The sequence below is a fragment of the Roseateles asaccharophilus genome, assembly GCF_031458115.1.
Classification (GTDB): Bacteria; Pseudomonadota; Gammaproteobacteria; order Burkholderiales; family Burkholderiaceae_C; genus Pelomonas; species Pelomonas asaccharophilus_A.
In genome coordinates, this window is record NZ_JAVDXV010000011.1 from 54772 (window position 1) to 108253 (window position 53482).

A 53482-nucleotide genomic window follows, 5' to 3' on the forward strand; every position below is an offset into this window, starting at 1 on the left:
GCTCGTAGGCGCGCCGCACCAGCCCTTGCTGGCGCAGTTGCGCGAGGCCGGCGTTGAGCTGGTCGCGCAGCCGCGGGCCCTGCGCGTGCGTGGCCGACACCAGGAAGTGCCGCGTGCCGCGCATCGCGACCTTCAGCCCCGGCACCGGCATCAGCCGCACGCCTTCCACCAGCATGGCCATGTCCGGCGTGGGCTGGAAGGGCGCCAGCAGCAGGTCGGCGCGGTCCTGTTGCAGCATGCGCGGCATCAGGTTCCAGCTGGCGACGTGCTGCAGCTGCGCCACGCCCAGCGCCTGCAGCGTCTGCCAGTCCACCCGCCAGGTGTTGTTGCTCAGCACGCGCAGCTGGCGCACGTCGGCCAGGCTGCGGGCGGCGAGCGCGCGCGCATTGCCGGGCGTGGTGTACAGGCCCACCTCGAACTCGCCGTCCAGCAGCACGGGGTCGCTGAACAGCAGGCCGTCGGGCTGCGGGAAGTCCTGCCGCCAATAGCTGGTGGCGCTGCAGGCGGCGTGGCCGGCGCGCAGCTCGGCGTGCAGCCGCTGGCTGGTGGGCATGGGCGCCATGGCGAGCTTCAGCGCCTTGTCCTGACGCGCCAGCGCCTGATGGATGAGCACGACCTCGACGACATCCCGGCGCGACAGCGGCCCGCCGTAGTCGGTCACCGCCGCGGGATCGCGCCCGGCCAGGAAGCGCCGGTAGTCGCGCAGCACGTCGTCCGGGATCAGCGCCGGCAGCAGCGGCTCGGCCATCGCCCAGCTCGGCAGCAGGCTGCCGGCCGACAGGCCCAGCAGGCTGCGGCGGCCGAGGCTGGCGGCTTCAGAAGGGGGACTTGCGGTGGCGGACGGGTCGCTCAACGGCGGGCCTCTTGGGGGCGGTTGTCCCGTCAAGGATAAGGCTGCGCGAGGTTCCAGGGATGGTCGGGCCGAGCGCCGGGCCGCTCCCAAGCCGGCCCGGGTGGGCGATGTGCTCGTGGCTCAATGCCGCGAGCATCGCCGTCCCCTCGGGGGACCGACCAGCCACGCCCGCGTTCAGCGCGGCGGGACTGGGCGAGGGGCCTCGTTTTTTCAGTGCATGCCCGCCAGCAAGGCCGCGTTGCCGCCGGCCGCCGCCGTGTTGATGGTCAGCGTCTGCTCCGCCGTGAAGCGGTAGAGCTGGCGCACATGGCCGGCCGCCACCACCAGCGGCAGGATGGCGCCGGGCCGCGCGGCGAGGATCTGCGCGAGGCAGTGGGCGACGGCCGCGTCCGACGACGCCAGCGCCACGCCGGCGAGCTGCGGCGCGGCCAGCACGCCCGCGGTGGCGGTCTCGGGCAGCAGCGTCAGCGCCTGGGCCGGCAGGCCGGCGCGCAGCAGCGCCTGGGCCGTGCGCTCGTCGCCGCCCAGCCAGACCACGCTGTTGCCGGCCAGCAGCGCGCTGACGACGGCGGCCAGGCCGTGCTCGGCGCGGCCGATGACGACGAAGGCACCGCGCGCATGGTGGCGCAGCGTGTTGCTCTCGCCGGTGGGGCCGGGCAGCACCGCGTCGGCGAACAGCGTCTGCGCGGCGGCGAACAGGTCGCGCAGCACGAAGGCGGCGGGGGCGTCCAGCATGTCGGTGCCACGGCGCAGTCGCGTGATGCGGTCGGCCAGCGGCAGGTCGCGCCAGCTGGCATCCACGCCCAGCGCCAGCGGCGTGGCCGGACCGTCCAGCTGTAGCGCCACCGCGGGCGCGTCGACGCGCGGCTCGGCGACGAAGCGGCGCAGGTAGTCGGGGCCACCGGCCTTGGGGCCGGTGCCGGACAGGCCTTCGCCACCGAACGGCTGCACGCCCACCACGGCGCCGATGATGTTGCGGTTCACGTAGACGTTGCCGATGCGCGCGTCGTCGGCCAGGCGCTGGGCGCGGCTGTCGATACGGGTCTGGATGCCCAGCGTGAGGCCGTAGCCCAGGCGGTTGATGTCAGCGATGACCTCGTCCACCGAGTCCTTGAAGCGCACGACATGCAGCACCGGGCCGAAGATCTCCTCGCCCAGATCGGCGATGCGCGGGATCTCGAACGCGACCGGGCGGATCTGGCGCGGCAGCACATCGCGCACGGGGGCCTCGGCGATCAGCAGGGCCTCGCGCTTCAGGCGCTCGACATGCTTGCCGATGTTGGTATGGGCTTCGTCGTCGATGACCGGGCCCACGTCGGTGGCGAGCTGCTCGGGCTTGCCCACCCACAGTTGCTGCACGGCGCCCTTCAGCATCTCGACGACGCCGTCGGCAATGCTGTCTTGCACGCACAGCAGCCGCAGCGCCGAGCAGCGCTGGCCGGCGGAGCGGAAGGCGCTCTGCACGACCGCGTCGATGACCTGCTCGGGCAGCGCGGTGGAGTCCACCACCATCGCATTCAGGCCGCCGGTTTCGGCGATGAGGGGAATCGGCGAGTTCGGCTTCTTTGCCAGCGCCTTGTTGATGAGCTGCGCAACGGCCGTGGAGCCGGTGAAGCAGACGCCGGCGGTGTGCGCATGGGCCACGAGGCCGGCACCGACGGTCTCGCCGGCGCCGTGCAGCAGTTGCAGTGCATCAGCCGGCACGCCGGCGGCATGCAGCAGGTCCACCATCTTCAGCGCGACAAACGGCGTCTGCTCCGCAGGTTTGGCCGCGAGGGTGTTCCCGGCCACCAGCGCCGCGACGACCTGGCCCGCAAAGATGGCCAGCGGGAAGTTCCAAGGGCTGATGCAGACAAACACGCCGCGGCCGTGCATGTGGGCCGGGTCTTGCTCCGCGATGTCGGCGTAGTAGCGCAGGAAGTCCACGGCCTCGCGCACCTCGGCGACGCAGTCGGCCTGGGTCTTGAAGGCCTCCTTGACCAGCAGCGCGCAGAACTCGGCCAGGCGCGCGTCCAGCGCATCGGCGGCGCGGCGCAGGATGGCGGCGCGCTGCGCGACGGGCGTGCCGTTCCAGCCGGTGAAGCCGGCGTGCAGGCGGGCCATCGCGGCATCAACGTCGGCCGCCGTCGCCTCGGGCACCGGCTCCACGCGCACCGTGTCCAGCGCGGCCTGCAGCGGCTCGCGCTGCGCGGGGGCGGTCAGGTCGGCGCCGGTGGAGTTGGCGCGGCCGCGGCCCTCGCCGTCCAGGTACAGCGCAGGCGGCAGCGGCAGCGCCGACGCGCCGCGCACGTCCAGCAGCGGCGAGCCCAGCAGCTCGGGCACCTGCACGGCGGGGTCGGCCAGCTGGTGCACAAACGACGAGTTGGCGCCGTTCTCCAGCAGGCGGCGCACGAGGTAGGCCAGCAGGTCGCGGTGCTCGCCCACCGGCGCGTAGACGCGGCAGGGGATGCTGCCGTCCTTCAGCACCTCGCGGTAGACACCCTCGCCCATGCCATGCAGGCGCTGCATCTCGAACTTGGCGCCGGTGGCCCGCGCCATCTGCACGATGGCGGCGATGGTGCCGGCGTTGTGGCTGGCGAACTGCGGGTAGATGACGTCGGCGTGCTGGATCAGCGCACGGGCGCATGCCAGATAGCTCACATCGGTGTGCTGCTTGTGCGTGAACACCGGGTAGTGCGTCAGGCCCAGTTCCTGCGCGCGCTTGATCTCGCCGTCCCAGTAGGCGCCCTTGACCAGCCGCACCATGAAGCGCAGGCCGTGCTTGCGCGCGATGGCCGCCACCTCGTCGACGACCTGCAGCGCGCGGGTCTGATAGGCCTGCACGGCCAGGCCGAAGCCGCGCCACTGCGGGTAGAACAGTGCGATGCGCGCGGCCAGCTGGTCCAGCACGTCCAGCGACAGCTCCAGGCGATCGACCTCTTCCGCGTCTATGGTCAGGTTGATGTTGGCCTCGGCGGCCAGCGTGATGAGCTGCCACACGCGCGGCAGCAGCTCGACGAACACACGTTCGCGCTGCAGCACCTCGTAGCGGCTGAACAGCGCGCTGAGCTTGATGGAGATGCCATCGGAGGCTTCCGGGCCGTCGGCGCGCTGGCCCGCCGCGATGGCCTTGATGGCGCCGACGTAGGCGGCCTGGTAGCGGCGCGCGTCGTCCTCGGTGCGGGCGCCCTCGCCCAGCATGTCGTAGCTGAACCTGAGGTTCTTCTGCGCCTTGCGCGCGTCGGCCGCCTCGCCCATCGCCTCGGCTATGTTGCGGCCCAGCACGAACTGCCGGCCCAGCAGCTGGATGGCGCGCACCGTGGCCGCCACCACGGTCTGCGCGCCCAGGCGCTTGAACATGCCGCCCTCGTCCTCGGCGCCCGGCAGGAAGCGCTTGGACATGGAGATGGCCGAGGCCGACAGCGCGGCCAGCATCTTGTGCGGGCTGCCCTCGCTGGCGCCGTCGAAGTCGGCGCGGCCCAGCTGGTCGGCCGTCAGCGCGATGGCGGTGGGGGCATCGGGCACGCGCAGCAGCGCCTCGGCCAGCCGCATCAGCGCCAGGCCCTCGCTGCTGGTGATGGGGTACTCGCGCAGCAGCGACTCCATCGCCCAGAACGGCGCCGGGTTGCGGCGCACCTGCTCCACCCAGGGCGATGCCATCGCGATGACGCCGGGCCAGTCCAGCGCGGCGCCCACGCGGTCGGCCAGCGCCTGCACGACGGGGGCCTCGGCCCGGTAGGGATCGGGCAGGCGGGGCGACTCGGGCGGGACGACGAAAGGCGTGGACATGGCGGGACTCCTGTGAGGATTGGCACTCTATCCATGTGTTTCATGGATTAAATTCCAAGCATTCGCATCAGCCTAGATATAAATCCAGATGACCGACGACACCAGCCGACTCGACAAGATCGACGCCCGCATCTTGCGCGTTCTGCAGGAGGACGGGCGCATTTCCAACCTGAAGCTGGCCGAGACGGTGCACCTGTCCCCCACTGCCGTGCTGGAACGCGTGAAGCGGCTGACCCGCGACGGCTACATCCTGGGCTACGAGGCGCGGCTGAACCCGGCCAAGCTCGGCGCGGCCATGCTGGTCTTCATCGAGGTGCACCTGGACCGCACGGTGCTGGACGTGATGGACACCTTCAAGGCCGCCGTCCAGGCCCGGCCCGAGATCCTGGAATGCCACCTGGTGGCCGGCGGCTTCGACTATCTGCTGAAGACCCGCGTGCGCGACATGACCGCCTACCGCGAGTTCATCGGCAGCGTCATCTGGACGCTGCCGGGCGTGCGCGAGACGCGCACCTATGCGGTGATGGAGGAGGTGAAGTCGACGAATGCGTTGCCGATCTGAGGACACACCTGCCTGAAGGCTTCCGCCCGCCGCCACCCTCACAATGGTCCATATGGACATGCGGCATCAACCGGCCTGGATCCGCTGGCGCCAGGCCGCCGAGGCGGGCGAACTGGGCCTGTGGGACCTGCGCCACGAACTCGAGACCGTGCAGTACTCGCCGCCGTGGAAGCAGCGGCTGGGCTTCCCCGAGCCGGAGCGCGCGGACAGCACGCATTTCTGGCGCTGCCGGGTGCACCCTCAGGACCTGGCGCCCACGCTGGACGCGATGCGCGAGCACGCGCGCGGCGCCACGCCCGGCTACGAGGCGACGTTCCGGCTGCGCACCAATGGCTCGGGCTACCGCCTGATGCACTCCCGCGGCCGCATCATCGAACGCGGCCCCGACGGCCGGGCACTGCGCATGGTGGGCACGATGCTGGACCTGACCGAACGCCCGCCCACGCCGATGGGCGGCCTGCCTGAAGGGCCGCGGGGCTTGATGGAAGGGGCGACGCTGGCGCTGCCGTTCCATCGGCTGCTGTCGGATACGGCCGACCAGAAGCTCACCCAGGAGCGGGAGCGCGTGCTGGCCCTCGTGGACGACCTCTTGCAAGACACGCTGGCCCAACTCACGAGCCGGCTCGCGCCGCAGGCCTAGCGCCGATTCAACCCAGCTCGCGGCCGAAGAACCGCATCGCGCGGTCCCAGGCCTGCTGCGCCCACAAGGCGTCGTACTGCGTCTGCGGGATGCGGCCCGGGCCCTGCGCTTCCTCGTTGGCGAACGCATGGTGGGCCAGGTAGCGGTGGCCTTCATAGCGGACGGCGGCTTCCTTCAGCTTGGCCTCCAGCGTGTCCACGCCGGCGATCTTGAAGAACTCGTCCTGCGTAGCCCAGTGCGCCTGCAGCGGGATGGTGATCTTGCTCGCGTCCACATACTCCACCGGCGGCATGCCGTACCAGACAACGGCCGCATCGGCCTCGGGCACCAGCGTCGAGGCCAGCACGGTCAGCGCGCCGCCCATGCAGTAGCCGGTGACGCCCACCTTGCCGCTGCCCAGCTTCAGCCCCTTCAGGTAGTTCACCGCGCCGCGCACATCCTGCGACGCGGCGTCGCCGAAGTTCAGGTCCGTCATCAGATGGTGGGCCTCCTCCTGCTCGACGGTGCTCTTGCCGCGGTACAGGTCGGGCACCAGCGCCGTGAAGCCGGCATCCGCCCAGCGCCGGGCCACGCCGCGGATCTGGTCGTTCAGGCCCCACCATTCCTGGATGACGACGACGGCGCCCAGTGGCGCCTGGGCTTCGGCTAGGTAGCCGCTGACGGTGGCGCCATCGGGACGTTGAAAGCTGATCGTCTGCGGCATGCTGTGCTCCGAAGTTAGGAACGGGAGTCTGCCCTGTCCGCCACGGGTTTTCCCGCGCGGGGCGACAATGGCCCCTCATCATGAACATCGAACGCATCGTCTCCACCCGCCTGCCCACGCCCTTCGGCGAGTTCGCCATCCACGGTTTCCGTGAGAGCGACACGGGCCAGGAGCATGTGGTGCTGAGCATGGGCGAGCTGACCGGCGACGAACCGCCGCTGGTGCGGGTGCACTCTGAGTGCATGACCGGCGAGGTGTTCGGCTCGCTGCGCTGCGACTGCCGGCCGCAGCTGGAGGCGGCGATGAAAAGCGTGGCCAAACAGGGCCGCGGCGCCATCGTCTACATGCGCGGCCACGAGGGCCGTGGCATCGGCCTGGTGCAGAAGCTGCGCGCCTACGCCGAGCAGGATGCCGGCGCCGATACCATCGAGGCCAACGCCGCGCTAGGCCTGCCCATCGATGCCCGCCGCTACGACGCGGCCGCCTGCATGCTGCGTGCGTTGGGCGTGCACCGCATCCGGCTGCTGACCAACAACCCGCTGAAGATGGCCGCGCTGGCCGAGTTCGGCATCGAGGTGGTGGAGCGCGAGGCGTCGCTGACGCGGCCCGGCCCCGAGAACGAGAAGTACCTGCGCACCAAGGCCGAGAGCATGGGCCACCACGACCTGGGCCACTTGTTCGAGTGACGCCCTCTACCTACAGCGCCACCCGCGAACCGTCCGCCAGCGCGCGGCTGTAGGCCCCGCCCTCGATGAGCAAGCCCTCGGAACGCCTGGGCGGCATGCTGCCGCGGTAGTCCAGCGGGTGCTTCACGTCTATGGCCAGCACCCGGCCGTCGTAGCGTTTCTGGACCCGCCAGACCGGCGTGTGGCCCACCACGACCGCCTTGGCGCCGAAATGCCGCAGCGTCGCGTCGACCTGGGCCTGCGACGCCTCGTTCTCGACGTAGCCGCGGTACCAGGCCAGGCCGGTCTGCGTGTGGATCAGCAGGTCTTCGGGCAGCGGCTGCGGGCGCGGAAAGTAGGGCCGGCGATAGTGCTCGCGCACCAGGCGATTCATCTGCGCCAGATCGAAGCCGGCGGCGACAACGCCGGGATGCAGGCCGCCGTGCACGAACAGGTGGCCGTTGATCTTCTCGATGCTGTTCTTGCTGGCCAGCCAGCGGCCCAGCAGGGCGTCCGGCCCCATCAGCTCGTGCTGCTGGCGCTCCAGGATGCCTGCGGCACCGATGTACTTCTTGTGCGCGGACTGGAAGTTGCCCTGCAGGTTCTTGATCTCGTGGTTGCCGAGGATGAAGTGCACGTGCCCGCCCTGCGCCCGGGCTGCCTGCTCCAGCTTGTAGATCAGCCACAGCAGCTGCGTGGTCGAGGCGCCGCGGTCGACGAAGTCGCCGACCAGCACCAGGTGGCCGCGGCCGAAGGTCCAGCGCAGCTCGCGGTCCATCACGCGTTGCTGGATCAGGAAGTCGCGGAACGTGCGGTAGTTGCCCTCCACATCGGACAGCGCCAGCAGCGGCTGGCCGTCGTCGTACACCACGGGCGGCGTCGCGATGTCCGGCTCCACGCGCACGGTGAAGCGGCTGTCGTCGAGCGGGAACTGCACGGTCGCGTCGAAGCCCTGCCCCGCCGCATGGCGATGCCGCTCCAGCCAGAAGCCTTCGGCGCGGCTGCCGCGGATGTGATCCACCTGCCAGCCTTCGGCCGTCCGGAACACATGCGGCCCCTCGTCGCCGACCTTGTAGGCCCGCATGTCGTCGCCGTAGTCGACGTCCAGGCCCAAGGCCAGAGCCAGCGCGGCGGCAGGCACCGCCAGCACCAGCAGCACGACCAGGAAATGGCCCAGATTGGCCAATACCCGCTTCATCACCGCAGGCTGCGAGACAGCACCTGCAGCACGCGCCGGGTCAGCAGGCCAATGGCCGCGGCAAGCGCCAGCGCGACCGGCGCGAACAGCGGGCCCAGCAGCTCCGCCTGATCCGGGTGAGGTGCGCCCGTGAAGCCGATGACCACGCTCTCGCCCCCAGGGGTGGCCCACAAGCCCACCGAGCCCTGGCCCAGCAGCTTGACCACCGCCAGGCTCAGGAAGCACAGCGCCAGGCCATAGCCGAACGCGGCCATCGAGCCGTACAGGCCGCGCGTGACGCCGCGCCGCACCGTCTGGATCGCGCGGAAACCTCGCGGCGGCGGCGTGCCCGCCAGCACATGCGACACATAGCGCGCCGCCAGCTCGCGCGGCTCGCCGAAGCCGGCCAGCACGTTCTCCAGCTGCACCAGCTGGCCGCTGCGCTCGGACTGCTCCAGCACGTCCAGCACATGGCCCTCGATCTCGCGAATCACCTCGGCCGCGTCGGCCGGGTCCAGCGGCGCGAGGTAGGTGGCCAGCTCCTGGCTGTAGCGCTGGATTCGTTGTCGCGTGTCCATGTCAGAGTCCTCCTTGTGTGTCGCCGTCGTGCGGCGCGGCGCGCTTGAGCAGTTGCCCGATGTCGTCGGCCGTTTGCAGCCAGCAGGCGCTCAAGGTCGCCAGCCGCTGCAAGCCCTTGTCGCTGAGCTGGTAGTACTTGCGCGGCCGGGTGTCGCCCTCCTGCACCCAGTGGGCATCCAGCAGGCCGTCGCGCTTGAGCCGGTCCAGCAGCGGGTACAGCGTGCCCTCGCTGATGGCCGTGGTCGGGAATTCCTGCAGCCGGCGCAGCAGGTCCAACCCATACCGCGCGCCACCCCGTAGCGCCGCCAGCACCGCCAGCTCCAGCGTGCCCTTGCGCATCTGCACCTGCCAGCGCTCCTGGGAGTCGCCCTCTTCCTCGCTCATGGCCTTGCACTGCATTGTTGCTATGCATTGCATAGTATCTTGCATGAAATAAGCCGATCAAGCGCAGCGCGCGACCGGCTCGACAACGACAAACGCCATGTGCCGGTGACAGCACATGGCGTTCGGGCTGGGACCGCGTCAGCCGCTCAGCGATGAACCTGCGGATTCATCAAACTGACGCGGCGCGCGTGTCCCGTGCCAGGCGGCTGAGCCGCGATCAGCGGTTGTTGCGCTGCTGCTGGCTGGGGTCCTGACGGCCGATGTCGCTCTGGCCGCGCGACGGGTCACGCTGGCCGCCGCCTTGCTGCGACACCTGGTTGGGAGAACCACCCGGCTGCTTCTGCTGCGAGCTGCGGCCCTGGTCTTGCTGCTGCTGCTTGTTGCTCTGATTGGGTTGGTTCTGGTTCACGTTGGACATGATCAATAACTCCTTCAGTTGACAAGTGCGGCGCCGGTTCACGGCGTCGCAGGGACAACCTTAGGCCTCTCAGATTTCCTGCATGTAGGAGAAGGCCGTGCCTGCCCAACCGTTACACCACGACCCGTTCTGCAAGAGTTGCAAGCGCCCTCAAGGTTGGCGCGCATAGCTCTGCGTCAGCGCTTCCCACGCATGGCCGTCGGGCTCGCGCCAGTAGACGAGGCGCCCGCCCACCGACGTGTTGACCTGATGGTCATCGGGCCCGTGCGGCAGGCTGCGGTAGGCAATGCCCAGCGCCTTCAAGCGTGCCAGCAGCGCATCGAACTCCGGCTCGCTGACACGGAACGCGAAGTGCAGCGCCGGCACCGCGTCGCCCGGCGCGACCTCGTCGAAATCCAGCGTCAGGTCGCCTGACACATAGACCGCGCTGAACGGCCCCACCGCCGCCTGCGCGGCCCACGGCACGCCCAGGATGGCGGCCAGCCTCTCGGCGGCGGCGCGGCCGTCGCGGGCGGGAACGAGCAGATGATCCAACTGGACAGGCATGGCGACTCCTTCAGGCCTTCGCGCACCTGGCCACCGTGTCCCAGGTGCGCGTGGTGATGTCCTTGCCGAAGGTCTTCTCCAGCAGTTGCATGAAGACGGGGCCCTTGGCCTCCGGCACATAACTGCAGAACACCTCGGCACCATCCAGGCCCCAGATGCAGGCCTCGCCATGCGTGCGCGGCAGTGCTATGGGGCTGGCCTTCAGCGGCTCGCGCAGGAAGGTCACGACGCGCTTGGACCCGGCGCGCAGCTTGAACGCCGTGAACGGGTCGGCCTCGATGAGCTGCTGCAGGTGCTGGCTGGAGCGCACATGCGTCTCGAAACTCCTGCCCATGCCGGCCTGCATCGCCGCCTCCAGCCGCTTGCGCAGCGTGGCGGCCGAGGCCGCACGCGGCGTGTCGAAGGCGACGTTGCCGCTGCTCAGCAGCGTCTTCACGTTCGTGAACCCGGCCGCCTCCAGGCTGCGTTGCAGCTCGGGCATCTTGCAGTTCATCGGGCTCACACCGCGGAGCAGGGCGACGTAGCGGGGCATGGCGGGTTCGTGCGGGCGGGGATGCCCGAACGCTACCCCAACCGGGCGCTGGTGCAGGCGTATTGCCGTGGCGACATGCCCGCATGTCGCCGGAACGCCGTGCTGAAGGTGCTGGTGGACGCATACCCCACGCGCTCGGCCACGGCGGCGATGCCCAGCTCGCCGCTGCGAAGCAGGCCGCGTGCGATCTGCATGCGCCAGCCCAGCAGGTATTCCATCGGAGCCACGCCGACCTTGCGCGTGAAGCGTTCGAAGAAGGCCGAGCGCGACAGTGCCGCCGCCGCTGCCAGCTGCCCCACGGTCCATGCATGCTCGGGCTGGGCGTGCATGCGCTGCAGGGCGACCGCCACGCGCTCGTCGCCCAGGCCACGCAGCAGGCCCGGCGGCGCGCTGCCGGCCGTGGTGGCGCGCATGGCCTCCACCAGCATCAGCGCCACCAGCTGCGCGCGCATGAACTCGCCGCCGGGCAGCTGCTGCTCGTACTCCTCGCCCACCAGCCGCACCAGCTGGGCCAGTCGCGCCGAGCCCTGCACGTGCACGACGCGCGGCAACAGCGACACCAGCAGACCCGCGTCGTCTGAATCGAACAGGAAGGCACCGCCCAGCGACAGCATGTCGGGCTCACCGCCCGGCGCGCCATAGCGCACCTCGCCGTGGCCGCCAATGCTGTGCGGATCGATGTGCACCGGCATGGCGGGCTCGAAGCTGGCGATGGTGAACGCCGGCGTGGCCGGCAACAGCACGAAGTCGCCAGCCGCGAAGGTGACGGGCTCGTGGCCGTCCACCGTCAGGCCGCACTGCCCGGCCAGCATGATGCAGAAGCTGGGCCGGCCGTACTCGGCAAAGCGCACGGCCCAGGCGCCCTTGCCGCTGATGAGGTTGGCGAACACCGCGCGTGGCTGCAACAGCTGCACCACCTGGGTCAGCGGGTCGCTCATCGGCAGCAGCTCGGCGGGTCGTCGGGCTGGTCCCTGGCATGGCCGTGCGCGACGGCGGCTGGATGGTGGAGCGGCGGGTTCATGGGCGGGTATTGATGGCGGGTTCGCCAGCCGCATTGTGAGCAGCCAGCACCTCGCCCGGCGCGCGGGTCACGGAGGCCGCGGCGAGCACACTGAACACGACGACGCCCAGGTACAGCGCAGCGCCGGCCTTCATGGCCGCCCCAGGGCTCGCGCCAGCGCCACGGCGTCGGCACCGGCGGCGATGTGCAGCCGCTCGGTCGTGTCGTTCGCGGCGTCCCAGACCGCCTGGGCCACGTCGGCTTCGGTGGTCACCGGGCCCGGATGGGCGAAGGCCGTGAAGATGGGATCGGCGAACGGCTGGTAGGCCGGCGGGATGAGCCCCCGCATGCGCGCACCGCCGTTCTCGGCGAAGCGCGTGCTGGGCCCGTAGCCCGGCTGCACCAGCTTCACGCGGATGCCGAACGCTGCCAGCTCATGGGCCACGGAGCCGGTCAGCCCCTCCACCGCCGTCTTGCTGGCCGTGTAGACGCCGGCCAGCGGGAAGGACGCCAGCGTGGTGCTGGACGTCACGTTGACGATGACACCGGCGCGGCGTTCGCGGAACTGCGGTATGACGGCCTGCATCATGGCCATGACGCCGAAGGTGTTGGTCTCGAAGATCTCGCGGGCCAGGGCCAGCGGCGTGGCCTCGAATGCGCCGACCACGCCGATGCCGGCGTTGTTGACCAGCACGTCGACCGGGCCGACCGCGCCCAGCGCGGCAGCGATGCTGTCGGGCTGGGTCACGTCCAACGCGGTGACACGCATGCGCTCAGAGGTCGGAAGCAGCTCGGGCCGTGGCTGGCGCATCGTCGCGACGACGTTCCAGCCCAGGTCGTGGAAGTGGCGCGCGGTGGCCAGGCCATAGCCGGACGAGCAGCCGGTGATGAGAACGGTTTTCATGAGGACTCCGGAGGTGGGTTGCGGTGACTGAACGATAGACAGCCACACCCGGATCAACTACGGCGTCTAGTCCGCGATTGTTTTGCCAAAGTCCAGAATCGGCCTCAACCCGTGCGGGCTCACTGCATGGCAGCCGCCAGCGCCTCCCGCGTCACGTCATCCGTCGGGAACAGATGCTCCACCTTCAACGACGCCAGCGTGATGTCCAGCGGCGTGCCGAAGCTGGTGACGGTGGAAAAGAAGCTCAGGGTCCGGCCATCCGCCGCGCGCAGCCGGAAGGCCAGCACGGGCAGGTTGCCGGCGGGCTCGCCGGCGGTCCAGGGTTGCAGCGTGGGGCGCAGTTCGTCCAGCAGCTTGCGCAGGCGCGGCAGGTGTTCGGCCTCGCGGCTGGCGCGGGCCCACATCTCGTTGCACAGCCAGGCCTCGTCCACGCACAGGGAGCGCAGGCCGCCGGGCGCGAACACGGCGCGCAGCAGGTTCAGCGGCTGGGCCAGCATGGCTTCGCCGGGCAAGCCCAGCAGCGCCAGCAGCCGCGCCAGGCCGGCGTTGCCCATGACCACGTTGTACTCGCCGTCCAGCACCAGCGCCGGCGCCGCGCCATTGGCGTGGATGAGCTGCTCCAGCGCGGCACGCACCGGCGCCATCTCGGGCGCGTCCAGCGCGCGCTCGGCGTGGGCCGGCGCGTAGCCCGCGGCCAGCAGCGCCTGGTTGCGCTCCTCCAGTGACGCGCCCAGCGCGTCCAGCAGCGCGATGAGCGTTTCGCGGCCGGCGCGCGCGCGGCCGGTCTCGATGCAGCTGAGGTGGCGTTGCGAGACACCGGCGCGCAGCGACAGCTCCAGCTGGCTGACGCGGCGCGACTTGCGCAGGGTGGCGAGGGTGGCGGTCATGTCGATGGCGTGGGCAGCAGATGGACGGCGCCTGCCACGAGCAGCAGGACCAGCGCGACGATGTCGAGCTTGAAGACGGTGGCCAGCGCGGGCGGCAAGGGCCCGGCCGGCAACGCCAGCAGCAGGAACGACGCGACGCTGACGATACCCGCCAGCAGCCCGGCGCCGCGCAGCGCGGGCTGCCACGCCGCCCAGGCCAGGCCCGCGGCGAGCAGGCCGAACAGCACGGCGCGGTGGCGCAGCAGCAGCTCCAGCGCGGGGTCGCGGGCGTCGACGCCGTACAGCGTCTGCAGCTTGGCGGCGCCCAGCACGCCGGCCAGCGGCAGCGCGTGCAGCAGCGCGACGAGCACGAGGGTGACAGGAACGAGTGGCTTCATGGGCCTGCACCTTAGGCCTTGCACCGCCGCGCGGCGATGACCTCGGAGGTCATTGCGGCGACGCACGGCGACGCCGAGCATGGCGCCACTTTCAACCCACAGGAGATCGCCATGCGACCCGCTCTGATCCTCGTCCTCGCCGCCTTTGGTGCCTACTCGCTGTACGTGATCTGGGAGATGGGCTACGTGGGCCTTTGGGAAGCCTGCATGGCCAACATCGGCACCTGGCAGCTGCTGCTGGACTTCATCATCATGTCGGTGCTGGCCGTGGGCTGGATGGCCCGCGACGCACGGCGCACGGGCCGCAGCTTCTGGCCGTATGCGCTCATCACGATCAGCGCCGGCTCGTTCGGGCCGCTGCTGTATCTGCTGCTGGCGCCGCGCAAGTCCGGCGCGCGGCTGGGGCGTGAGGCAACGGCCTGAATACGCCCCTCGGCAATGTCAGCGCTGGCCGGCGGCCTGCGCTGCGCGTGCCTTGTCGGTGTACATCTTGTACTGCGGGATCGCGACCGCCGCGAGGATGCCGATGAAGAACACCACCGGCAGGATCAGGCCCAGCAGCCGCACGCCCAGGTTGTTGGGCGGCGGCGGCGGGCCGAAGCGGTTGGCGCCCTTGGTGCCGGGCCAGAACATCCATGCGAACGCGATGACCGGGATGATCAGCGTCGCCGTCCACCAGCCGCTGATGCCCATGTCGTGGCAGCGCTTGATGCCGGTGATGACGCTGAACCACAGGAACACCAGGAACAACACCCCCACCGCCGCCATGAAGGCCGTCATATTGCCCACAAGCGCCATGGTCAGGCCGCTGATCAGGATGTTGTAGACGATGCCGGCCGCGGTCGCATAGGCCAGATAGCGCAGCCGGCCGATGCGGCCCTGCGACGAGAACAGCTTCAGCTCGCCGACGCCCCCTTCGAGCGCGACGTCCTCCACATGGGCGCGCGGGGCCGCGTACTGGTTCATTGCCGATTCGGTCATGGTTCCTCCGTGAGAACTGGGGCTACAAAAGGCCGGCACGCTTGACCTGGTGATAACGGTTCACCAGCGTGGCAGCGAGGGCGCGGGGTTCGACGTCGATGGACAGCTTGTCGTGGTCCACGACGCGGGCGAAGGCGTCGTGGCGGGCCTGGGACATCAGGTGGGCGCTGGCCACGGCCACGGCGTCTTCGGGGTCGTCAATGGCCTGCCCGGCGATGCGGCCCAGCGCGGTCTCGCGCAGGCTGGCCAGCAGCACCAGATGGCGGCGGCGCAGCAGGCGCAGCGCGGGCTGCAGCTCGGGCGAGTCCTCGTCGCGGAAGTTGGTCAGGATGATGACCAGCGAGCGGCGGCGCAGCCGGCGCGTCAGCGTCTCGGCGGCGTCCAGGTAGTCGGAATGGTGGCCGCCGGGCTGCAGGTCGTGCATCTTGTTCATCAGCACGTTCAACGTGCCCATGCCCTTGCGCGGCGCGCAGTCGCACCGGGCGCCTTCCTCGCAGCCAAAGGTCATCGCGCCCACCTCGTCGCCCTCGGTCAGCGCCACGTAGGCCAGCAGCATCAGCGCGTCCAGCGCGTCGTCGAAATGACTGTTCTCGCCGCTGCCGACGGACTGCTCGTCGGCGCGCATGCGGCGGCCGCAGTCCAGCAGGAACATCACGCACTGGTCGCGCTCGTCCTGGTACTCGCGCACCACGGGCCGGCGGTGGCGCAGCGAGGCCTTGGCGTCGAGATGGCGCAGCGGGTCGCCGCGCTTGTACTCGGCGAGCTGGCGGAAGTCCGTGCCCTGGCCGCGCTGCACGAAGTTCTTGATGCCCATCTGCGCCAGGCGGCGGTCGCCCGACAGCCAGGCATAACGCGCCAGCGCGGCGAAGTTCGGGTAGACGCGCAGGCGCTGCGGCTCGCCCAGGCGCTCGCGGATCTCGAAGCAGCCGGCGCGGCTACGCCACAGCAGCTGCGTGACGCCCAGCGCCGCCATGCCACGCTGGCGTGCCGTCGCGTGAAAGCTCAAGTGGCTGCGGCTTTGTGCCGACACGGTGAGCTGGCGCGGCAGGCCCTCGAAGTCGAACAGCGGGTCCAGCTCGTCGAAGACCTGCAGCCGCCAGGCCAGCGCGCCGGGGTTGACGAGGGCCAGCTTCAGCTCGGTGCGCGCGCCGATGGCGAACGCGGCCGGCAGCCGGCGCTCGACACGCAGGCCGCCGCGAGTCCACAAGCGCAGGCTGCGCCACAGATCGAACGCCGCAAAGGCGATCAGCGCCAGCAGCAGACCGACACCCACCGGCGCCACCACGGCCAGCGGCGCGCCCAGGCTCAGCACCAGCGCAGCGGCCAGGCCCAGGCCCGCCAGCACGGCGATGGCTGCCCGTGTGGGCAGGACGATGCGGCGACGGCCGTTCAAAGCCGGGGCGCCTCCACGCTGTCCAGCGCCGCCTGCAGCAGCTCGTCCAGGTCGCGGCCCTCGATCTGCGCGTCGGGCGCCATCGTCACGCGGTGGCGCAGCACGGCCAGCGCCTGCGCGGCCACGTCGTCGGGCGTGACGAAATCGCGGCCGCCGATCAGCGCCGTCGCGCGCGCGGTGCGCACCAGCGCGACGCTGCCGCGCGGGCCGGCGCCCACCTCCAGTCCCGGCCAGTTGCGCGTGGCGCGCACGACGCGCACCGCATAGTCCACGACCTTGGCGTCCACATGCACCAGCCCCGCCAGGCGCTGCAGCTCCAGCACCTGCACGTCGTCCAGCACCGGCTGCACGGCCTCCAGCGGCAGCTCGTGGCCGGCACGGCCGGTGGTGACCAGCTGCACCACCGCCGCCTCCTCGTCGTGCGTGGGGTAGCCGATGTTCACCTGCAGCAGGAAGCGGTCCAGCTGCGCCTCCGGCAGCGGGTAGGTGCCTTCGGTGTCCACCGGGTTCTGCGTGGCCATCACGAGGAAGGGCCTGGGCAGCGGCAGCGTCTGGCCCTCCAGCGTGGCCTGGTACTCCTGCATCACCTCCAGCAGCGCGCTCTGCGTCTTGGCGGGCGCGCGGTTGATTTCATCGGCCAGCAGCAGGTTGGTGAACACCGGGCCCTTGCGCACGCGCAGCCGGCCCAGGCCGACGCCGGTGTCGTCCAGCACGCTGTGGCCCACGACGTCGGCCGGCATCAGGTCGGGCGTGAACTGCACGCGCGCGTACTGCAGCTTCAGCGCCTGCGACAGCGCACGCGCCAGCAGCGTCTTGCCCAGGCCCGGCACGCCCTCCACCAGCACATGGCCCGACGCCACCACGGCCACCAGCAGCTGCTCCACGGCCTGCGACTGGCCGACGACGGCCTTGGCTATCTCGTTGCGCAGCACGTGCAGCCATTGCGTGGCGAGCTTCAGTTCCTCGGGCTTGATCATGGGGCGGGTCTTTCGTCGGGAGTTCGGTGGAGCCGGCGCCGGGCCGCCTCCAGCACCTGCAGGTGCTGCGGCAGCTGGGCCCGGGTGCAGAAGCGCATGGACAGCGCGGTGGACAGTTCGTCGTGCGGCAGGCCGGTGGCCTCGGCGATGGCGCGCGCGCGCTCGGCCAGCGGCAGGCGCGCATAGCGCGGCAGCGTGCGCGTCGCGATCTCGTTGAGCGCGCGCTGCTGTGCCACCAGCAAGGCCTCGTGGCCGCTGCGGTGCAGATAGGCGCCCAGGCCGCGCACCTGCTCGGAGATGGAGCGGCGCAGCCGCGGCGCCGGCGCCAGCCGGGGGCCGAAGCGCACGGCCGCGCGCCACAGTGCCGCGGCCAGCGCAAGGCCAAAGATGGCAATGGCGATCCAGCCCTGCTGCCACAGCCAGGTCAGCAGCGGCTCGCGCTTCTCGTGCAGGTAGATCCAGGCGGTGGCGCCCGGCTCGGCCTGCACCACGGCCGCCAGCAGCGGCGGGAAGCCGCAGCCCAGCACGGTGGGGTTGTTGAAGACGCGGCCGCTGACGTTCAGCACCGTCACGCTGCCCTGGCCCAGCGGCACGCGCAGCGCCTGCGTGGTCTGCGTGGGCTCGACGAGCTTCAGCGTCCACGCCTCGTCATGGCCTTGTCTGGCCTGCAAGGTCTGGTACTCGGGAAACCAGTCGCAGACGGCCAGCCGCTCGACGCCCTCCCACAGCGGCGGCGTGGACGCCAGCGGGATGCGGCGCTCCACCACCGGCGCCCGCTTGAGCAGCACGCCGGAGGCCGCCACTGCCGGAGGCCTGGGCTTGGCGCCCTCGGGGCGCTTCAGGCCGAAGTCGCGCACCGGCACCCACGCCGCCAGGGCCGAGTCCTTCCAGTCCGCGTCCCGCGTCAGCACCAGATGGCCGCCACGCCGCACCCACTGGTGCAGCTGCTCGGCGCGCTCGGGCATCAGCTGCCAGTCGCCCGACAGCATCACCAGCCGCGCGCCCGGAGGTGGCAGCGCGTCCAGCGTTTCGTGGTGCGCCACCGTCATGCCCAGCTTGCGCAGCAGCTGCTCGAACGCGTAGACCGGGTTGTCGCGGGCCTCGCCGCGGGCGGGGCGCGGGCTGTCCTCCTCCACCCACTCGGTGCTGACCGACACCCACCAGGCGCCCAGCGCCATGCCCACCACGGCCAGCAGCCAGGCCAGGCGCTGCGCCGTCATGCCGTGCTCCCGGCTGCGATGGCGGGCAGCTGCGCATCAAAACCCTGGCACAGCGCCTCCAGCGCCTCGGGTGGCAGCGCACGGCGCGCATAGGCCACGCCCTGCCAGCCCGTCACCAGCTGCACGAGGAAGGCCTGCGACGCCGGTGCCAGCCGCTGGGCCGCCAGCGTCAGGCATTCGCGCTCCGTGCTGGCGGCACGTATCGGCACGCCGTGCGTGTGCACCAGCCGCGACAGCGCGCCGCGGTACAGCAGCGACAACGCGGCCCGCTGCTCGCCGCGCAGCCACAACACGCGCGCGGCGGCGCCGATGTCGTCGGGCAGGCTCTCGGGGCGGATGTCCAGCGTGCCCACATGCGTGGGCGGCAGGGCCGCCAACCCGGCGCTGCCGGGCTGCGCCTTCAGCCAGTCGCGCAGGCGCAGCAGCACCCAGACCAACAGGCCGGCGCCCACCAGCCACATCGCCACGCGCAGGCCGGCGGAGAGGTTGCCCAGCAGGTCGGTCCACCAGTTCAGGTCGTCGTCATCGGGCTTCTTTTTCTTCTTCTCGTCGTCATCCTTGAAGCGCAGCGTCTTGATCTTCTCCGTGCCGGGCAGCAGCGGGTCGGCCTCGACGGCACTGGCCGCCGCCTGCACGGCGCTGGCGCTCATCGCCGGCACGGGCTGGGCCACCGCGCGGCCCAGCGTCAGGCACAGCACCGCCAGCAGCACGCCCTCACGCAAACGCACGGCGGAACTCCTGTTCGATGTCCCAGGCCTCCAGCGCGACGCGCCGGTTCAGGTACATCGCAAAACCCGCGGCCACGTAGAAGGGCTCCAGGAACAGCACGACGATCAGATAGGCCGACGCCATCACCAGGTCCAGCCCCAGCTGGCCGGCCGGATGCGCGCCGGGGTTGAAGAACCAGTCCCAGATGTCGCTGGCGCGGTTCTCCGGCGCAAACCACCACAGCAAGGCCACCACGCCGTAGATCAGCACGCCCTCCGCATGCGCGAACGCCGTCTGCAGGGCCGTGGCCGCGCCGCGGTTGTCGTTCAGCATCAGCTTCGCCCGCGCGCGGCGGGCGCCACCGCCCTGGGCCTCCAGCTGCTCGATGGCCTGCGTGTAGGCCCGCCACGGCGAAAAGCGCCGCCACAGCAGCGTGCGCAGCAGCTGGCCGCCCCACACATGGCCGCGCGCGCGCCACAGGTCGCGCCAGGTCGTGGACTCGCCGAATACGGCCCGCGACATGACGAACAGCAGGCTGCGGTCCAGCCAGGGCTTGAGCCAGAACACGATGAGGATGGGCGCCCAGCCGGACAGGTCCACCGTGCACAGCGCCAGCGCACCGACGGCCAGCAGCAGCGGCGCGAAGCAGCGCCAGATCGAGCGTGCATGCCCACGCACCAGCGCCGCGCCCAGGTCGCAGGCCTCGCCCTGGGTGCGCGGGCGCAGCGCGATGGCCAGGCCGTCAACGCGCATGGGTCGCTCCCCGGCCGGCCAGCAGCAGCCACATCAGCACCAGCGCCCAGCACAGCGCGGCCACGCCGTACTTGACCGCCGGCGCGATCCAGACGGCGCTGGACCAGAAGGCCTCGAAGGCCGCCGCCACCAGCAGCAGCGCGAACGCCGCATAGACCAGCGGCACCGCCGCCAGCGCTGCCGTGCGCAGCGACTCCAGCCGCGTCATGCGGCCCGGCGCTAGCCAGCCCATGCCCAAACGCAGGCCGGCCGCGCCGGACAGCACGATGCCGGTCAGCTCGAAGGACGCATGCGTGGCCACGAAGGGCCAGAAGTTGTGGCCCAGATCCACGCGCGTCAGATGCCCGGCGACGGCACCGATCAGCAGGCCGTTGTAGACCAGCACGAAGGCGCTGCCCACGCCGGCCAGGATGCCGGCGCCAAAGCAGCGGAAGCCGATGCCGATGTTGTTGAAGATGTAGAAGCCGAACATGGTCCAGTCGCCGCCGGCCTCGCGCAGCCGGCCCATCGCGCTCTTGCCGTCGGCGTACATGGACTCATAACGTCGCAGCTGGTTGGCATCCAGCAGGTGCAGCGCGAAGTCGGGGCCTTGCAGCGCCAGCAAGAAGGACAGCAGCAAAGGCAACGCGAACAGCGCCAGCGCCACCCACACATAGCGGCCTTGTGCACGCACGGCGCAGGGCAGCTCCACGCGCAGCAGCCGGCCCAGGCGGCGCAGGCCGTAGTCCTGGCGGCGGTAGATGAGCTGGTGCGCGTCCTGCGCCATGTTCTCCAGCCGCGCGACCAGGTGGACGGGATAGGCGCGCGACTGCGCCAGCGCCAGGTTCTCGCAGACACGCCGGTAGCGCGTGGCCAGCAGCGCGCCGTCCACCGGCTTGCCCTGCCTGGCCTCCGCCAGCTGCTCGGCGAAGGCGTCCCAGCCGGGGCCGTACTCGGCCTCGAACCTCATCGGGGTCATGCGCGCCTCCCCATCAGCCACTGCGCCACGCCCAGCAGCCGCTGCGATGGCGTGCGCTTGGCCTCGCCAGGCTGCACGGGCTTCAGCACCGGGGTGGCCAAGGCGGCCAGCTCCTCGAAGCGAGCCGGCGTCAACCGCTTCGCGCGGCCCGCCCACGACAGCACGGCGGCCTGCTCGGTCGCGGTCAGCGGTCGCGCCGGCGCCAGCGCTTCGGCGGCCGGCGGCGCGTCGTGCAGCACCACGGGCCGTGCATGCACGACCAGCGTGCCCGCGGCCAGGTCGCCCAGCCGCTTGCACTCGCGGTTCAGCAGCATGCTCACGATGCCGAAGGCATAGCCCACCGGCAGGAAGTCCGCCACGCGCAGCAGGTTGCGCGTGAACGAGGCGGCCGGCGTCACGGGCAGGCCGGTGTCCATGACGACGCGCAGGTCCAGCGCACGCTTGCCCGGCGTGGCGCCGCCCCGGCCCAGCTCGAACACGATGGGATAGAGCCACTCCACGCAGAAGATGCCGATCAGCACCAGGCCCTTGCCCAGCCCGCCCCAGGCACCGAAGACCAGCACGATGGCGAGGTCGATGCCGAAGCGGATCAGCAGGTCCAGCAGGAAGGCCATCGTGCGCGCCACCAGCCCCGCGGGCTGCAGCGACAGCACGATGCCTTCCGGCGTCTCGACCAGGGCCAGCGTGTCGACGCGGGGCGCCGCCGCTGTGTGCAGCGCGTTCAGAGCTTGATCACCTGCGTGTCGGCGATGGAGTCATGCAGGCACTGGCGCGACTCGCGGAAGATCAGCAGCGAGTCGATGAGGCTGTAGACCATCACGGCGATCACGTTGAGGCTCATCACCAGCCCGATGCCGTAGCGCAGGCCCAGCAGACGAAAGGCGTCAGGCTTGGAGCCGTCGGTGCGCACGATGCGCAGCTTGAACATCATCTTGCCCAGCGTCTGGCCGCGCGTGAGCAGCGGCCAGCCCTGCAACAGCAGGAAGACGACCAGGCCCACCACCGTGGACAGCGGCTTCAGCGCGATCCCGCCCGCGGATTCTTCGGCTTCAAGCATCGACTGAAGTGCAGGCACCATGAGGATCACCGCGATCAGGCAGGCGGCAATCAACCCGTCGATCAGCGCCGCAACGAAGCGCACGCCACGCCCGGCCAGCACCGTCTGCTCGGGTGCGAGATCCGCCACATGCGCCTGCGGCGGCGCAAAGCGCTGGTCTGCAGCATCCGACATTCAACTCTCCCTGAAATTTTGGGCGGATTCTGCCGGGCCACGACGACGGGCGTGATGGGTGTATTCACCTGCGATGCAACCCACGCCGTGACGTCGCTCACAGCCTGTATCAACCCACCGTCAACCGCGACGCGGCACCGGCGTTCAGGGGATACCGGCGGCCCTTGCCGTCGACTCGACAACGGAAGCGCACACCATGACCACGTTGACCCTCACCTTCCAAGGCCGCCCCGGCGAAGCCCGCAAGGCCCTCGGCGGCCTGCTGCAGCGCTACCGCTCGGCCTACTTCGTGGAACGCAGCAGCAACGAGTACGCGGTGACGGCCGATGAGGCCACCGCCGCGGAGCTGGCCCGCCAGCCGCAGTGGTCCACGCAGCCGGCGCAGCGCTGAACCCTCACGCCGGCTCGATCACCACGCGCGGCCAGCGCTCGGCATAGCGCTTGGTGGCGCAGCGCTCACGGTAGGTCTCCAGGCTGACGCGCGCCGGGTTGCGGCGCACGCGCAGGCCCAGCAGGTCGTTCAGGCCCAGCGGCGCGATGACGTGCAACGCGTCGCGCGCATCCAGCCACACACCCACGGCCGTGGCCGGCTCTGGCCAGCTGGCGATGGCATCCTCCAACGACAGCAGCGGCGCCACCGCATGACCGAAATGCTGTTCGAACCACAGATGCACGCCGGCCTGGTTGGTGACCTCCCAGGGTAGACCGGGGCATAGCGCCGACAGCCGATGCTGCAGCTCGGCGTCACGCGCCGGGGCGAGGTCGGTGGCGCAAAAGTAGGCCAGGTCCACATCAGCCAGCGTGCTGTGCTGCGCATGTCCATGCAACGCGTCCCACACGAGGTTGCGCAGCGCGCCCGCGCCGATGCACCACGATGCCAGGCCCAGCTCGCGGCCGGCGCGCAAGGCCGCCATGAACCACGGTGCGGCCCGCACCAGGCAGGTCAGCCGCTCGACGTCGCTCACTTTGCCTTCTCGCGCTCCTGCAGGGCCCGCCACATGACCTTGCCGGTGGCGCTCTTGGGCAGGCTGTCGGCGAACTCGACGAGGGCCGGCACCTTGTAGGCCGCCATGTGGTCGCGGCACCAGGCGCGCAGGTCGTCGGCCGTCAGTGCCTCGTGGCCGGCGCGCCGCACGACGATGGCCTTGACCGTCTCGCCGCGGTAGGCATCGGGCGCCGACACGATGCAGGCCTCGGCGATGCCGGGGTGGGCGTGCATCAGGTTCTCCACCTCCGACGGCCAGACCTTGAAGCCGCTCGCGTTGATCATGCGCTTGAGCCGGTCGGTCATGAAGAAGTAGCCGTCGGCGTCCACATAGCCGATGTCGCCGGTGCGGAAGAAGCGCTTGCCGTCGAAGTCCATGAACGCGGCCTCGGTGGCGTCGGGCCGGCCCCAGTAGCCGTCAAACACCATGGGACCGTGCACGATGATCTCGCCGCTGTCGCCCGGCGGCAGTTCCTGCAGCGTGTCGGGGTCGATGACGCGCGCGTCGCAGCTCAGGTAGGGCACGCCCAGGCATTGCTGCTTGGGGGCGTCGTACGGGTTGCCATGGCTGGGCGCGGCGGTCTCGGTGAGGCCGTAGCCCTCCATGTAGCGCAGCCCCCAGCGCTGCCACAGGCGCTCGGCCACGGCCTGCGGCATGGCCGCGCCGCCCCCGCCTATGGTGACGAGGCTGGACAGATCGAACTGGTCCACCTGCGGGCTGGCCAGCAGGTCGATGACCATCGTCGGGATGTTGGTCCAGCGCGTGACGCGGTGCTGTGCGATGAGGCGGGCGGCGTACTCGCGCTGCCAGCGCGGCATCAGCACCAGCGCGGCGCCGCCGGCCAGCGTGCCGTGCATGACGACCACGATGCCGGTGATGTGGAACATGGGCAGCACGCCCAGCACGACGTCCTCGTGGCAGGCATTGGCCCACAGCGCGCCGGCGAACACGTTGTGCTGCAGGCTGGCGTGGCGGTGCATGCAGCCCTTGGGATGGCCGGTGGTGCCGCTGGTGTAGGGCAGCAGGGCCAGGTCTTGCGCGCCGACCTGCAACGCGGGCGGCGCGGCACTGCAGGCCAGTGCTTCGGCCCAGGCATGGGCGCCTGCCGGCAGCGCGTGCTCGGTGTTCAGCCAGTCGGCCCAGCCCGGGGGCAGGTCTTGCGCTTCGGCACGGCCGCCGGGTAGCGCCTCGGCCAGCCGCGTGACGAGCAGGTCCTGGGCCGCCATGCCGGCGGCCAGCCATTCGGCGCTGAGGTCGGCGCTGGTGACGGCCATCACCGCGCCGCTGTCCGCGATGAGGTGCTTCAGCTCGGCCGCGCGATTCATCGGGTTGACCGGCACGACCACCGCGTTGGCGGCGTGGATGGCGTAGTGCGCGATGACCAGCTGCGGACAGTTCTGCAGGCCCACCAGCACGCGATCGCCGCGTTTCACACCCCGCTGCGCGAGCCACGCGGCCACGCGTTCGACCTGGGCGGCCAGTTGGGCGTAGGTCGTCGTATCGCCCAGGAAGACCAGCGCCGGCCGCTGCGGGAAGCGCCGCGCGCTGACGAGCAGGTTGTCGGGCAACGCGGTGTCCGGCGGCGCGATGGCGTGCGGCACGCGAGCGGGCCAGAACTTGTGATGGGCACGGGTCATGCGGTCGTCTCCGGTTATGGGCCTCTTAGCACGGCGGCAATGGGTCGCGAAGGTTCCTCGCCAGGGGCTAATCAAGGCGCAGTGCGCCGCCCGCACTCGCGTGCGGGCCAGCGCTGCAACGCTGAGTAGCCCCTGGCGAGGGACCTTCCCGAAGGGTTGTGGTCAGAAAGGCCACGCGCCGCGTTGCAAATCCTCGCCGGGTACCCAACCCGGCTCCGGTTTGCGCCTTGCTCGCGGCCTTTCTGACCACAACGCGGCCCATTGCCGCCGTGCTAAGAGGCCCTGCCGACCACGAGATAGACGCCCAGCAGCGTCACGCCCATGCCGGCGATGGCTTGTGCGCCGAGTGTCTCGCCGAACAGCAACCACGCCATCACCGAGGTGACAGAGGGCACCAGATACATGGTGCTGGACACGGCCGTCACGCGGCCGTGGCGCAGCATGTAGAACATGAGGCTGATGCCGCCGGCCGTCAGCACCAGGATGCTCCAGGCCATCGCGAGGATCACGTCGGCGGTCCACTGGATGCGCATGGGTTCCAGCGCCCAGGCCAGCGGCAGCGTGACGGCCAGCGACGCGGCGAACTGCACGACCTGGCCGGTGCGCAAGTCGAAGTGGGGCACGAAGCGCTTCTGGTACAGCGTGCCGCCGGTGATGGCCAGCAGCGCCATCAGGCACAGCAGCAGCGGCGTGCCGTAGCTGCCGCCCAGGTTGAGCTTGTGCCAGATGACCAGAACCACGCCTGCCAGGCCCAGCGCGACGCCCAGCCACTGCCGCGGCGCGACGCGCTCGCCGATCAGCGGCGCCGCGGCCGCCACCAGCACCGGCTGCAGGTTGACGATGAGGGCCGCCGTGCCGGCTGGCAGCCCCTGGCGGATGGAGACCCAGACGCCCGCGAGGTAGATCGCCTGGATGCCCAGGCCCGAGATGGCCAGGTGCAGCATGTCGCGCGGGGACGGCCAGGCCGCGCGCGCCGCGAATGCCAGCGCCAGCATCAGCGCCACGACGCCGGCATAGCGCCAGGCCAGGAAGGTCAGCGGGTCGGCGTACGGTGCGGCCAGCTTGGCGACGATGTAGCCGGTGGCCCAGATGAAGATGAACAGCGGCGGGGCGAGGCGGTCGAGCAAGAAGGAGGCGCGCATGAGGCGGCCATCATGCCTGGGCCGTTTCCGCGGGCCGTTGGTCATCGGCCGCTATCAACTCACGCAGGCAGCGCAGGCACAGGCACTGGCCGGGGTAGTCGCGCGCCAGCTGCTCGCGCTGAGGCTCGGTCAGGCGGATGCCGAAGCAGTCGCAATGGCCCGCGTTGGCGCCGCACTCGAAGCCGCCGCCGCAGCGCGGGCAGCGGACGTCGAGCGGCGTGGCGGTCATTTCGCGCACTCGCGCAGCCCGGCCTCGCAGAGTTCGGCCAGCACGCCGGTGTCGATGTCCGACAGCCGTTTGATGTAGATGCAGCCCTTGCCCACGCGGTGCTTGCCCAGCCGGGCCAGCGTGTCGGCGTACTGGCTGGCATCGCAGGTGATGTACAGGCTGATGTCGCCCTTGCCGCCGGCGCCGCTGGCGAAGCCGATCTGGAAGATGTCGCCCTCGCGGCCACTGTCGTACTTGTAGTGGTGGTCGCCGAAACCCACCATGCGGCCCCACATGCGCGGCGGGTGGCCGCTGACACGCTGCATCAGCGCCACCAGCGCCTGACAGTCGGCCGCGCGCGCCTCGGGCTGTGTGGCGATGAAGGCCTGGACATCGGTGTCGGTGGGGACGGTCTTGTTGGCCATGGAAAGCTCCGGGTCAGAGCGGCGATTGTGGATCGTCATCGCTGCCGGGCAGCGGCGTGGCCCGCGCGAGCGCCATCCAGGTCGCGAAGTCGGGCTTGTGCGCGCGCTTGGGCGCCGGCCGGGCCAGTTCAAGATGGCCGGCGTGGGCGACCAGCACGCCGAACTCGGGCGGGATCTCCTCGGCCTCGGCGATGCCGGCCTGGATGACGAACCAGCACTGGCTGCTGAGCGCACGGTAGGCGGCGGACTTGGCCGGGCGGCGCAACTCGCCCAGCAGGTCGGCGCGGCTGACCTTGATCTCGTGGATGGCGGGCTCGAGGTAATCCTCCACCGTGCTGTGGCGGATGGAGTAGACGTCGGGCATCGCGTTGACCCATTGCGTGGTGCCGTCCTCGCGCGGCAGGCCCGCACGCAGCGTCAGGCCGCGCCAGGCGATGCGGCCGGCGCGTTGCATCTCGGTGGCGACGCGCTCGACCAGGCCTTCGTGCGCGTCCCGCACGGCACGGTTGCGCGTCAGCGACTCGGCGATCAGCGCCACGCCCGTGTCCGTCACGCGCAGCCGTTCACGGCCGCCTGGCTCGGCCAGGCGCTCCAGCCAGCCGCCGGCCAGCAGTTCGATCTCGACGAGGTCCTGGCAGGGCCAGCCGGCGCTGCGCCAGACCAGGCGCAGGCGCTGCAGATGGACGCGGGTGGGTGCAGACGGCATGGCGCGATTTTGAAGCGCAGGCAAGAAAAAACCCCCGGGCCGGAGGGCGCGGGGGTTCTTGTGCTGCGGCGCAGCGCCGGGCTTAACGCTCGCGGCGGGGCAGCGCGCTCATGCCAGGCACCGGCGACGTGGTCGTGCCGGTGGTGCTGGTGGTGGGCACCGCGAAGAACGTGAACACGCTGTTGGCCGGGAAGGCCAGCGTGGCGTTCGTGTAGATGGACGACGCGTTGGTGGGCACCGTCACGTCGACCTGCGAGCTGGCCGTCGACGAGATGTTGTTGACCGCCGACGACGTACCCGGCGCCACGTTGGTGGCGATGGCGCTGAAGTCCACGTTCAGCGACGTGCTGGTGGTGGGCAGCGCGTTGACCAGGCGAACCTTCACGTTGCCGTTGACGGTGGGCAGGCGGTTGTCGTCGTCCAGCACCGACAGCTTGGGCGCAGCAGCGTCGCCCCAGACCAGCAGCGTGTAGTCCTTGCCGGCGGCCAGAGTCGGCGCGGTGAAGGTGACCGGAGCGCCGTTGACCTGCGTGGTCAGCGTGCTGGCGCCGGAGGCGGTGGTCACGTAGTCGGAGATCAGCGGGCTGATGGCCGTGCTGAACATTTGCTGGCCGTTGATCGTCGAGCCGACGGTGGAGGCGGCAGTCAGCGCCGCCACGGTGCGCACGCGGCTTTGCGTGTTGGCGAAGTTCTTGACCGCGCCCTTTTGCACCATGGTGATGCCGTTGACCAGCACGCCACCATCAGAAGCGGTCAGGATCAGCGTGTTGACGGTGGCGGAATCCAGCGTGATGGCCGGGATGTCCAGGCGCAGGTCGGCGCCACGCTTGTTATAGCCGGTCACGCGGACACGGAAGGTGCCCGAGTTGATCTGGATGTAGCCGCTGCCGGAACCGCCCTGCAGGTTGGACGTCAGCGCAGTGGCGGTGTCCAACGAGTCGGTGGCGGTCGTCACGTAGACGTCCAGCGCGCCGGCGTCGGGCGCCAGGTTCATGACCAGCAGCTTGGCCTTGTTGGCCTCGGGCACGGTCTCGGTTTCTTCCAGCAGCGCGGTGCGCACGGCACCGGCGAAGCCGTAGACGATCTGGGTGTAGTTGGTGCCGCCCTTCAGCGTGGGCGTGATCGCCGCGACGCTGGTGCCGACATTGCTCTCCAGGATCTTGGTGGCCGTGTTGTTGGTGTCCACGGTGCCGTACTCGCCGGCCGTGGCGTACGCGACCTTGCTGTTGATGGCCTTGGTGTTGACCTCCAAATCCAGCTGGGCATAGGAGCGCGTGGCATTGAGCAGGCGGATCTGCGTGTTGCTGTCGCCGTCGCCGCCGCCGCCGCAGGCGGTCAGGAAGGCAGTGGCCGACAGGCTCAGCGTCAAGGCCAGTCGGGTGGCCCAGGGGGTGAATCGCATCGAGAACTCTCCGAAAAAACCAAACCGCTGGGTTCTAGCCCATTGACGCGGACTCGCGATTAGAACTCAAGCTGGAGATCTCACCATGACCGCCGTCTATCGCCCGGTGAAGAACTGTTGCTGGAAAACCCGCAGCCGGGTTGGTGAGACCCCTCCAATTCAAACGCCGCGGCGCTGGCTAGCATCGGTTGCATGAGCTATCCCCACCTTCTCGCCCCGCTGGATCTCGGCTTCACGACGCTGAGGAACCGCGTGCTGATGGGCAGCATGCACACGGGCCTGGAGGACGGGCGCAAGCACTTCGATCGCATGGCCGCCTACTTCGCCGAGCGCGCCCGAGGCGAGGTGGGGCTGATCGTCACCGGCGGCTTCGCGCCCAACATCGAGGGCTGGGCCAAGCCGTTCGCCGGCACGCTGGCGACCTCAGGTGCGGCACGACGGCATCGCGTCATCACCGACGCCGTGCATGCGGAGGGCGGCAAGATCGCGCTGCAGATCCTGCACACCGGCCGCTACGGCTACTCGCCGCTGTGCGTGGCGCCGTCGCGCATCCAGAGCCCCATCACGCCGTTCACGCCGCGCGAGCTGAGCGCGCGCGGCATCGAGCGACAGATCCGCGCCTTCATCCGCTGCGCCAAGCTGGCCCGCGAGGCCGGCTACGACGGCGTGGAGGTGATGGGGTCAGAGGGTTATTTCATCAACCAGTTCCTCGTCACGCACACCAACCAGCGCGACGACGGCTGGGGCGGCTCCTACGAGAACCGCATGCGGCTGCCGCTGGAGATCCTGGCCCGCATGCGCGAGGCGGTGGGACCGGACTTCATCATCATCTACCGGCTGTCGATGCTGGACCTCATCCCCAATGGCAGCAGCTGGGACGAGGTGCTGGAACTGGCCCGGCGCGTGGCGCGCGGCGGTGCGACCATCATCAACACCGGCATCGGCTGGCACGAGGCGCGCGTGCCCACCATCGCGACCAGCGTGCCGCGCGCGGGCTTTGCGTGGGTGACGGCCAAGCTGCGGGCGCAACTGCGCGCCGAAGGCATCACGACGCCGCTGATCACCAGCAACCGCATCAACACGCCGGAGGTGGCCGAAGGCGTGCTGGCGGAAGGCTCGGCCGACATGGTGTCGATGGCGCGGCCCTTCCTGGCCGACCCGCTGTTCGTGAAGAAGGCGCGCGAGAACCGCGCCGACGAGATCAACACCTGCATCGCCTGCAACCAGGCCTGCCTGGACCACACCTTCCAGCAGCAGATCTCCACCTGCCTGGTGAACCCGCACGCGGCCTACGAGCAGCTGCTGGTGGTGCGGCCGGTCAAGGGAGAGAAGAAGCGGGTCGCGGTCGTCGGCGCCGGCCCGGCGGGCCTCGCCGCAGCGACGACGCTGGCCGAGCGCGGCCATGCGGTGACGCTGTTCGACGCGGCACACGAGATCGGCGGCCAGTTCAACATGGCCAAGCGCGTGCCGGGCAAGGAGGAGTTCAGCGAAACGCTGCGCTACTTCGGCCGCCGCATCCAGATCACCGGCGTGGACTTGCGTCTGAACTGTCGGGTCTCGGCCGACGAGCTGAAGGGCTTCGACGAGGTGCTGCTGGCCACCGGTGTCAGCGCGCGGGACCCCAGGATCGCGGGCCAGGCCGAGGGTCAGGCGCGTGGCCAGGTGCTGAGCTACATCGACGTGCTGCGCCACGACAAGCCGGTGGGCGCGCGTGTGGCCATCGTGGGCGCCGGCGGCATCGGCTTCGACATGGCCGAGTACCTGCTCGAAGCCGGCCACTCGCTGACGCTGGACCCCGCCGCCTGGCGCCGCCACTGGGGCGTGGGCGACCCGGAACAGGTGCGCGCCGGCCTGCTGCGGCCGGCTCCCGCGGCGGCCACGCGCCAGATCACGCTGCTGCAGCGCAAGACCGGCAAACCCGGCGCGGGCCTGGGCAAGACGACCGGCTGGATACACCGAGCCGCCCTGAAAATGAAGAACGTGGACATGCTGGCCGGCGTCAACTACGAGCAGATCACGCCCGAGGGGCTGTGGGTCAGCTACGGCGAGAAGCGGGCCGATGCGCAGCTCATCGAGGCCGACACCATCGTGCTGTGCGCCGGCCAGGAGCCGCTGCGCGAACTGCAGGCTCCACTGCAGGCGGCCGGCGTCAGCGTGCACCTGATCGGCGGTGCGCTGGAGGCTGGCGAACTGGACGCCAAGCGGGCGATCCGGCAGGGCACCGAGTTGGCCTGCAAGCTGTAATCAGCCCTGGGACAGTTCCCACAGCTGGTAGAGCGTGTCGTTGTCGTGCTCGGTGATCTCCAGACCCTGGGACAGCTCGAAGCTGGAGTCGTACCAGCCACAGATCTCGGGCTTCGCCACGCCAGCGATCAGCGGGCGCTGGCGCACCGGCGCAAATACGGCCGGCTTGGAGTTGGACCAGGGTTGCTGCGACGAGCTGAAGAATTGCATGGCGGGCTCCGGTTTCTGAGGTGTTCGACGTCGTGATCAACGTCACACCGTCAGCATCGGCGCCGGGCCTTTTTCGGGACATCACCCAGAGGGTGGGACGAGGGGGGAGGCCATCACCACCCCTCCCCCTCCATTCCCCCTGAAGGGGGACAAAATATGGGGTCAGAGTCAATTAACTGGCGCGCCGCTCCAGCTCCCGCCGCGCATCGTTGCCAATCCAGCGTGCCGATTTCTCGTCCCGCTCCGCCAACGCCCGCGCCAATGTGAGCGCCGGCTCACACAGCGCCGCACTGCGCTTGCCGATCTGGCGCAGCGCCCAGTTCACGGCTTTCTTGACGAAGTTGCGCTCGTCCCCAGCCGCGGTTGCTATCAGCGGCAGGCGGGCCAGGAAGTCGGCGTCGGGCCGTGTCTTCTGGTGCACCGCGGCCACCGCCAGCAGCGCGAAGCCGGCGCGCCTCTCGAACTCGGGCTGGCGCGCCGCCCAGCGCGGGATGGCGTCCCAGGCGAGCGGGCTCTTCACGAACGCGTTCAGGCAGGCCTGGTCGCAGACGTCCCAGGCCTGCAGACCGGCGACCCAGTGGTCCATCTGCTGAACGGTCAACTTGACCGGTTCGGCCACCATGCCGGCCAGGATCTGCGCGTCGGGGATCTCGGTGTCCCACAGCGCCAGCGCGAGCTCGTGGTCGCGCTTGAACTCGCGGGCCAGCGCGCGCAGCGTGGGCACGGCCAGGCCCAGCCGGCCATCGCCGGTCATGCCGAAGCGGGCCATGCCCTCCAGTTGATCCGGACGCGCTTGCGCGCGCAGCGCGGCCAGGGCATCGTCCAGTCGGCTCATGAGCTTATTCGGCATGCACGGATTCTGCGGTGCGCAGGCAGCGGAGAATGTCCGCTTCGACACGATCGACCCGCACGCCCGATGAAGCTCACCCCTCGCTTCGCCGCGCTGGCCGCTGCAGCCCTGCTGGCCACCGCTCCCCTCGCCCATGCCGCCACCGGCCCCGGCCCGGGCGTGTCCTGGCAGGCCGCCGCGGCGGATGCCGACATCGACCGCTTCTTCGCGCAGGCCAAGGCCGACAAGAAGCCGGTGCTGCTGTACTGGGGTGCCAAGTGGTGCCCGCCCTGCAACCAGCTGAAGGCGACGCTGTTCAACCGCGCGGACTTCATCGAGCAGAGCAAGTCTTTCGTGGCCGTGAACATCGACGGTGACGCGCGCGGCGCGCAGAAGCTGGGCACACGCTTCAAGGTGCGCGGCTACCCGACGCTGATCCTGTTCAACCCCAACGGCAGCGAGATCACCCGCCTGCCCGGCGAGGCCGACGCGGCGCAGGTGATGTCGGTGCTGCAGCTGGGCCTGGCCGGCGGCCGCCCGGTGAAGGCCGTGCTGGCCGATGCCCGCGCCGGCAAGAAGCTGAGCGCCAACGAATGGCGCATGCTGGGCTTCTATGGCTGGGAGATCGACGAGCAGCAACTGCTGCCCGTGGCAGAGCGCCCCGCCACGCTGGCGCAGCTGGCCAAGGCCAGCGAAGGCGCCGACGCCGAAACCGCCACGCGGCTGTGGCTGAAGTCCATCGGTGCGCTGGCCGAAGGCAAGACGGCAGACCCCGCCCAGCTGCCGCGTCTGCGCGCCGTGCTGGCCGATGCCACGCAGGCCCGCGCGCAGATGGACGTGCTGGGCAACGAGGCGCCCGACTTGGTCAAGGCGCTGACACCGCAGGGCGGCGACGCCCGCAACGCGCTGCTGGCCGAGTACGACGCCGCGCTGAAGCGGCTGAACGAGGACACCACGCTGTCGCGCGCCGACCGCCTGAACGTGCTGCAGGCCCGCATCGAGCTGGCACGGCTGGACCAGCCCAAGGCCGAGGTCCACCCGCAGCGCATCCCCGCCACGCTGCTGACCGAGGCCCGCGAGCAGACCGCCCGCGCCAACCGCGAGATCACCGACGGCTACGAGCGCCAGGCCGTCATCACGCAGGCCGCCCACCTGCTGGGCCGCGCCGGGCTGTGGAAGGAGAGCGACGAGCTGCTGAAGTCGGCCCTCGCGCGCAGCCACTCGCCCTACTACCTGATGAGCCAGCTGGGTGGCAACGCGAAAAAGCAGGGCCGCAAGGCCGATGCGCTGCGCTGGTACGAAGAGGCCTTCAACAAGAGCGAGGGCCCGGCCACGCGCCTGCAGTGGGGCTCCAACTACTTCGGTGCGCTGATCGAGCTGAGCCCGGAGGACACGCCGCGCATCGAGAAGGCCGCCGCCCAGTTGTTCGCCGAGGCCGAGAAGGACCCCGGCGCGTTCTACGAGCGCAGCGAGCGCTCGCTGAAGAAGGTGGCCGACCTGCTGACCGGCTGGAACAAGGGCGCCCCGCAGGCGGCCGCCGTGGGCCGGCTGAAGGCGCAGCTGGACGGCGTCTGCGGCAAGCTGGATGGCAGCGACGCCAAGGCCCGTGCGGCCTGCGAAGGGCTGATGAAGCCCGCAGCCCGGAAGGCCTGAGCGCATGGACGACGGATTGGCGGCCGGCCTGACCGGCGGCACGGCCGCAGCAATCGCCTCGGCGGATCTCGCCAGCCTGGCCGCGGGTGGCCGCGCGCATGCCGGCGATGGCCATGGCGCGTCGGCGCACTGCCTGAACTGCAGCACCGCCCTCACACCCGGCGCGCACTTCTGCAGCCACTGCGGCCAGGACACGGCCAACCATCCGCCATCGCTGTTCGAGTTCGTGCACGAGTTCGTCAGCCACTACATCGCGGTGGAGGGCACGCTGTGGAAAAGCCTGTGGGGCCTGATGGCCCGGCCCGGCTTCCTGACGCGCGAATACCTGGCCGGCCGCAAGCAGCGCTATGTGCTGCCGCTGCGGCTGCTGCTGACGCTGGGCCTGCTGTTCTTCCTGGTGCTGAAGCTCACGCCCGCCGGCACGAATGCTTTCGGCTGGCTGGACGACGACAGCGAGATCGCACAGGTGGTGCCCGGCGTGGCGGCGGCGGCGTCCGCCGCGTCATCAGCGACCGCGCAGTTCGCCAAGGCGCGGCAGACGGTGTCGGAGCGCAGAGAGCATCTCAACATCCTGCACCCCGACCTCGCCAGCCAGCTGCCACAGGGCATGCAGGACCGCGTGCAGCGCGCCGAGGGCCACTGGCGCGAAGACCCCGACCGCTCATTCCGTGCGATGGGTGCGGCCATGCTGGGCCTGGCGCCTTACGCGGTGCTGTGCTCGCTACCCTTCTTCGCCGGCCTGCTCAAGCTGCTGTTCTGGCGCCAGACCTATGGCGCGCACTTCGTGTTCGCGATGCACCTGCACGCCGCCTGGTACGCGATGCTGCTGCTGGCGGTGCTGCTGCCCTGGACGGCGGTCGCGGTCGCCGTCTGGGCCTGGTCCAACATCTACCCGCTGCTGGCGCTGAAGCGGGTGCACCAGTCAAGCTGGTGGACCACGCTGCTGCGTGGAGGCTTGCTGGCCGTCATGCACTGGGTCGTCATCGCGCTGGGCCTGCTGGGCCTCTCTATGGTCGGCGCGCTGGCGGCCGGTTAAGCGGCGAACAGCGGCGGCCGTCGCAGGTCGGCATCCACATCCATCAGCACGCTGGCCAGTTCCAGCGTGCGCCACAGCGCCTCGGGCATGGCCAGGATGGCGTCGGGCGTACGCGCCTGGCTGACCCAGGCACCGATCTCGGCATGCTGCTCGGCAGTGAGCAGGCAGCGGTCGCGCATCTCGTCGAGTGTCTGCACACGCGCTCCTTTCGTCGATGCGCGCAGCATAGCCGCCGGCCGCACCGGCTTTCATGCCATTCATGCGCTCACGCCGGCCATCCGCCCATCGCCGGCCGCTCACCGGCAGGCAGCCGCTGATACTGCGGGCCATCCCAACAAGACCTGAAGAGACTGGCATGCGTGAATGGAGAGGGCGCCTGGCGAAAGCCTACACAGCGCTGACCCTGGCCGGCCTGGGCGGCGCGGCTGCAGCGGCACCGCTGCAGCCCTGCCGCATCGACGGCATTCCCAACGAGCTGCAGTGCGGCAGCCTGCAGCGCCCGCTGGACCCGGCACGGCCGGACGGCGTGAAGATCGCCGTGCACTACCTCGTTGTGCCCGCGATGGCACGCAACAAGCAGCCCGACGCCGTGCTGATGCTGGCCGGCGGCCCCGGCCAGAGCGCCATCAACATCGCGTCGCGCGTGCTGCCGCGGCTGTCCCGCCTGGGCAACCGGCGCGACATCGTCTTCATCGACCAGCGCGGTACCGGCAAGTCCGCGCCGCTGGACTGCCCCGACGACAGCAAGCTGCCGGTCACCGAGCAACTGGACAGCGAGGCGCAGATGAAGCGCCTGGACGCCTGCCGCGTGGCGCTGGAGAAGCTGCCGTATGGCCAGGACGGCGGCCTGCGCTTCTTCACGACCACCCTCGCGATGCAGGACATGGATGCGGTGCGCGAGGCGCTCGCCGTGCCGCAGTGGAACCTGGTGGGCGGCAGCTACGGCACGCGCGCCGCGCTGGAGTACCTGCGCCTGTTCCCGACCAAGGTGCGCCGCACCCTCATCGACGGCGTCGCGCCGGCCGACATGGTGCTGCCCGCCAGCTTCTCCGCAGACGGCCAGGCCGCGCTGGACCAGCTGTTCGACGCGCACGCCAAGACCCACCCGCAGCTGCGCACCGAGTGGCAACAGCTGCTCGCCTCGCTGCCGCGCCCGGTCACGGTCGCCCATCCGCTGACCGGCCAGCCCGAGCGCTTCACGGTGGACCGCGAGCTGCTGATGCGCGCCGTGCGCCCGCCGCTGTACCAGCCCATGCTGGCCTCCGCGCTGCCGGCCGCCATCCATGCGGCCGCGAAGGACGGGCGCTTCGAAGGGCTGTTCGGCCTGACCTCGGCCTTCGGATCGGCCAAGGCCATGCGCCTCGCGATGGGCATGCATTTCTCCGTCGTCTGCGCGGAGGACGTGCCACGCCTGGCCGACTCGACCGACAAGCCCGGCGCCGACTTCCAGCGCATGGACGCCGACATGTACACCCGCGTATGCAAGACCTGGCCCCGCGGCGACGTGCCGGCCGACTTCTACAAGCTGCCCGCCGCGCCCAGCCCCGTGCTGGTCATGAGCGGCGGCGCCGATCCGGCCACGCCGCCCCGCCACGGCGAGCGCGTCGCCAAGGCGCTGGGCGCCGGCCATCCGGAGCGCGTGCAGCACCTGGTGGTGCCGCAGGCCGGCCACGGAGTGATGACCGTGGGTTGCGTGCGCGACCTGATGTTCCGCTTCATCGACGCCAAGACCGACGCCTCCGCCCTGCCCCAGGACGGCAGCTGCGCGACGCGCATCCCGCGGCCCACCGCCTTCCAGCCCATCCAGGCCCCGACGACGACCGGAGCGGCGCAATGATCGACATCCAGGACGTTCACAAGCAGTTCGTCTCGCGCACCGGCGCGGGCCTGTTCAAGCGCGGTGACAGGCGCATCGTGCATGCGGTGCAAGGCATCAGCCTGACGGCCGCCAACGGCCGCATCACCGGGCTGCTGGGCGCCAACGGCGCCGGCAAGACCACCACGCTGCGCATGCTGGCCGGGCTGTTCGCCCCCGACAGCGGCCACATCGCGGTCGATGGCATCGTCGTCAAGGACGCGCCTTTGAAAGCCTTGGCCCGCATGGGCATCCTGGGCGACGCGCACGGGCTGTACCCACGCCTGTCGGCCCGCGAGAACATCGCCTACTTCGGCCGGCTGCAAGGCATGGACCCCGACGCCGCCAACGCGCGTGCCGACGAGCTGGCACGGCTGTTGGACATGCAGTCCATCCTGGACCGCCGCGCCGACGGCTTCAGCCAGGGCGAGCGCATGAAGACGGCGCTGGCCCGCGCGCTGGTGCACGACCCCGCCAACATCGTGCTGGACGAGCCCACCAACGGGCTGGACGTGCTGGCCACCCGCGCGCTGCGCGAGGCCTTGCGCTGGCTGCGCAGCCCCGAGGGCGGCAGCAAATGCATCGTGTTCTCCACGCACATCATGCAGGAGGTGGAGCAGTTATGTGACGAGGTGGTGGTGGTGTCCAAGGGCCGCAGCGTGGCGCACGGCAGCGTGCCCGGCCTGCTGGAACAGGCGGGCGAGACCCGCTTCGAGGACGCGTTCGTGAAACTGGCATTCCCCGCCGAGGTGGCAGCATGAAACAGGGTTGGATCGTCTTTGCAAAAGAGCTGGCCGATGCGCTGCGCGACCGCCGCACGCTGATGCGCATGCTGATCCCCGCGCTGCTGATGGGACCGGTGATGCTGATGGCGCTGTCGGGGCTGATCGCGTCGTTCGAGGAGCGCGCCGAGAAGCGCGAGGTGATGGCCGTGGGCATGGAAGCCGCGCCCACGCTGCTGAACTTCATCGAGCGTCAGACCTACACCGTCAAGACCGCGCCCGCCGACTACGAGGCCCGGCTGCGCGCGACGACGCTGCTGGAGCCGGTGATGGTGGTGCCCGCCGACTTCGAGTCCAAGCTGCTGGCCGGCGAGGCTCCCGTGGTGGAGATCGTCAGCGACAGCGCCAACCAGCGCGCACAGGCCGGCGCGGGCGCCCTGCATCGGCTGCTGGGCGGCTTCAACCAGGAACGCGCGGCGCTGAACCTGGCGATGCGCGGCGTGTCCATGGAGCTGCTGAAGCCAGTCGACGTGGAGGAGCGCGACCTTGCCAGCGCGCAGGCCCGCGCAACTCGCATGACCACGATGATTCCGATGTTCATCATCATGGCCGTGCTGTACGGCGCGCTGACCGCGGCGCTGGACAGCACCGCCGGCGAACGCGAGCGCGGTTCGCTGGAGCCGCTGCTGATGAACCCGGTGCCGCACAGCGCGCTGGTGTGGGGCAAGTGGGGCGCCGTCGCGCTGATGGGCATGGTGGTGGCGCTGCTGTCTTCCCTGAGCTTCGTGCCGGCGCAATGGCTGCTGAAGAGCGACAGCCTGCAGGCCATGTTCCAGTTCGGCATGAACGAAGCGCTGGCCTTCTGGCTGCTGCAGATCCCGCTCGCCGCCGGCCTGTCGGGCCTGCTGATGGCGCTGGCCATACGCTCTAAGACCTTCAAGGAGGCGCAGGCCAGCAGCACGCTGATCGTCACGGCCGTCAGTCTGGCACCCATGGTCGGCCTGCTGAACCCGGGCGGCGACGCACCTTGGTATCTGTGGGTGCCGGGTCTTGCCCAGAACACGCTGATGCTCAGCGTGCTGAAGGGCGAGGCGCTGCGCTGGGAGCAGGTGCTGCCGGGCGTGGTCATTGGCTTCGCGCTGGCGGCGGTTGCGTTGGCCTACGTGGCGCGCTCGATGCGCGCGGCGGTGGCCCGGTGAGGGCCGCGGTCCTCCTCGGCAGCGTTGCGCTGCTGGCCGGCTGTGCCAGCCTGGAGCCCGCCACGCCGGCCGACTACACCGGCCCCACCGTCAACGTGGCCGACCAGGCGGTGCAGGTCAGCGGCCAGTTGCTGCATGTGTTCGAGATGACGCAGGTCGACGGCCGCCGGCTGGCCAGCACCAGCATGGCCACGGTGCGCGCCAACCAGGGCCGCGGCTTCTCGGTGGCACCGGTGGCGCTGACCAACGACCTGCCGCTGCGCCCGGCCCGCGTGCGGCTGCAGGCCGCCACGCAATACGGCGCGCCCATCCTCGCGATGACGAACCCGACCTGCCGCGTGGACGGCGACGTGGCCTTCGCGCCCGAGGCGGGCAAGGCCTATCGCGTGACGGGCCGCGTCACGGCCGAAGCCTGCGAGGCGTGGATTGAAGAGCTGGCGACCCAGCAGCCGGTGACCGACAAGGTCAGCGGCAAGGGCACCAAGTCTTAGAGGCTGCGGGCTGCGGCTGCCAGCAACGCTCGCGAGTAGGCGCGGTGCACGCCCAGCAGCGCATGGAAGACCCAGCTCATGCGGGCCTCACCCCCCGGCCCGCGGCGGCGCGGCACGACGGCCGAGCCGAACCACAGCCGCGTGCCGCCGCCCTCGCCCGCTTCGACCTTGAACCAGGACCGCGTCGCGCCCGTGTCCTCATGCATCAGCAGTTCATCGCCCGTGCGGGCCTGGATGGTCCAGGCCGCGAAGCGCTGCGCCTGACCTTGCGCCAGCGCCCGCGCGGCGGCGTCGCTGGACGGCCGGCCGAACAGCGTCAGCACGAGGCGCTCCAGCTTGAACAGCCGCGTCGTGTAGAAGGCCTCGACGAACTCTGCCAGCGTGACGGGGCGCGGCAGGTCCAGCGTGTAGGCGTCGGCAAAGGCTTGGCGCTCGGCGGCCAGGTGGGCCAGCAGGCTGTCCGCCGGCGGGTGGGTCTCGGTGGGCGTCGTCATGGCCGGCAAGCCTAACGGAGCGGGCGCCAGGCCATCGCCGCGATAGACACAAGCGAATGGTCGGCCGCGATGCGAATCATTAGCATTTGACTATTCAAATTCGCAAGGCGATAGACATCATGACCAAGACCCTCAGCTTCGGCGTCATGCACCTGATCACGGCCTTCAGCGTGACCTACGCGCTGACCGGCAGCGTGACCGTTGCCGGCGCGGTGACCTTCATCGAGCCGCTGGCCAACACGGTGCTGCACTACTTCTTCGACAAGTACTGGGACCACCCGCGCGCCCGCGCGTTCCGGGCACGTTGGGGTGGCGGCCATCGCCAGCCGCAGCCGGCCGGCTGATCCTCAGCGCAGGCCGTCCAGCAAGGTTCGGCGCAGCGTCGCGTCGTCGGCGATGCCGTTCCGGCGGCGCATCAGCTGGCGAAGGAGCTGGACCACCCAGCCCTTGGTCTCGCGCACCCAGGCACCGAGCGCGGCAGGCGCCTCCGACCGACAACGTTGAGGTTGCGGCTACGAGCTGTGCGCGCGTGGCCCGGGTGCGGTTTCCCGCTCCATCCACCCCAGCCAGCGCATCGCCTGCTCGCGGCTGTCGCCGCACATCTCTTCATGCGGCGGCAGCGAGCCGCAGACCGCCGGGCGCTCGGGCCGGCCGAAGATGCGGCAGCGCAGGTCTTCGTCCAGCTGCACGCAGCGCACGCCCGCTGGCTTTCCCTGCGGGTGGCCGGGAATGGGCGAGCTGATCGACGGGGCGATGCAGCAGGCGGCGCAGTGAGGGCGGCAGTCCATAGGCGTCGAATTGTCCCTGCCGAAGTCCCTCGGACAGGGTGACTTATCCACAGCCGCTTCGTAAAATTCGGGGTTTGCCCCAGCGCCTCGCTCGGGGCCTGTTCTTTCCAGGACCGAGATGCTTTACCCCAAGGAATTCGATGTCATCGTCGTCGGCGGCGGCCATGCCGGCACCGAGGCGGCGCTTGCCAGCGCGCGCATGGGCGCGCAGACGCTGCTGCTGACCCACAACATCGAGACCCTGGGCCAGATGAGCTGCAACCCAAGCATCGGCGGCATCGGCAAGGGTCACCTCGTCAAAGAGGTCGACGCGCTGGGCGGCGCAATGGCACTGGCCACCGACGAGGGCGGCATCCAGTTCCGCATCCTGAACGGCAGCAAGGGCCCGGCCGTGCGCGCCACCCGCGCGCAGGCCGACCGCATCCTCTACAAGGCCGCCATCCGCCGCCGGCTGGAAAACCAGAAGAACCTGACGCTGTTCCAGCAGGCCGTGGACGACCTGATGGTGGAAGGCGACCGCGTCGTCGGCGCCGTCACGCAGGCCGGTATCCAGTTCCGCGCCCGCGCCGTCGTGCTGACGGCCGGCACTTTCCTGGACGGCCGCATCCACGTCGGCCTGCAGAACTACAGCGCCGGTCGTGCGGGCGACCCTCCGGCCGTGTCGCTGTCCGCGCGTCTGAAGGAGCTGAAGCTGCCGCAGGGTCGCCTCAAGACCGGCACGCCACCGCGCATCGACGGCCGCACCATCGACTTCAGCAAGTGCGAGGCCCAGCCCGGCGACCTGGACCCGGTGCCCGTGTTCAGCTTCATCGGCAACCGGGCCATGCACCCGCAGCAGGTGCCGTGCTGGGTCACGCACACCAACCTGCGCACGCACGACATCATCCGCAGCGGCTTCGACCGCAGCCCGATGTTCACCGGCGTCATCGAGGGCGTGGGCCCGCGCTACTGCCCCAGCATCGAGGACAAGGTGAACCGCTTCGCCGACAAGGACTCGCACCAGATCTTCCTGGAACCTGAGGGCCTGACGACGCACGAGTTCTACCCGAACGGCATCTCCACCTCCCTGCCCTTCGACATCCAGCTCGCCGCCGTGCGCAGCATCCCGGGCCTGGAGAACGCCGACATCCTGCGCCCCGGCTACGCCATCGAGTACGACTACTTCGACCCGCGCGGCCTGAAGGCCTCGTTCGAGACCAAGGTCATCCAGGGCCTGTTCTTCGCCGGCCAGATCAATGGCACGACGGGCTACGAGGAGGCAGCGGCGCAGGGCCTGTTCGCCGGCCTGAACGCCGCGCTGCAGGTGCGCGGCGACGGCCCGTGGACGCCGGCGCGCGACCAGGCCTACCTGGGCGTGCTGGTCGACGATCTCATCACCAAGGGTGTGACCGAGCCCTATCGCATGTTCACCAGCCGCGCCGAGTTCCGGCTGCAGCTGCGCGAGGACAACGCCGACCTGCGCCTGACCGAAACCGGTCGCCAGCTGGGCTTGGTGGACGACGAGCGCTGGGCTGCCTTCAACCGCAAGCGCGACGCTGTTTCACGTGAAACCGAGAAGCTGAAGAGCACCTGGGTACATCCTGGCATCCTGCCAGCGGCGGATGCCGAGCGGCTGGTCGGCAAGGCGCTGGAGCGTGAGTACAACTTGGCCGACCTGCTGCGCCGGCCGGGCGTCGTGTTCGACACGGTCGTCGAGGTGGCTGCGATTGCACGCCCCGAGGCCGGTGTTTCACGTGAAACGTTGAACGCCGAGCTGGGCGCCGAGCTGGCCGCCCTCGTCACCGAGCAGGTCGAAATCAGCACCAAGTACGCCGGCTACATCAACAAGCAGGTCGACGACGTCGCCCGCGCCGCCCACTTCGAACATCTGAAGCTGCCCGAAGAACTGGACTACGGCCTCGTCCACGCCCTCTCCTTCGAGGCAAGGCAGAAGCTGAACAAGCATCGCCCCGAGACGCTGGGCCAGGCCTCGCGCATCTCGGGCATCACGCCTGCGGCGATCTCGCTGCTTCTGGTGCACCTGAAGAAGGGCAAGTTCAAGGGCTTCACCGAGGCCGAGGCGGCATGAGGGATCAGCTCCAAGCAGCCGCCACCGAACTCGGCCTCAGCCTCAGCGAAACCCAACTCGACCAGCTTCTCGCCTACCTGGCCCTGCTGCAGAAGTGGAACAAGGTCTACAACCTGACCGCCGTGCGTGACCCGGCGCAGATGCTGAGCCACCACCTGATCGACAGCCTGTCGGTCATCGCACCGCTGCAGAAGCACGGCGCGCCGGCCCGATTGATGGACGTCGGCGCCGGCGGCGGGCTGCCTGGGGTCGTCATCGCCATCTGCTGCCCCGGCACCGACGTGAGCTGCGTGGACGCCGTCGCCAAGAAGGCGACTTTCATCCAGCAGGTGGCCGCCGAGCTGAAGCTGCCCAACCTGCACGGCGTGCACAGCCGCGTCGAGCAGTTGGCGACTCCACCCTTCAGCGTCATCACGTCCCGCGCGTTCGCCTCGTTGGTGGACTTCACCAGCCTGACTCGGCAGCACCTCGCCGAAGGTGCGATCTGGATGGCCATGAAGGGCCAGCACCCGGCGGAAGAGATCGCTGCGCTGCCCGCCGACGTGGACGTGTTTCACGTGGAACAACTGGCCGTTCCCGGGCTGGACGCCCAGCGCTGCCTCGTCTGGATGAAGTCGAAATAAATGCAACCACAGAGGCACTGAGGCACAGAGAAAACAGCCCACAGACTTTCTCTGTGTCTCTGTGCCTCTGTGGTTAAGTATTCTTCGGCCCACACAACACAGCACCACATGGCCAAGATTTTCTGCATCGCCAACCAGAAGGGCGGCGTCGGCAAGACCACCACCACCGTCAACCTCGCCGCCGGCCTGGCGCAGATCGGCCAGCGCGTGCTGGTCGTCGACCTGGACCCCCAGGGCAATGCGACCATGGGTTCCGGCATCGACAAGCGCAAGCTGGAGCTGACCGTCTACGACGTGCTGCTGGAGTCCGCCTCCATCGCCGAGGCCAAGTCCCGTGCCGACAAGGCCGGCTATGACGTGTTGGGCGCCAACCGCGAACTGGCCGGTGCCGAGGTGGACCTGGTGGCGCTGGAGCGTCGCGAAGCACGCCTGAAGGCCGCGCTGAGCCAGGCCGCCAAGGACTACGACTTCGTCCTCATCGACTGCCCGCCGTCGCTGTCCATGCTGACGCTGAACGGCCTGTGCAGTGCGCATGGCGTCATCGTGCCCATGCAGTGCGAGTATTTCGCGCTGGAAGGCCTGACCGACCTGGTCAACACCATCAAGCAGATCCACGCCAATCTGAACAACAACCTCCAGATCATCGGCCTGCTGCGCGTCATGTTCGACCCGCGCATCACGCTGCAGCAGCAGGTCAGCGACCAGCTCAAGGCCCACTTCGCCAACAAGGTGTTCGACACCGTCATCCCGCGCAATGTGCGGCTGGCCGAGGCGCCCAGCTACGGGCTGCCGGGCGTCGTGTTCGACCCCAGCTCCAAGGGCGCGCAGGCGTTTGTCGACTTCGCCAAGGAAATGGTGAAGCGCATCGAGACGATGCGCTGATGGCCGCGACGCTGCGCGCCATGACGCCGGCGGACGCCGATGCCGTCGCCCTGCTCCACGCCACCAGCTGGCGCAGCGCCTACCGCGGCATCGTGCCCGACAGCTTCCTGGACCACGACGTCTTCGCCGACCGCCAGACCGTCTGGCGCGAACGCCTGCAAGGCCCGGCCACGGCTTCCGCCTTCGGCGTCGTCGCGGAGGATGCTTCCGGCCAGATGATCGGCTTTGCCTATGTGCTGCCTGGCCACGAAGCCGAGTGCGGCACGCTGATCGACAACCTGCACGTCCACCCCGACCACAAGGGCGGTGGCCTCGGCCGCCGGCTGCTGCAAGCCGTCGTCCGAGAACTGGGGACTGACAGCACCGAGCCGCTGCACCTTTGGGTACTGGACCAGAACGAACCCGCCAAGCGCTTTTACGCCCGCATGGGTGCCGAGTTCATAGACCCCGGCACGACGCCACCGTTTGGCGGCGTCTGTCTGCCGGAGTGGCGCTGCATCTGGCGCGATCCCTCCACGTTGCTCGAATCTGCCTGACCCATGGACCGCCGCCAAGCCGTTCTCGATCAGATCCACGCTGCCTTCGACGGCGTGCAACGCGGCGACGGCACCAGCCTGCGGGAGTCACAAGTCATCGACGACCACGGGTCACATGAAGAACGGCAGGCAGCGCGTGCGCTGGACACCGACACGCGCTGGCAGGACGTGCCAGACGACCTTATCGCCAAGCACTATTCGGCTTTCTCGTTCGTGGATCTGGCGGGCCACGTCTATTACGCGCCTGCCTATATGAGTTGGCTGGTGCGCACAGGCTACGACACGCCATCGAATTCCACTGAAAGCGCCGTGTACGCCTTCGATCCTCGCGGTCGGTACGACGGGCAACACCAGTTGCGTGCACCCAATGAGATGTTCACGCCTGCGCAGTGCGAGGCCATCGCCACGTACCTGTCGTACGTGGCCGACGTGCTGGACGGCAACTCGTGCTGCTCAGATGCCCGGCAGTATCTTGAGGACTACTGGTGGCGTTTCCTCCCCAACGCCACCGACCCCTTTGCCGACCTGCCGCTGCGCGCCGAGCTCGCCGGCCTGGACGCCAGCGCGCCGCCGCAGCAAGCGGACATCGACGGCTGGCTGATCCGCCTGTCGCCGGGCAAGGCCAAGCGCTCGCGCTGCATCAATGCGCTGCGCCAAGGCACGCTGCCGCTGGATGACTTGTTGGCCCGTTGCCGGCAGGCCTACGACGCAGCAGGCTTGCCGCTGGCCGTGCGGGTGACGCCATGGAGCCAACCCGCCGACCTCGATGAGCGCCTCGCTGCCAAGGGCTGGGGCGCGTTCGATGCGGCCGACGTGATGGTGCTGAACCGCCTGCTGCCCGTGCCGCCGCTGGTCGAGTTGCAAGCGCTGGATGCCGCCCGCTACGCCGCCACGGTCGGCGCGCTGCGCGGGTCATCGGACACGGCCATTGCCGCCCATGCCGAGCGCATCGCCAACGCGCCGGTCACCTACCAAGGCTTTGTACTGAACGATGCCGACGGCGCACTGCTGGCCTGCGGCCAGATGGTCGTCGCGGGTGATCTGGTGGGCCTGTACGACATCGCCTCGGCCGTTCAACGGCAAGGTCACGGCCAGCGCCTGTGCCAGTCCTTGCTGGCCCTCGCCTACCAACACGGCGCCCGCCAGGCCTATCTGCAGGTGGGCAGCGACAACGAGGTCGCCAAGCGGCTGTACGCGCGCATGGGCTTCAGCTTCGCCTACCGCTATCACTACCGCAGCCCCGAACAGGAGCTGCTGTGAAGCTGCGCCGCCTCGCGGCCACCGACCTGGCCGCCTTCCAGGCCTATCGCGGCGACCCCGACGTGGGCCGCTGGCAGGGCTGGACGCCGCAGGCCGATGAACAGGCTTTGGCCTTCCTGAACGAGATGGCCACGATCCCGCTGTTCCAGCCGGGCCAATGGAGCCAGCTCGCCGTTGCCGATGCGCAGACGGACCGGTTGATCGGCGACCTCGGTATCCATGTCAGCGCCGATGGCCTAGAAGCGGAGTTTGGCTTCAGCCTGGCCCGCGCCGCGCAGGGCCGTGGCATCGCGACGGCGGCGGTCCGGGCGGCCATCGCGCTGGTCTTCGAACAAACCGGCGTGCAGCGCATCCACGCGCAGACAGACGCGCGCAACAGCGCCTGCATCCGGCTCCTCGAACGTCTGCCGGCGCGGCTGCTGGCCCGCATCGAGACCGAGTTCCGTGGCGAGGCCTGCGTCGAGTGGCGTTACGAACTGGCACAACGCTGAGGCGGGTTCTCCCACGTTTGCAGGCCGCCACCAGCGCGGCGAATCGGATGGCCGGGTCAACATGCGCCGTCGCAACCCACCGCTCCTGAACGGCCCATGCGGATCATCATCGCTAGCACGCTGATTGCACTGACCATGGCCAGCGGCGCCAACGCCGCCGAGCCCCAGACGCCCACTACCGACCTGCCCGGCAGCGCCGACCACCCCGTCATCAGCCGCTTTGCCGGCAGCACGCTGGTGGGCTACGGCCAGACGGACTGGGCCGCGACCGAGTTGCCCGGTGCCGGCGGCATGTCCAAGACCGACCGCCGCAAGTTCGCCGACCCGGTGCAGGCCGAAGGCCGGCTGACCCGCCTCTTCTATGTCGGCCCGGCAGGCAAGACACCGCTGGAGATCTTCCGCAACCAGCAGCAGGCGCTGGCGGCCGCCGGCTTCAAGCCGCGCTTCAGCTGCGAGCTGAAGGCCTGCTACGACGCCTACTTCACGCTGGACAAGGGCGCGCGCGGCAAGAGCATGGACTGGGTCAAGGGCGACCTCGTTGGCGTGAAAGGCAGCTACAAGGGCAGCCGCTGGCCGCTGCCCATGGGCCTGAGCGCCGATGAAGGCCGCATGCTGGCCGGCACGCTGACGCGCGGCGGCACGGCGTTGGAGATCCTGGTCTACACCTCGCTGGCCCAGAACGAGTACACCGACCGCGCCGCCAGCTACATCGAGATCGTCGAACCCAAGGCCATGCCCACGGGTCAGGTGACCGTCGACGCCAACGCCATCGCGGCAGGCCTGAAGGCCGAGGGCCGCATCGCGCTGACCGGCCTGTTCTTCGACACCGGCAAGACGGAGCTGAAGCCCGAGTCCAAGGCCCAGCTGGACGCGATGGCCGAACTGCTGAAGAGCCAGCCGGCGCTGAAGGCCTGTGTCGTGGGCCACACCGACAACGTCGGCAGCTTCGAGGCCAACGAGAAGCTCAGCCTGGCCCGCGCGCAGGCCGTCGTCGCGGCGCTGACGGCGGCGCCGTACAAGGTCGATGGCAAGCGGCTCGCGCCCAAGGGGCTGGCCTCGCTGGCGCCCGTGGCGGGCAATGGCGACGACGCTGGCCGGGCCAGGAACCGGCGCGTGGAGCTGGTGGCGCAGTAGCGTCAGCCGCCCTGCCGCAGCGCCTCACGCTGTTCAGCGAGGACCACCTGCGGCTGCGCGATGGGCGCCCCGTCAGGCCCGAAGAACGGATTGGCGCGATAGCTGCCACTGAGCCGGCGCCAGAGCAGCCCACCCAGATGACCCGCCAGCGCCGCGGCGAAGGTCAGCACCGCATTCTTCTCGGGCCGGCCATTGGCAGCTTGCGTGTTGACCCGCATGCGCACGGGTCCGAAAACGTCGGCGCGCCGGGCTTCGTCGGCCTCCAGGCAGCTGTGCACCAGGCCCAGGTGAGACTCGCGAGGGTCACGCGGCGTGCTGCCCATGGGCGACCGGCAGCAGCTCGCATACCAGCGCAGCAAGCCCTTGTCCGACAGCGACATGCAGGCCAGACGGTCCTGCCCCTGGGTGAACGACACATCGCTTGGCCGCACCGCGAGGATCTCGGTGCCGTTCATCGCATCCAGCATGCCCGGCGGCGGGCCCAGATAGCGCGCGAAGGCCTGGCAATCGCGGCAGTAGCAGACCAGGCGCAGCGCGGCGTCAGGCCGCGCCACGTGGCCACGGACGGTGCCGCAGCGGCAGGAGATGGGATGCGATTTCATGCGGCGATGCTAGGCGGGGCCAGGCCTTGCCTTGTCAGCAGGCCACTCAGCTCTGACTCGAGAACTGATCGCCCAGATAGCCGATGACGCGCTCGTCACGGAAGTAGTTGGTGTGATGCGTGGTCGGGCCCACGCCCAGCGCCTCGAACGTGAGGTTGCCGCCCTCGCCGAGGCGGAACATCGAGTCCACATCCACCACGAGGTCGTTGGGGCCGGGGAACACCAGGTCGGCGGCGCCGTACTTCACCTGGTCGCCGATGTTGCTGAAGCGCCGCCAGAACCGCCACATCGGCTGCGTGCTCTCGTCCGGCTGGAAGGCCGCGCCGATGCCGTACATCTTGGGCGTGCTGAGCCAGGGCGCGGCGAACAGCTGCCGCACGTCGTTGTTGTTCTTGGTCAGCTGCTGCGTGGCCAGGCCCGGCACCAGGCCCACCGCCGCATCGACGATGGGCGTGTTACTGCCCAGCTGCAGCACCTTGCCGAAGATCTTGGCCAGCAGCGACACGCCCTCCGCGAAGGGCACGATGCCGGTCGCCTGCCGGCTGAGTGACGACACGGCATCGGCATAGCTGGCGATCATGTCGAGCGCGGCGCGCAGCTTGTCCGGCGCGGCCAAGCTGGTGCCCACCAGCGGCGATGCAACGAAGACCACGCGCTCCACCGGCACGGCACGCAGCCGCATCAGCCAGCCAACGACCAGGCCACCGCGGCTGTGGCAGACCACGTCGATGGGCGCGCTGACATCCTGCAGCGCGGCATGCAGGTCCAGCGCGTTGGACCAGGCCGCCACGGACAGCGTCGGGTGGCCAAAGGCCAGGATGGCGCTGTACTTCTGCTGCCAGCCGGCCAACAGCTTGCGGCCGGCCTCGGTGGCCTGCAACTCGTCGAACCACATCTTCGACTTGCTGAAGGTGCCATGCACCAACAGCAGCACGCGGCCCTTGTCGATGCGGGGCCGGACGTCGTCCACCAAATGGCCGTCCTGCCAACGCTGCATGCGCTGGTCGGGCGTCAGCCAGTCATCAGCGTCGATGAGCTTGTCGGTGACCGCGTTGGCGCCGAAATCGTTGAAGCGAAAGCGCTGCACGACGTCATCCGGCGCCACGCGCATGGACCGGTAGGCGCGCCGCCCCGTGCCGCCGGGTGTCGTGGGCGGCGTGTAGACCCAGCGCAGCAGGCCGTCGTCGTCACGCACCAGCTCGACCTGGGCACGGCCATCGGCATCGCGCGCCGCGGCGCGGCGGCGGCGCTGGCCGATGGGCAGCGTGCTGGCCAGCGTCGGTTCTTCTTCGAGCGCCAGCCGGGCGCTCACATCGGTCCACAGGTTGCTACTGCTCATTGGTGCCCCCTTCGGCCTACGGCCTGTCCCCCCATGGGGGAGCGAGCTTGCTTGGGGCGGCCCGGCGCTGCGCTCATGGCCGCTCCTCCACGATGGGCAAGGGCGTGATGCCGTTCATGCGCGCGGTCACGATGTCCAGCACCGAATGGAAATCGTCGGCCTCGGACAAGGCGTCGATTCCGGCCTCCACCGCCTCGACGAAGCCGCAGTGCTCGGTCAACCGCACCGTCTCTATGGGCACCAGGCGGCGCGCGCGGATCAGCTGCCTGACCTCGCGGTACGGTGCGTTGCCGATGGCCTGCCAGGCATGGCGCTGCAGGCTGGCGGACGAATTGCGATCCGCCGCGCCGGCCATCGCGCCCTGCGCGCCGTCGCTGCTGACGGCGAGATAGTCCGCCTGGAAGCTGTTATGCCGCCAGTAGCCCGGCAGCGCATGGCCGTTGAGCAGGAAGATGACCGGGTAGACGTCGATCAGCTCCAGGCAGGCGGCGAACAGCAGCGCCAGGTCGATGCAGGTGCCGGCCCGTCCGCCCAGGATGGTCGTGGGCGTGCGCAGGCGCTGTGAGTCCAGCTTGCTGCTGTACGACGGCGGCGGGTTGATGTAGCCCAGCCGCCATTCATGCAGCAGCGCGGCCCAGATCGCCTGCACCTGCAGGTCCACCTCGCGCAGCTGTTCCTCGTCGGTGCCGGGCGCGGCCTGGTAGCCCTCGAAGCCGGCGGCCGGGTTGTCGCGCAGCACGCGCACGTAGCGCTGCGCCAGCTCCACCGCGCTGACGACGGCCGGGTCGCGCGGCAGCACGAACGAAGGCAGCCACTGGCCGTCCTTGTCGTTGTCGCGCCACTGGTCCACCGGCAGCAGGCGCAGGCGGTGGCTGTTGCGCGTGAGCACCTGATCGTTGTGGCTGAGCTGGACCATCAAGGTGCTGTTGACGGCCTCCTGCAGCGAGCGCATCAGCGCCGCGGTCAGCGGCACATGCACCTCGCTGCTCAGGTCGAAGCGTGTCTCGTCGGCCACGAAGCGCTTGCTGTAGCGGGCCTGCTCGGCGCCGAGCTGCAGCTCCACATCGACGCTCAGCCAGTCGTCGGGCGCGGCGCTGCCGCGCTCGACGACGATCTGGCGGAACAGCCGCCCGTTGTTGTGCAGCACCGAGTAGTTCAGCTCGGCCTCGGGCACAGTCTGCACGCGCGGCGGCGTGCCGGCGTCGCGCAGCTCGGCCGCCTTGGGCTCGCGGTCGCTGAAGGCCGCTTCGTTCAGCGGCGCGCCCATCCACAGCGTCACGCCGGTGGCGCGCGTGGCATTGGGCTCCTTGCGCGCCCGCAGCCAGGCGCCCTCGAAGGCCAGCGGCAGGTTCCACACGCGCTGGTCGAGCTGGCTGTAGACCAGCTCGAAGAAGAAGTCGGCCAGCTGGTTCTCGATCGCGTCCTGGAAGCCGACGGCCGACAACGCCGCCCGCTCGGCCACGATGAGCGCCGCGGTGCGCGCGGCCGAGTTGTCCAGGCTCACCGACACGAAGTAGGCGCAGTGCTCCCCGCCCGCGCTCAACGCCTCGGCCAGCCGCTGCGCACCGACCACCGCTGCGCCGGCCGCCTCGCCGGCCAGCAGCATGCCGTCGGGCACGCTGGACTCCTTGGCCAGCAGGTCGTCCAGCCGCATGGGGCCGATCTCGGCTTCCACCGTCTCATGGTCAGGCACCAGGTCGCGCAAGGCCTTCAGGCCGGCCAGGTTGTCGAAGCCGCTCAGATGGATGAGGTCGGGCTTGCGCTGCTTCACCACGTCGTGCAGCTGCTGCCAGCTCGGGTCCTTCAGCTCGATCAGCTGGATGTTGCCCAGGGCCTGCTTGAGTCGCTTGATCTCGGCGCTGAAATCCCAGGCCTGGCGCAGGCCGCCGGGCGCGCTCTGAACGTACAGCAGGCTGCGCTTCCTGGGCTTCTTCCATCGCGGCGGTGCGCCGGTCACCACCTCACGCATCACCGTGAAGTGGTGGTTGTCCACCTTGCGATAGCGCCGCGTGGCCTTGGCCAGCAGGTACTCCCAGGGAAACACGCGGCCCTGCCAGCCCTCGTGCTCGGACGTGTACGGCATGCGCACGACGATGCGCGGCGCACGGGCCAGCGCCTCCAGGTCGGCGTCCTTCAGGCCAAAGCCCTTCAGCGTGCGGGTGGCCTGCTCCTCGCGGCTGTTGCTGGCGTCGCTGGAGCCCAGCCAGCGTTCGCGCGCCCGCAGCACATAGGTCCAGCGCATGGCCTCGGTGTCAAGCCGGCACGCGGGCACGTCCTCGGGCTCGCCGCCCAATGCGATGGCCCGGCCCGGAATGACCAACGAGATCCGGGCCAGAACAGGATCGCTACCAGCAGCCTTGGCCATCACACGCCTCCCATTTGAGAGGCGCATCCTATGTCGCGACGCGGCGCTCCCGCGCCACGTCACCTGTTCAGGGTCAGACCAGGCCCAGGCTCTCTTCCACGCCCAGGTGCACGTTCATGCTCTGCACCGCCGCGCCGCTGGCACCCTTGCCGAGGTTGTCCAGGCGGCTCATCAAGAGCACCTGCGTGTCGGACGCGAACACGAACAGGTCCACGCGGTTGGTGTCGTTGCAGGCCTGCACGTCGAAGAAGCCGGTCTCCAGCGTCGCCGCGTCGCGCAGCGGCTTCACATTGATGAAGCGCTCGCCCGCGTAATGCGCGACCAGCGCCGCATGCACGGCCTCCGGCGTCGTGCCGGGCTTGAGCTGGCTCAGATGCAGCGGCACGCTGACGGCCAGGCCCTTGTAGAACGTGCTGACGATGGGCTGGAACACCGGCGGCGTGGCCAGGCCCGTGTGCGCCGCCATCTCCGGCAGGTGCTTGTGCTTGAGCGCCAGGCCATAGGGCCGCGGCGCCTGCAGGTGGGCCGGCAGCGGCTGCTGCTCGTACTCGGCGATCATGCTCTTGCCACCGCCCGAGTAGCCGGTGATGGACGTGGCGCTGATGGCCGCGTCCTGGGGCAGCAGGCCGGCGTCGACCAGCGGGCGCACGGCCAGGATGAAGGCGCTGGAATGGCAACCCGGGTTGGAGATGCGCTTGCTCGCCTGGATGGCGCCGCGCTGGCCGCGGGCCAGTTCGGGCAGGCCGAAGGTCCAGCCCGGCGCCGTGCGGTGGGCGGTGCTGGCGTCGATGAGGCAGGTGCGGTCGTTGTTGACCATGAAGGCCGCTTCGCGCGAGGCCGCGTCGGGCAGGCACAGGAAAGCCACGTCGGCGGCGTTCAGCAGGCGCGAGCGCTCGGCGGGGTCCTTGCGCTTGTCGGCGTCTATCTTCAGGACCTCGATGTCCGTGCGGGCCGCGAGGTACTCGTGAATCCGCAAGCCGGTCGTGCCTTCCTGGCCATCCACAAACACCTTGAACGTCATTGCCGCTGCTCCAACCGCTGAAAATCGAACTGTGCAGGATAAGGGCAAACCATGAAATCAGAGCGCGTATTGCTTCTCCCGGGCTGGCAAAACTCGGGCCCGGACCACTGGCAAAGCCGCTGGGAGCGCCTGCATGGCGACGAACGCGTCGAGCAGCACGACTGGGACTGGCCGCGCCGCGGCGACTGGATGGCCCGGCTGGACGAAGTGCTGCTGCAGGACGACGCCCCGGCCGTGCTGGTGGCGCACTCGCTGGGCTGCCAACTGGTGGCCGCCTGGGCCCAGCACTCCCAGCACACCGATCGCGTGAAAGGCGCCCTGCTGGTGGCTCCGCCCGACACCGAGCGGGAGGACATGCCGCCCCAGCTGCACAACTGGCGCCCGATACGCCGCGCCCGCCTGCCCTTCCCCAGCATCACCGTCATCAGCAGCGACGATCCGTTCGGAGCCGCCGAGCGCAGCACGCAGATGGCGGCGGACTGGGGCAGCAGTGTGGTCATGGCCGGGCCACGGGGTCATCTGAACGCCGATTCGGGGCTGGGGGACTGGCCCGAGGGCCGGGAACTGCTGAAGAGTCTGTGACGGAGAATCCGCCCCCTATGGCGACCAAGAAACCCAAAGGCCTCGGCCTCGGCCTCGAAGCCCTGCTCGGACCCAAAGTCAGCGACACCCCCGCGCCCGTCGAACGCGACGGCACGCCCAGCATGCTGAAGCTGGAGCAACTGCAGGCCGGCAAGTACCAGCCGCGCACGCGCATGGACGAGGGCTCGCTGTACGAGCTGGCCGAGAGCATCAAGGGCCAGGGCATCATGCAGCCGATCCTCGTGCGCCCGATCACGCCGAATGGCGCGGTCAGCTACGAGATCATTGCCGGCGAACGACGCTTCCGTGCGGCAAGGCTTGCCGGCCTGCGCGAGG

Annotated in this window: 61 protein-coding genes (2 of these 61 running past the window's edge); 22 read left to right on the forward strand and 39 right to left on the reverse strand. The window is 69.9% G+C overall.

The genetic code is table 11. The features are described 5' to 3' along the window. A protein-coding gene (locus J2X21_RS24130) for a hypothetical protein (protein ID WP_310332684.1) crosses the window boundary here: on the reverse strand, positions 1-853 show its 5' portion. Its footprint begins 47 nt before the window's first position; only the first 853 of its 900 coding nucleotides appear in the window; the start codon lies at positions 851-853; the stop codon falls past the left edge of the window. Between the two features lie 210 nt (positions 854-1063). Continuing rightward, complete coding sequence (locus J2X21_RS24135) at positions 1064-4621, reverse strand: L-glutamate gamma-semialdehyde dehydrogenase (RefSeq protein WP_404667320.1); 3558 nt, start codon at positions 4619-4621, stop codon at positions 1064-1066. Between the two features lie 88 nt (positions 4622-4709). On the opposite strand from J2X21_RS24135, the gene J2X21_RS24140 reads away from it, so the two are divergent. Continuing rightward, on the forward strand, positions 4710-5183 hold the full coding sequence (locus J2X21_RS24140; RefSeq protein ID WP_310332685.1) for an Lrp/AsnC ligand binding domain-containing protein: 474 nt from the start codon (positions 4710-4712) through the stop codon (positions 5181-5183). 52 nt (positions 5184-5235) lie between these two features. Continuing rightward, positions 5236-5823, forward strand: a complete 588-nt coding sequence (locus tag J2X21_RS24145; RefSeq protein ID WP_310332686.1) for a PAS domain-containing protein — start codon at positions 5236-5238, stop codon at positions 5821-5823. Positions 5824-5830: 7 nt separating this feature from the next. Here the strand turns inward: J2X21_RS24145 and J2X21_RS24150 are convergent, their stop codons facing one another. Beyond that, positions 5831-6526 (reverse strand): dienelactone hydrolase family protein, encoded by a 696-nt coding sequence (locus J2X21_RS24150; protein ID WP_310332687.1) that lies wholly within the window; start codon positions 6524-6526, stop codon positions 5831-5833. Positions 6527-6606: 80 nt separating this feature from the next. Here J2X21_RS24150 and ribA point away from each other — a divergent pair, with 80 nt between their 5' ends. Continuing rightward, complete coding sequence (gene ribA, locus J2X21_RS24155) at positions 6607-7212, forward strand: GTP cyclohydrolase II (RefSeq protein ID WP_310332688.1); 606 nt, start codon at positions 6607-6609, stop codon at positions 7210-7212. Between the two features lie 10 nt (positions 7213-7222). Here the strand turns inward: ribA and J2X21_RS24160 are convergent, their stop codons facing one another. The 11 genes from J2X21_RS24160 to J2X21_RS24210 all read right to left on the reverse strand — a co-directional run bounded on the left by J2X21_RS24160 (position 7223) and on the right by J2X21_RS24210 (position 13995). Next, the gene (locus tag J2X21_RS24160; protein ID WP_310332689.1) at positions 7223-8389 is read right to left on the reverse strand and encodes a metallophosphoesterase; all 1167 of its coding nucleotides are present in this window, start codon (positions 8387-8389) and stop codon (positions 7223-7225) included. Beyond that, positions 8389-8946 carry an HAAS signaling domain-containing protein gene (locus J2X21_RS24165; RefSeq protein ID WP_310332690.1) on the reverse strand — a complete coding sequence of 186 codons (558 nt, stop codon included), beginning with the start codon at positions 8944-8946 and terminating at the stop codon, positions 8389-8391. Before J2X21_RS24165 ends, J2X21_RS24160 begins: the two co-directional genes overlap by 1 nt. A gap of 1 nt (position 8947) precedes the next feature. Next, on the reverse strand, positions 8948-9331 hold the full coding sequence (locus tag J2X21_RS24170) for a PadR family transcriptional regulator (RefSeq protein ID WP_310332691.1): 384 nt from the start codon (positions 9329-9331) through the stop codon (positions 8948-8950). A gap of 217 nt (positions 9332-9548) precedes the next feature. Beyond that, entirely contained in the window at positions 9549-9749 is a 201-nt protein-coding gene (locus tag J2X21_RS24175) for a hypothetical protein (protein ID WP_310332692.1), read from the reverse strand. 150 nt (positions 9750-9899) lie between these two features. After that, positions 9900-10295, reverse strand: a complete 396-nt coding sequence (locus J2X21_RS24180; RefSeq protein ID WP_310332693.1) for a VOC family protein — start codon at positions 10293-10295, stop codon at positions 9900-9902. Positions 10296-10305: 10 nt separating this feature from the next. Then, a complete protein-coding gene (locus tag J2X21_RS24185) occupies positions 10306-10827 on the reverse strand; it encodes a DUF1697 domain-containing protein (protein ID WP_310332694.1) in 522 nt (173 codons plus the stop codon). Positions 10828-10859: 32 nt separating this feature from the next. After that, entirely contained in the window at positions 10860-11765 is a 906-nt protein-coding gene (locus J2X21_RS24190; RefSeq protein ID WP_310332695.1) for an AraC family transcriptional regulator, read from the reverse strand. 79 nt (positions 11766-11844) lie between these two features. After that, positions 11845-11982, reverse strand: a complete 138-nt coding sequence (locus J2X21_RS24195) for a hypothetical protein (protein ID WP_310332696.1) — start codon at positions 11980-11982, stop codon at positions 11845-11847. Beyond that, positions 11979-12731: an SDR family oxidoreductase gene (locus J2X21_RS24200; RefSeq protein ID WP_310332697.1), complete on the reverse strand. Its 753-nt coding sequence runs from the start codon at positions 12729-12731 to the stop codon at positions 11979-11981. The genes J2X21_RS24195 and J2X21_RS24200 overlap by 4 nt, the downstream gene beginning before the upstream one ends. Before the next feature lie 119 nt (positions 12732-12850). Next, a complete protein-coding gene (locus J2X21_RS24205; protein ID WP_310332698.1) occupies positions 12851-13618 on the reverse strand; it encodes a helix-turn-helix domain-containing protein in 768 nt (255 codons plus the stop codon). Further along, the gene (locus tag J2X21_RS24210) at positions 13615-13995 is read right to left on the reverse strand and encodes a phosphopantetheine adenylyltransferase (RefSeq protein ID WP_310332699.1); all 381 of its coding nucleotides are present in this window, start codon (positions 13993-13995) and stop codon (positions 13615-13617) included. The genes J2X21_RS24205 and J2X21_RS24210 overlap by 4 nt, the downstream gene beginning before the upstream one ends. A 111-nt stretch (positions 13996-14106) precedes the next feature. Here J2X21_RS24210 and J2X21_RS24215 point away from each other — a divergent pair, with 111 nt between their 5' ends. Continuing rightward, the gene (locus J2X21_RS24215; protein WP_310332700.1) at positions 14107-14418 is read left to right on the forward strand and encodes a DUF2834 domain-containing protein; all 312 of its coding nucleotides are present in this window, start codon (positions 14107-14109) and stop codon (positions 14416-14418) included. An 18-nt stretch (positions 14419-14436) separates the two neighbouring features. Here the strand turns inward: J2X21_RS24215 and J2X21_RS24220 are convergent, their stop codons facing one another. The 9 genes from J2X21_RS24220 to J2X21_RS24260 form a co-directional block, all read right to left on the reverse strand. Then, on the reverse strand, positions 14437-14976 hold the full coding sequence (locus J2X21_RS24220; protein ID WP_310332701.1) for a DUF805 domain-containing protein: 540 nt from the start codon (positions 14974-14976) through the stop codon (positions 14437-14439). A gap of 22 nt (positions 14977-14998) precedes the next feature. Continuing rightward, positions 14999-16369, reverse strand: a complete 1371-nt coding sequence (locus J2X21_RS24225; RefSeq protein ID WP_310332702.1) for a DUF58 domain-containing protein — start codon at positions 16367-16369, stop codon at positions 14999-15001. Beyond that, positions 16366-17346, reverse strand: a complete 981-nt coding sequence (locus J2X21_RS24230; RefSeq protein WP_310332703.1) for an AAA family ATPase — start codon at positions 17344-17346, stop codon at positions 16366-16368. The genes J2X21_RS24225 and J2X21_RS24230 overlap by 4 nt, the downstream gene beginning before the upstream one ends. Then, positions 17343-18566 carry a DUF4350 domain-containing protein gene (locus J2X21_RS24235; RefSeq protein ID WP_310332704.1) on the reverse strand — a complete coding sequence of 408 codons (1224 nt, stop codon included), beginning with the start codon at positions 18564-18566 and terminating at the stop codon, positions 17343-17345. Before J2X21_RS24235 ends, J2X21_RS24230 begins: the two co-directional genes overlap by 4 nt. Continuing rightward, the gene (locus J2X21_RS24240; protein ID WP_310332705.1) at positions 18563-19294 is read right to left on the reverse strand and encodes a DUF4129 domain-containing protein; all 732 of its coding nucleotides are present in this window, start codon (positions 19292-19294) and stop codon (positions 18563-18565) included. Before J2X21_RS24240 ends, J2X21_RS24235 begins: the two co-directional genes overlap by 4 nt. Beyond that, positions 19281-20027, reverse strand: coding sequence for a hypothetical protein (locus J2X21_RS24245; RefSeq protein WP_310332706.1), 747 nt, complete (start codon positions 20025-20027; stop codon positions 19281-19283). Before J2X21_RS24245 ends, J2X21_RS24240 begins: the two co-directional genes overlap by 14 nt. Continuing rightward, on the reverse strand, positions 20017-20985 hold the full coding sequence (locus J2X21_RS24250; RefSeq protein ID WP_310332707.1) for a stage II sporulation protein M: 969 nt from the start codon (positions 20983-20985) through the stop codon (positions 20017-20019). The genes J2X21_RS24245 and J2X21_RS24250 overlap by 11 nt, the downstream gene beginning before the upstream one ends. Then, entirely contained in the window at positions 20982-21638 is a 657-nt protein-coding gene (locus tag J2X21_RS24255) for an RDD family protein (protein WP_310332708.1), read from the reverse strand. The genes J2X21_RS24250 and J2X21_RS24255 overlap by 4 nt, the downstream gene beginning before the upstream one ends. A 68-nt stretch (positions 21639-21706) precedes the next feature. Next, positions 21707-22216 (reverse strand): RDD family protein, encoded by a 510-nt coding sequence (locus tag J2X21_RS24260; protein ID WP_310332709.1) that lies wholly within the window; start codon positions 22214-22216, stop codon positions 21707-21709. Positions 22217-22412: 196 nt separating this feature from the next. Between J2X21_RS24260 and J2X21_RS24265 the strand changes: the two genes are divergently transcribed. Beyond that, the gene (locus J2X21_RS24265) at positions 22413-22607 is read left to right on the forward strand and encodes a hypothetical protein (RefSeq protein WP_310332710.1); all 195 of its coding nucleotides are present in this window, start codon (positions 22413-22415) and stop codon (positions 22605-22607) included. A gap of 4 nt (positions 22608-22611) precedes the next feature. On the opposite strand, the gene J2X21_RS24270 is transcribed toward J2X21_RS24265, so the two are convergent. From J2X21_RS24270 to J2X21_RS24300, 7 genes are all read right to left on the reverse strand, one after another. Next, positions 22612-23130, reverse strand: a complete 519-nt coding sequence (locus J2X21_RS24270) for a nucleotidyltransferase family protein (protein ID WP_310332846.1) — start codon at positions 23128-23130, stop codon at positions 22612-22614. A 47-nt stretch (positions 23131-23177) separates the two neighbouring features. Further along, on the reverse strand, positions 23178-24839 hold the full coding sequence (locus J2X21_RS24275) for a long-chain-fatty-acid--CoA ligase (protein ID WP_310332711.1): 1662 nt from the start codon (positions 24837-24839) through the stop codon (positions 23178-23180). A 272-nt stretch (positions 24840-25111) separates the two neighbouring features. Beyond that, positions 25112-25981, reverse strand: a complete 870-nt coding sequence (locus J2X21_RS24280; protein WP_310332712.1) for a DMT family transporter — start codon at positions 25979-25981, stop codon at positions 25112-25114. A gap of 10 nt (positions 25982-25991) precedes the next feature. After that, positions 25992-26210, reverse strand: a complete 219-nt coding sequence (locus tag J2X21_RS24285) for a cysteine-rich CWC family protein (protein ID WP_310332713.1) — start codon at positions 26208-26210, stop codon at positions 25992-25994. After that, on the reverse strand, positions 26207-26614 hold the full coding sequence (locus J2X21_RS24290; protein ID WP_310332714.1) for a DUF1801 domain-containing protein: 408 nt from the start codon (positions 26612-26614) through the stop codon (positions 26207-26209). The genes J2X21_RS24285 and J2X21_RS24290 overlap by 4 nt, the downstream gene beginning before the upstream one ends. Positions 26615-26627: 13 nt before the next feature. Further along, positions 26628-27320, reverse strand: a complete 693-nt coding sequence (locus J2X21_RS24295) for a hypothetical protein (RefSeq protein ID WP_310332715.1) — start codon at positions 27318-27320, stop codon at positions 26628-26630. An 82-nt stretch (positions 27321-27402) separates the two neighbouring features. Next, complete coding sequence (locus J2X21_RS24300) at positions 27403-28722, reverse strand: DUF4397 domain-containing protein (RefSeq protein WP_310332716.1); 1320 nt, start codon at positions 28720-28722, stop codon at positions 27403-27405. A 192-nt stretch (positions 28723-28914) separates the two neighbouring features. Here J2X21_RS24300 and J2X21_RS24305 point away from each other — a divergent pair, with 192 nt between their 5' ends. Continuing rightward, positions 28915-30966 carry an FAD-dependent oxidoreductase gene (locus J2X21_RS24305; protein ID WP_310332717.1) on the forward strand — a complete coding sequence of 684 codons (2052 nt, stop codon included), beginning with the start codon at positions 28915-28917 and terminating at the stop codon, positions 30964-30966. Here J2X21_RS24305 and J2X21_RS24310 read toward each other — a convergent pair whose 3' ends face one another. Both J2X21_RS24310 and J2X21_RS24315 read right to left on the reverse strand, forming a co-directional pair. Then, positions 30967-31176, reverse strand: coding sequence for a hypothetical protein (locus J2X21_RS24310; RefSeq protein ID WP_310332718.1), 210 nt, complete (start codon positions 31174-31176; stop codon positions 30967-30969). A gap of 172 nt (positions 31177-31348) precedes the next feature. Next, a complete protein-coding gene (locus tag J2X21_RS24315; RefSeq protein WP_310332719.1) occupies positions 31349-32011 on the reverse strand; it encodes a DNA alkylation repair protein in 663 nt (220 codons plus the stop codon). A gap of 81 nt (positions 32012-32092) precedes the next feature. Between J2X21_RS24315 and J2X21_RS24320 the strand changes: the two genes are divergently transcribed. Beyond that, complete coding sequence (locus tag J2X21_RS24320; protein ID WP_310332720.1) at positions 32093-33658, forward strand: thioredoxin family protein; 1566 nt, start codon at positions 32093-32095, stop codon at positions 33656-33658. A 4-nt stretch (positions 33659-33662) separates the two neighbouring features. Beyond that, entirely contained in the window at positions 33663-34694 is a 1032-nt protein-coding gene (locus J2X21_RS24325) for a DUF3667 domain-containing protein (RefSeq protein WP_310332721.1), read from the forward strand. Here the strand turns inward: J2X21_RS24325 and J2X21_RS24330 are convergent. Continuing rightward, positions 34691-34891, reverse strand: coding sequence for a hypothetical protein (locus J2X21_RS24330; protein ID WP_310332722.1), 201 nt, complete (start codon positions 34889-34891; stop codon positions 34691-34693). The genes J2X21_RS24325 and J2X21_RS24330 overlap by 4 nt on opposite strands. Before the next feature lie 158 nt (positions 34892-35049). Here J2X21_RS24330 and J2X21_RS24335 point away from each other — a divergent pair, with 158 nt between their 5' ends. The 4 genes from J2X21_RS24335 to J2X21_RS24350 are packed head-to-tail and all read left to right on the forward strand — an operon-like array spanning position 35050 to position 38961. After that, positions 35050-36531, forward strand: a complete 1482-nt coding sequence (locus J2X21_RS24335) for an alpha/beta hydrolase (protein ID WP_310332723.1) — start codon at positions 35050-35052, stop codon at positions 36529-36531. Beyond that, positions 36528-37310 carry an ABC transporter ATP-binding protein gene (locus tag J2X21_RS24340; protein WP_310332724.1) on the forward strand — a complete coding sequence of 261 codons (783 nt, stop codon included), beginning with the start codon at positions 36528-36530 and terminating at the stop codon, positions 37308-37310. The genes J2X21_RS24335 and J2X21_RS24340 overlap by 4 nt, the downstream gene beginning before the upstream one ends. Next, positions 37307-38470 carry an ABC transporter permease gene (locus J2X21_RS24345; protein ID WP_310332725.1) on the forward strand — a complete coding sequence of 388 codons (1164 nt, stop codon included), beginning with the start codon at positions 37307-37309 and terminating at the stop codon, positions 38468-38470. The genes J2X21_RS24340 and J2X21_RS24345 overlap by 4 nt, the downstream gene beginning before the upstream one ends. Then, complete coding sequence (locus tag J2X21_RS24350; protein ID WP_310332727.1) at positions 38467-38961, forward strand: hypothetical protein; 495 nt, start codon at positions 38467-38469, stop codon at positions 38959-38961. The genes J2X21_RS24345 and J2X21_RS24350 overlap by 4 nt, the downstream gene beginning before the upstream one ends. Here J2X21_RS24350 and J2X21_RS24355 read toward each other — a convergent pair. Then, the gene (locus J2X21_RS24355; RefSeq protein WP_310332728.1) at positions 38958-39455 is read right to left on the reverse strand and encodes a hypothetical protein; all 498 of its coding nucleotides are present in this window, start codon (positions 39453-39455) and stop codon (positions 38958-38960) included. The genes J2X21_RS24350 and J2X21_RS24355 overlap by 4 nt on opposite strands. A gap of 119 nt (positions 39456-39574) precedes the next feature. Between J2X21_RS24355 and J2X21_RS24360 the strand changes: the two genes are divergently transcribed. Further along, positions 39575-39799: a DUF2061 domain-containing protein gene (locus J2X21_RS24360; protein ID WP_310332729.1), complete on the forward strand. Its 225-nt coding sequence runs from the start codon at positions 39575-39577 to the stop codon at positions 39797-39799. Positions 39800-39967: 168 nt separating this feature from the next. Here the strand turns inward: J2X21_RS24360 and J2X21_RS24365 are convergent, their stop codons facing one another. After that, positions 39968-40243 (reverse strand): YkgJ family cysteine cluster protein, encoded by a 276-nt coding sequence (locus J2X21_RS24365; RefSeq protein WP_310332730.1) that lies wholly within the window; start codon positions 40241-40243, stop codon positions 39968-39970. 118 nt (positions 40244-40361) lie between these two features. On the opposite strand from J2X21_RS24365, the gene mnmG reads away from it, so the two are divergent. The 7 genes from mnmG (at position 40362) to J2X21_RS24400 (ending at position 47237) form a co-directional block, all read left to right on the forward strand. Then, complete coding sequence (gene mnmG / locus J2X21_RS24370; protein ID WP_310332731.1) at positions 40362-42311, forward strand: tRNA uridine-5-carboxymethylaminomethyl(34) synthesis enzyme MnmG; 1950 nt, start codon at positions 40362-40364, stop codon at positions 42309-42311. Beyond that, entirely contained in the window at positions 42308-42934 is a 627-nt protein-coding gene (gene rsmG / locus J2X21_RS24375; protein WP_310332732.1) for a 16S rRNA (guanine(527)-N(7))-methyltransferase RsmG, read from the forward strand. Before mnmG ends, rsmG begins: the two co-directional genes overlap by 4 nt. Before the next feature lie 108 nt (positions 42935-43042). Next, entirely contained in the window at positions 43043-43816 is a 774-nt protein-coding gene (locus J2X21_RS24380; RefSeq protein ID WP_310332733.1) for a ParA family protein, read from the forward strand. Then, a complete protein-coding gene (locus tag J2X21_RS24385) occupies positions 43816-44352 on the forward strand; it encodes a GNAT family N-acetyltransferase (RefSeq protein ID WP_310332734.1) in 537 nt (178 codons plus the stop codon). The genes J2X21_RS24380 and J2X21_RS24385 overlap by 1 nt, the downstream gene beginning before the upstream one ends. A 3-nt stretch (positions 44353-44355) precedes the next feature. Then, positions 44356-45612 (forward strand): GNAT family N-acetyltransferase, encoded by a 1257-nt coding sequence (locus J2X21_RS24390; RefSeq protein WP_310332736.1) that lies wholly within the window; start codon positions 44356-44358, stop codon positions 45610-45612. After that, positions 45609-46103, forward strand: a complete 495-nt coding sequence (locus J2X21_RS24395) for a GNAT family N-acetyltransferase (protein ID WP_310332737.1) — start codon at positions 45609-45611, stop codon at positions 46101-46103. The genes J2X21_RS24390 and J2X21_RS24395 overlap by 4 nt, the downstream gene beginning before the upstream one ends. A gap of 96 nt (positions 46104-46199) precedes the next feature. Continuing rightward, on the forward strand, positions 46200-47237 hold the full coding sequence (locus tag J2X21_RS24400) for a DUF4892 domain-containing protein (protein ID WP_310332738.1): 1038 nt from the start codon (positions 46200-46202) through the stop codon (positions 47235-47237). A 2-nt stretch (positions 47238-47239) separates the two neighbouring features. Here J2X21_RS24400 and J2X21_RS24405 read toward each other — a convergent pair whose 3' ends face one another. The 4 genes from J2X21_RS24405 to argC form a co-directional block, all read right to left on the reverse strand. Then, a complete protein-coding gene (locus J2X21_RS24405) occupies positions 47240-47839 on the reverse strand; it encodes a DUF6151 family protein (RefSeq protein ID WP_310332739.1) in 600 nt (199 codons plus the stop codon). A gap of 46 nt (positions 47840-47885) precedes the next feature. Beyond that, entirely contained in the window at positions 47886-49178 is a 1293-nt protein-coding gene (locus J2X21_RS24410) for an esterase/lipase family protein (protein ID WP_310332740.1), read from the reverse strand. A 73-nt stretch (positions 49179-49251) separates the two neighbouring features. After that, positions 49252-51543 (reverse strand): hypothetical protein, encoded by a 2292-nt coding sequence (locus J2X21_RS24415; RefSeq protein WP_310332741.1) that lies wholly within the window; start codon positions 51541-51543, stop codon positions 49252-49254. Between the two features lie 73 nt (positions 51544-51616). Then, positions 51617-52564, reverse strand: coding sequence for an N-acetyl-gamma-glutamyl-phosphate reductase (gene argC / locus J2X21_RS24420; RefSeq protein ID WP_310332742.1), 948 nt, complete (start codon positions 52562-52564; stop codon positions 51617-51619). A 51-nt stretch (positions 52565-52615) separates the two neighbouring features. On the opposite strand from argC, the gene J2X21_RS24425 reads away from it, so the two are divergent. Continuing rightward, positions 52616-53146, forward strand: a complete 531-nt coding sequence (locus J2X21_RS24425) for an RBBP9/YdeN family alpha/beta hydrolase (protein WP_310332743.1) — start codon at positions 52616-52618, stop codon at positions 53144-53146. A gap of 17 nt (positions 53147-53163) precedes the next feature. Next, positions 53164-53482 carry the start of a ParB/RepB/Spo0J family partition protein gene (locus J2X21_RS24430; RefSeq protein ID WP_310332744.1) on the forward strand. The gene runs 587 nt beyond the window's last position, so 319 of the gene's 906 nt are visible here — the first part of the coding sequence; its start codon is at positions 53164-53166; the stop codon falls past the right edge of the window.

Excerpts from the sequence above, each read along its gene's own strand:
- J2X21_RS24195 (WP_310332696.1), bottom strand. The coding sequence starts at position 11,982 with ATGAAGGCCGGCGCTGCGCTGTACCTGGGCGTCGTCGTGTTCAGTGTG.
- J2X21_RS24160 (WP_310332689.1), bottom strand. The coding sequence starts at position 8,389 with ATGAAGCGGGTATTGGCCAATCTGGGCCATTTCCTGGTCGTGCTGCTG.
- J2X21_RS24290 (WP_310332714.1), bottom strand. The coding sequence starts at position 26,614 with ATGGCCAACAAGACCGTCCCCACCGACACCGATGTCCAGGCCTTCATC.
- rsmG (WP_310332732.1), top strand. The coding sequence starts at position 42,308 with ATGAGGGATCAGCTCCAAGCAGCCGCCACCGAACTCGGCCTCAGCCTC.
- J2X21_RS24180 (WP_310332693.1), bottom strand. The coding sequence starts at position 10,295 with ATGCCTGTCCAGTTGGATCATCTGCTCGTTCCCGCCCGCGACGGCCGC.
- J2X21_RS24140 (WP_310332685.1), top strand. The coding sequence starts at position 4,710 with ATGACCGACGACACCAGCCGACTCGACAAGATCGACGCCCGCATCTTG.
- ribA (WP_310332688.1), top strand. The coding sequence starts at position 6,607 with ATGAACATCGAACGCATCGTCTCCACCCGCCTGCCCACGCCCTTCGGC.
- J2X21_RS24320 (WP_310332720.1), top strand. The coding sequence starts at position 32,093 with ATGAAGCTCACCCCTCGCTTCGCCGCGCTGGCCGCTGCAGCCCTGCTG.
- J2X21_RS24415 (WP_310332741.1), bottom strand. The coding sequence starts at position 51,543 with ATGGCCAAGGCTGCTGGTAGCGATCCTGTTCTGGCCCGGATCTCGTTG.
- J2X21_RS24220 (WP_310332701.1), bottom strand. The coding sequence starts at position 14,976 with ATGACCGAATCGGCAATGAACCAGTACGCGGCCCCGCGCGCCCATGTG.
- J2X21_RS24190 (WP_310332695.1), bottom strand. The coding sequence starts at position 11,765 with ATGAGCGACCCGCTGACCCAGGTGGTGCAGCTGTTGCAGCCACGCGCG.
- J2X21_RS24390 (WP_310332736.1), top strand. The coding sequence starts at position 44,356 with ATGGACCGCCGCCAAGCCGTTCTCGATCAGATCCACGCTGCCTTCGAC.
- J2X21_RS24360 (WP_310332729.1), top strand. The coding sequence starts at position 39,575 with ATGACCAAGACCCTCAGCTTCGGCGTCATGCACCTGATCACGGCCTTC.
- J2X21_RS24200 (WP_310332697.1), bottom strand. The coding sequence starts at position 12,731 with ATGAAAACCGTTCTCATCACCGGCTGCTCGTCCGGCTATGGCCTGGCC.
- J2X21_RS24365 (WP_310332730.1), bottom strand. The coding sequence starts at position 40,243 with ATGGACTGCCGCCCTCACTGCGCCGCCTGCTGCATCGCCCCGTCGATC.
- J2X21_RS24315 (WP_310332719.1), bottom strand. The coding sequence starts at position 32,011 with ATGAGCCGACTGGACGATGCCCTGGCCGCGCTGCGCGCGCAAGCGCGT.
- J2X21_RS24275 (WP_310332711.1), bottom strand. The coding sequence starts at position 24,839 with ATGACCCGTGCCCATCACAAGTTCTGGCCCGCTCGCGTGCCGCACGCC.
- J2X21_RS24345 (WP_310332725.1), top strand. The coding sequence starts at position 37,307 with ATGAAACAGGGTTGGATCGTCTTTGCAAAAGAGCTGGCCGATGCGCTG.
- J2X21_RS24260 (WP_310332709.1), bottom strand. The coding sequence starts at position 22,216 with ATGTCGGATGCTGCAGACCAGCGCTTTGCGCCGCCGCAGGCGCATGTG.
- mnmG (WP_310332731.1), top strand. The coding sequence starts at position 40,362 with ATGCTTTACCCCAAGGAATTCGATGTCATCGTCGTCGGCGGCGGCCAT.
- J2X21_RS24235 (WP_310332704.1), bottom strand. The coding sequence starts at position 18,566 with ATGACGGCGCAGCGCCTGGCCTGGCTGCTGGCCGTGGTGGGCATGGCG.
- J2X21_RS24270 (WP_310332846.1), bottom strand. The coding sequence starts at position 23,130 with ATGGCGGCCTTGCGCGCCGGCCGCGAGCTGGGCCTGGCATCGTGGTGC.
- J2X21_RS24410 (WP_310332740.1), bottom strand. The coding sequence starts at position 49,178 with ATGAGCAGTAGCAACCTGTGGACCGATGTGAGCGCCCGGCTGGCGCTC.
- J2X21_RS24135 (WP_404667320.1), bottom strand. The coding sequence starts at position 4,621 with ATGTCCACGCCTTTCGTCGTCCCGCCCGAGTCGCCCCGCCTGCCCGAT.
- J2X21_RS24165 (WP_310332690.1), bottom strand. The coding sequence starts at position 8,946 with ATGGACACGCGACAACGAATCCAGCGCTACAGCCAGGAGCTGGCCACC.
- J2X21_RS24300 (WP_310332716.1), bottom strand. The coding sequence starts at position 28,722 with ATGCGATTCACCCCCTGGGCCACCCGACTGGCCTTGACGCTGAGCCTG.
- J2X21_RS24250 (WP_310332707.1), bottom strand. The coding sequence starts at position 20,985 with ATGACCCCGATGAGGTTCGAGGCCGAGTACGGCCCCGGCTGGGACGCC.
- J2X21_RS24280 (WP_310332712.1), bottom strand. The coding sequence starts at position 25,981 with ATGCGCGCCTCCTTCTTGCTCGACCGCCTCGCCCCGCCGCTGTTCATC.
- J2X21_RS24145 (WP_310332686.1), top strand. The coding sequence starts at position 5,236 with ATGGACATGCGGCATCAACCGGCCTGGATCCGCTGGCGCCAGGCCGCC.
- J2X21_RS24185 (WP_310332694.1), bottom strand. The coding sequence starts at position 10,827 with ATGCCCCGCTACGTCGCCCTGCTCCGCGGTGTGAGCCCGATGAACTGC.
- J2X21_RS24150 (WP_310332687.1), bottom strand. The coding sequence starts at position 6,526 with ATGCCGCAGACGATCAGCTTTCAACGTCCCGATGGCGCCACCGTCAGC.
- J2X21_RS24380 (WP_310332733.1), top strand. The coding sequence starts at position 43,043 with ATGGCCAAGATTTTCTGCATCGCCAACCAGAAGGGCGGCGTCGGCAAG.
- J2X21_RS24425 (WP_310332743.1), top strand. The coding sequence starts at position 52,616 with ATGAAATCAGAGCGCGTATTGCTTCTCCCGGGCTGGCAAAACTCGGGC.
- J2X21_RS24205 (WP_310332698.1), bottom strand. The coding sequence starts at position 13,618 with ATGACCGCCACCCTCGCCACCCTGCGCAAGTCGCGCCGCGTCAGCCAG.
- J2X21_RS24310 (WP_310332718.1), bottom strand. The coding sequence starts at position 31,176 with ATGCAATTCTTCAGCTCGTCGCAGCAACCCTGGTCCAACTCCAAGCCG.
- J2X21_RS24210 (WP_310332699.1), bottom strand. The coding sequence starts at position 13,995 with ATGAAGCCACTCGTTCCTGTCACCCTCGTGCTCGTCGCGCTGCTGCAC.
- J2X21_RS24285 (WP_310332713.1), bottom strand. The coding sequence starts at position 26,210 with ATGACCGCCACGCCGCTCGACGTCCGCTGCCCGCGCTGCGGCGGCGGC.
- J2X21_RS24335 (WP_310332723.1), top strand. The coding sequence starts at position 35,050 with ATGCGTGAATGGAGAGGGCGCCTGGCGAAAGCCTACACAGCGCTGACC.
- J2X21_RS24405 (WP_310332739.1), bottom strand. The coding sequence starts at position 47,839 with ATGAAATCGCATCCCATCTCCTGCCGCTGCGGCACCGTCCGTGGCCAC.
- J2X21_RS24385 (WP_310332734.1), top strand. The coding sequence starts at position 43,816 with ATGGCCGCGACGCTGCGCGCCATGACGCCGGCGGACGCCGATGCCGTC.
- J2X21_RS24175 (WP_310332692.1), bottom strand. The coding sequence starts at position 9,749 with ATGTCCAACGTGAACCAGAACCAACCCAATCAGAGCAACAAGCAGCAG.
- J2X21_RS24245 (WP_310332706.1), bottom strand. The coding sequence starts at position 20,027 with ATGCGCGTTGACGGCCTGGCCATCGCGCTGCGCCCGCGCACCCAGGGC.
- argC (WP_310332742.1), bottom strand. The coding sequence starts at position 52,564 with ATGACGTTCAAGGTGTTTGTGGATGGCCAGGAAGGCACGACCGGCTTG.
- J2X21_RS24355 (WP_310332728.1), bottom strand. The coding sequence starts at position 39,455 with ATGACGACGCCCACCGAGACCCACCCGCCGGCGGACAGCCTGCTGGCC.
- J2X21_RS24340 (WP_310332724.1), top strand. The coding sequence starts at position 36,528 with ATGATCGACATCCAGGACGTTCACAAGCAGTTCGTCTCGCGCACCGGC.
- J2X21_RS24265 (WP_310332710.1), top strand. The coding sequence starts at position 22,413 with ATGACCACGTTGACCCTCACCTTCCAAGGCCGCCCCGGCGAAGCCCGC.
- J2X21_RS24325 (WP_310332721.1), top strand. The coding sequence starts at position 33,663 with ATGGACGACGGATTGGCGGCCGGCCTGACCGGCGGCACGGCCGCAGCA.
- J2X21_RS24230 (WP_310332703.1), bottom strand. The coding sequence starts at position 17,346 with ATGATCAAGCCCGAGGAACTGAAGCTCGCCACGCAATGGCTGCACGTG.
- J2X21_RS24295 (WP_310332715.1), bottom strand. The coding sequence starts at position 27,320 with ATGCCGTCTGCACCCACCCGCGTCCATCTGCAGCGCCTGCGCCTGGTC.
- J2X21_RS24305 (WP_310332717.1), top strand. The coding sequence starts at position 28,915 with ATGAGCTATCCCCACCTTCTCGCCCCGCTGGATCTCGGCTTCACGACG.
- J2X21_RS24400 (WP_310332738.1), top strand. The coding sequence starts at position 46,200 with ATGCGGATCATCATCGCTAGCACGCTGATTGCACTGACCATGGCCAGC.
- J2X21_RS24215 (WP_310332700.1), top strand. The coding sequence starts at position 14,107 with ATGCGACCCGCTCTGATCCTCGTCCTCGCCGCCTTTGGTGCCTACTCG.
- J2X21_RS24170 (WP_310332691.1), bottom strand. The coding sequence starts at position 9,331 with ATGAGCGAGGAAGAGGGCGACTCCCAGGAGCGCTGGCAGGTGCAGATG.